This window comes from Taylorella asinigenitalis ATCC 700933 (genome assembly GCF_000687755.1).
In the GTDB taxonomy this organism is placed as follows: Bacteria; Pseudomonadota; Gammaproteobacteria; order Burkholderiales; family Burkholderiaceae_B; genus Taylorella; species Taylorella asinigenitalis.
Genome location: NZ_JHXN01000008.1, coordinates 1 through 56056, shown reverse-complemented (window position 1 = coordinate 56056; position 56056 = coordinate 1). Strand labels below are relative to the sequence as shown.

Below are 56056 nucleotides of genomic sequence, written 5' to 3'. Positions count from 1 at the left end.
ATATGCCCATGAGTTGGGGGCAAATTTTGTTGTATTGGGGCATGTTTTAGAGACAACTTCGCATCCAGATTCTGAGCCTATTGGATGGAGCCAGTTTGAGCAATGGGCGGCCGAGAGTGCCATACCTGTATTTGCAATTGGTGGTCAGAATGCCGATACTTTTAGAGAGGCATTGAGGCATGGAGCTCATGGAATAGCTGTGCTTAGTTCTCCACCGCTGGCACGTCTTTAGTAATCCAAGCATTTCCTGGAACAACTGCATTCTTCCCAATCGTTATACGACCCAAAACTGTAGCACCAGCGTAAATAACAGCATTATCCTCAACAATCGGGTGTCGCAATAAGCCCTTTTTAAGCGACCCATCCAAATCCGCAGGAAAACTTTTCGCCCCTAAAGTTACAGCCTGATAAATCCGCACATTCTCGCCGATAATGCACGTTTCTCCGATAACAACTCCCGTACCATGATCGATAAAACAGCCACCCGCAATCTGAGCCCCTGGGTGAATATCGATACCAGTCTCAGAATGCGAAATTTCAGAGATAATACGTGCGATTAATGTAAGCCCAAGCTTGTAAAACTCGTGTGCAATCCTATGGTAAATCATTGCATGGATGCCTGGATAGCACATCAGTATCTCATCGTAGCTTTTAGCGGCTGGGTCTCCTCGATAAGCCGAAGTTACATCGCGTTCTACAAGGCCATGTATCGTTGGCAATGCCTCCGCAAACTTCTCCACACTCTCTTGTGCTCTTTTCTTACACATCTCTACGGAGTCATCCTCACAACCAAGCAATCCGTATTCTAATGCGGCTTGCTCTATATAAACGGTAAGCACTTTATTGATAGTAAAGGCTACGAAATTTTCCACATTGGAAAATTGCAAATCCGAAGGCCCAAGCGTAAGGGGAAACAATGCGGAAACCAGTTTTTTTGTATTTTCACCGATAACTGTTCTTGACGGCCTACGCACCCCTCTAATTACGTGATAGTCTTTTTGATTTTCCTGCCACGTCTGACGTGAATGCTTTAATTTTTCAAAAATTTTTAAATTATCCATGATTAAACGTGACAAAGTGCCATCTTGAATTGAATTGGATGCTTGATAAAGGATTGCTCAAAATCCTTATTAATTTTAAAAAAGCGAATCATGACCACGTATTTGTTTCCCGACATCTCGGGGTAAATCCTATCTCCAGTCGGAAGCCATACTCGTACCATTTGATAGATACGTCCACCCACGGATTTCTCGAAAACACCGCTTGAGCCCGTCACCTCTTCTGTAGGTTCCGCCGCCTCACGCAAAACCATAAGCGACATGGCAATGGCATCGTATAGCGGCATAAATGGATCAACTAGACTACGCATCACTTGAAGTCGCTCAGATTCGCTTCCATTCATCCAAGCATTATATGAAGGGCTGTCCATTGGCGATGTCGCCCCTGGTGTCACAAAGCGATTCCGAAGTGACATCAGCCACTCTGATTCACGCATATGACCACCTAGCTTACTTACAGCTGTTAGATTTTTTGAAACTCTATTAAGTTTGTTAAGAGTGTCATCGAGCAAATTTTTCTGAACGTCTGGGTGATTACGTAGAGATTCTAGATTGATTTTCTGTTTTTCGATTTCCTGTATAACCCAATTGCGACAATCTCCGCGCTCGCACACATCCAATATCTCGAACAATATCGAGAAAGCTACGTGCTGATACATGGGTTCGGGAAGTCTTGAAAACTCGAATAACTGCTTAAATAAATACTCTAAGCGAATCATGTATCGCGTGCGCTCATTAAACGGATGCTCGTATAAAATCAAAATCAATCCTTTATGCGTTTGTATCTTCGCAAAGCCTCATCAGTTCAAAATGCAACTGTTCCACTTGAAGTTTCAATGCTTCCAAAGTTACGTCCGCACCGTTATCGATAACAAAATCAGCATGAGCAAGCCTCTCTTCGCGACTGGCTTGGCTATTAATGATATCAATTATTTTAGTCCTATTGAAATTATTGCGTTTTTCAACCCTCTCAATTTGCGTCTCAATATCACAATCGACCACGCAAATGATATCTAGTTCCGACCTATAAAAGTCTATGGATTCAATTAGTAATGGTATGTCTGCAATTACAAAGGGGGCAATGCCTCTGCGTACCACCTCCTCTAGCTCTGCAAGTATCGTTTCTCTTATAAGGGGGTGAAGAATGCCTTCAAGCCTTTCTTTCTGCTTAGGATTAGAAAAAACCAATTCTCGCATCTTGGTTCTATCCATGGCATTGTTTGAATCGATAAATTCATCTCCAAACTCTTCACGAACTTTCTCAATAGCCCCTCCATTTGAAGCCGTAAGAGAACGAGAAACAGCATCTGCATCTACTACTGTAATACCATATTCAGCTAAAAATTCAGCGACAGTTGATTTTCCTGAACCAATACCGCCTGTAAGTCCTACTTTTAAACAAGTCATAAAAATACGCAAGCACTAAAACAAATGCATGGCCCAAAGGGGATAAGTTTCTTATGCAATATTATGCGGACCGTAAGGCCGAAAACAATCCCTATTATGCAAGCCAATAGAATCATATTAAGCCATTCTAACGTATTGAAATGCACTTTTAGAGCTAACAGTAATAGAATGTCACCAGTGCCTAGCATAAATACAGATGGAAAAAAAGCAATTACTAGTATTGCAATTAGCACCAATGCGGGTTCTAGAAGTTCTCCTACATACAAGGCTTTTAGGGCTACCAAGCAAATCACGCTTCTTAAGGGGATTAGATTGAGACGTAAATCCATCACACTTATAAGCAAAAGTAAGCTTACAAAAAGTGACTCATAGATAGTCTCAGTCCAAAGGGCTGCTGTGAATGCAGCTATAAATAATGCGGTGCGTGTTTGCTTTGTATTTAAATAAAATGCATCAAATGACAGAATTAAATCTCTTAGCTCATATTTTCTAAAGTAGTTAAAAAACAAGTAATTTAAAGTGGCATTTACACTCACAAAAATTAGTAAGAATTCTATGACTGTGAGCAAAGTCTCATGCATCGGCCCTTCCGTGAAGACGACACATTAGAGAAACAAAATTTTTTGAGTTCGTTTTCTTTAAAATTCTAGATCTATGCACTTCAACGGTTCGTGGAGAGCATTCCAGTTTTTCTGCGACCTCTTTTGTAGTATGAGCACGCATTAATAAATTTAAGACTTGATTTTCACGAGGTGTAAGGGTTTCGATTTTCCAATTGGTTTTAATGTTGTTCATGTGATTCTCCTAAAAATTGAATTGTTTCAGAAAGCATTGCCACCCGCAATTGGACAAAAAAGTCATGGATTTTTTAAACATACTTGATTTTTTGCTTTTGCTATAATCTCTTTTTTAAGCGTTCGAGATAAACATGGCTAAGAGCTTTGAATCTGAAACTACACTTTTCTTACAGCAACTCAAAAAAGACGACCCACAGCTTGAAGCTAGGCAAAAGGCGGGACGTGCTCGTTGGTGGGTGCGTAAAACTGACCCTCGTGAACAAGAGGAATTTGAGGAAGCTCGCGTGCCACAGAAGCCTTATCAATATTATTCTCTAAAATAATTTCTCATGGCTCAATTTCAGGCCGAGCTGGATAATTTAATTGATCCAGAGGTTGATTCTACGACGGACGTTGTAGACTCTATTGCGTTCGCAAAGCTTTACGGTGAGCCACTTTTTAAAATCCCCAATGATTTATATATCCCCCCAGATGCTCTAGAGGTATTTTTAGAGACATTTGAAGGGCCACTCGATTTGCTTTTATATTTAATTCGCAAGCAGAATTTCAATGTGCTCGATATTCCGATGGCGGAAGTTACAGAGCAATATATGCAATACGTTGAACAGATTCATATTCATAACTTGGAGCTGGCTGGAGAGTATTTGCTCATGGCAGCTATGCTCATTGAGATAAAGTCGCGGATGTTATTGCCAGTAAAGAAAGCAGATAATGCGGATGAAGAAATAGAAGATCCGCGAGCAGAGCTTATTCGAAGGCTACTTGAGTATGAGAAGATTAAACTTGCATCGCAGAAATTGGAGGCATTGCCACAATTAGGGAGGGATTTTTATGCGGCTTCGGCCGATCCATCTTTAAGCAAAATGCGGCCACTTCCAGATGTAAATGCGGAGGACTTGCGACTTGCATGGCTTGATATTTTAAAGCGGGCAAGTCTCAACAAAAAACATCATATTCGTCGCGAGCAGCTTTCTGTGCGGGAACACATGAGTCATATTTTGCGTCGATTATCAAATACCGAATTTATTGAATTTAAAGATTTATTTTTAGAACGCATCGACGAGGGCGATCCTCCTGCCGTATTAATCGTTCACTTTATGGCCATGCTTGAGCTATGCCGTGAGCAATTAATAGATATTACGCAAACTGAGCCGTACGCACCAATCTATTTGAAATTGAGTTATACGCCTGTAGTTTCTTCTGAGGAATAAAATGAAAGTTGTACACACTATTGAAGATTTACGCGAGCAGCTTCGCGGTCAAACACGGACAGCATTTGTTCCAACTATGGGCCATCTGCACGAGGGGCATTTGTCATTGATGAGATTGGCTGCTCAAAAAGGCGATCCCGTGGTTGCGAGCATATTTGTAAATCCGCTGCAATTTGGGCCTAATGAGGATTTTGGGAGTTATCCGAGAACATTGGCAGAGGATATTGCGAAGCTTGAGGAGCGACGTGATGTTTATGTTTTATTTGCACCGTCTGAAGAGGAGCTGTATCCTGAGCCTCAGAATTTTCGTGTGCAGACGCCTGATTTAGGGCATATTCTTGAGGGTGAATTTAGGCCTGGATTTTTTGAAGGCATGTGTACTGTGGTGTTGAAGCTCTTTTCATGCGTAGAGCCACAGGTTGCTGTTTTCGGGAAGAAAGACTACCAGCAATTGATGATTGTGAGGGCTATGTGCAAACAGTTTGCATTGCCAGTTCAAATATATGCACACGAAACTGTGCGAGAAGCTTCAGGTCTGGCTTTATCTTCTCGTAACCGCTATTTAACTGAGACTCAGAAAGCGAAAGCCCCTAAACTTTACAAAGAATTGGTTGGTCTTAAAGAAAAAATCTTATCTGGCAATAAAGATTTTGCTTCTATTGAAGCGGATGCTAAGGAGCGATTAAATTCCGATGGGTGGGAAATAGATTATTTCACAATTCGTAAACAAAGCGATTTGCATGAACCTTCAATGGACGAAATTAATGCTGGTGTGCCACTGGTAGCTTTGACAGCGGCAAAAATAGAAGGTCAGACTAGGTTAATTGATAACATCGAAATTGAGGACTATTAAGAGCTTACTATTTTGAGGTGATTTTGAGGGAGCTTATGAGGAGTTATTGAAAGGCCTTTTAAGCCCCTTCGATTAAATCAGAATAGTGTTTTTTGATAGTGCTTCTGATTAGACCGAATAAATGATCAACGGAGATGTAATCGACTCCTGACATAAAAAGATTTTCGAATTCTTCATCTCTATTCGCATCATAAGTTTGTTCAAAATCATTCAGTTCTTTTAAGCGTGCTTTTAAAGTATTTTCGCTTACATCGGTAACATAATAATCAATAGCACCTTCTAATGAATCAGTGTGGCAGATTAAATCGAAGTCCTCATTCAGATATCCATATATCAAAAGGTCTAATTCATTAAATTGAGGCATTAAATTTAAATTCCTACAAATGAAGTTAATATGAAGTAAGGTTTCCCATTGTATTTAATTGGCTTTAATACAACTGTAAATTTATTTGATTCAATAATTTCAAACACAAACCACCTGCCACTAGCATTTCAACTACACCAGAAACAAACTTAAAACCACCCCATAATCGATTTTCTATAGATGTCGATTCAATTAAAGTAGCATTATTAGTAGAAGCCATACTGAGATGTTAATCGACCTCAGGGTTAATTATCTCATCAAAATGTTGTTCTCAATCGTGCGGAAATCTACAAAATCTGTTTTAAGAATGCTTGTCCACGCTCGGTCTTCGGATTAGTGAAAAACTCTTGCGGTGTAGCCTGCTCAACGATAGCACCCTGATCCATAAACACCACTCGATCCGCCACTTGCTGTGCAAATCCCATCTCATGCGTAACACAAAGCATAGTCATACCTTCATTTTCCGCAAGCGACACCATAACCTCTAAAACCTCTTTAACCATTTCAGGGTCAAGGGCTGAAGTTGGTTCATCGAAAAGCATAATTTTAGGTGCCATACATAAGCTTCTGGCAATGGCTACGCGTTGTTGCTGCCCACCAGATAATTGACCTGGATATTTGTTAGCTTGATCTGCAATTTTTACGCGCTCAAGATATTGCATTGCCACTTCACGTGCTTCTTTTTTTGATTTTTTTAAAACCCAGATTGGACCTAATGTCAGATTCTCAAGGACTGTGAGATGTGGAAATAGATTAAACTGCTGAAAAACCATGCCAACGTTCTGACGTATTTCTCGCAAATGTTTGAGATTATGGTCTACTCGCACACCATCAACAACTATTTCCCCTTCCTGAGCAAATTCCAAAGCATTGATACATCGTATAAGCGTAGATTTACCGCTTCCTGAAGGACCGCATATTACAATCCTCTCGCCCGTCTCAACTTCAAAATTTATATTATTGAGAACTTGAAAATCTCCATACCATTTATTGAGATTGCGAATTTTTATGATTAGTTCTTGTGACATTCGGTCTCCATTAATGACGATGACCTGTGTGCAGTCTTGATTCTATATATCGAGAATACTTAGACATAGCAAAACAGAAAATAAAATAAACGATTGCTAAGAATACGTATGCCTCTAAGCCTAATCCAGACCACTCAGGGTCTGAAAGTGCTACTTTCGCTGAAAGCGTTAAATCGTAGATACCAATAATAACAACTAGGGAAGTATCTTTAAATATCGAAATAAAAATACTAACTAGAGGAGGTATAACTACGGTGAGTGCTTGAGGCAGGATAATTAAGCGCATGTATTGCCAATATGAAAGTCCTAAAGACTTAGCTCCTTCATATTGCCCATTTGGAATTGATTGTAAACCCCCACGCACCACTTCAGCGATATAAGCGGACATGTACACAATCACAGCCAATTGAGCACGCAAAAGTTTATTGAACGTTACACCTTCAGGGAAAAATAAAGGAACCATTACCGAAGCCATAAAGAGCAAGCTTACAAAAGGTACCCCACGAATCAATTCAATATAAAAAGTACTTAATACTCGTATCAGCGGCATATGCGAGCGACGACCGAGTGCAAGAACAATACCCAATGGTGTCGCAAACATAATTCCAAAAATCGATAACATCAATGTTATTGGAAGTCCGCCCCAACGAGCTGTCTCAACGTGGCTTAGTCCAAAAACGCCCCCATACATTAATATGCCACATATTGTTAAAATGACAAGCCATACAAATATTAGTGATCTATGCCATGCCCGTGGCAATGCACTGTAAATCAACACTCCAATTAGTAAAATCGTGACTACGAGAGGTCTCCACTGCTCGTAATATGGATATAGACCAAATAGGATCATGCGATATTTATGTCGCACAAAAGACCAACATGCACCCGTAGAATCGCGACACTCCGCAGCTTTTGAGGCATCGAAATTTGCGTCAATAAAAAACCACTCAACCAAAAGTGGGATCGAAAAAATAAGAAACCAAAGAATCAGAACTGTGGCAATAATATGTGCCGGAGAGGCAAATAAATTTTTGCGAAGCCAATACCAAGGTCCCGAATGTGAAGTTATAGCTAATGACATACTATCGCTCCACAATCATCATGCGACGATTTAGCCATGCCATAAACTGTGCAATACACAAACTCACAGTTAGATAAGCCAACATAATTATGAATATGGCTTCAATTGCTTGACCTGTTTGTGTAAGCATAGTATTTGATATCGATACAATATCAGGATATCCGATGGCCACGGCAAGAGAACTATTTTTCATTAAATTCATATATGTGTTGGACATAGATGGAATCATGACACGTATGGCTTGTGGCATTACTACTAATTGCAACGTACGCATTTTAGATAAGCCTAAGGACTCGCCTGCTTCCCACTGACCACGTCCAACAGATTGAATGCCAGATCGCACAATCTCCGCAACAAATGCGGACGTATAAAGCACAAGGCCAATAAGCAGGGCAGACATTTCAGGAGTAAATAGCGACCCTCCACGAAAATTAAAGCCCTTTAATTCAGGCACAGAAAATTGAATACTTGAACTTGCAAGCAATCCACCCACAATAGGCAAACCTATAATCATCAAAGTATTAACCCAAAACACAGGACTGCACTTACCTGTTTTTGCATGCTTTAACTTACATCTGTAGCTATTTAATATTGAAAGAACAATCCCAATTAAAAGACCAATCCATATATATAAAAGCCCCTCCCCTTCAAGCTTAGGGAAAATGATGCCACGATTTGAAAGATACACACCGTCAATAGGATTTAAAGCCTGTCTTGGCCCTGGCAATATTTCCGTAAGCAATGAATACCAAAAAAACAAATGTATAAGTAGAGGTATATTTCGCATAACCTCTACATAGACAAGTGCAAGACGACTAATTAACCAATTTGGTGACAGTCGAGAGACACCGACGATGGTCCCTAAAATCGTACAGCCGATTATGCCTAAAAATGAAACGAATAGAGTATTTAAAAACCCAACCGATAAAGCCCGTAAATAAGTATCCGTAAGCTTATATTCAATTAAGCTTTCACTAATTGCAAAGCCTGCTTCCTTATCTAAGAATGCAAAGCCTGTTTGAATATTTCTTGAATGTAAATTGTCTAAAAGATTGCTAATTAAAAACCAGATGCCTACAACAACAAGTGCAAAAACTATAATCTGATAAATAATCGCTCTAAACCTCTCATCATTCCAAGAGAAGCGAATTTTTCTCATACATTTTATTACTTTTAAAAAAAGCAATATACCATTAAATGTATACTAAATTCTATTTGTGAAAGCCCTAAATCAATATGATTACTTTTCAGCACGTCTTTAAGTCCTACGGAAAAAACCCCAATATTCTTGCTGATATTAATTTTCAGATAAAGGATGGGGAGTTTGTTTTTATTTCTGGCCCATCTGGTGCAGGTAAGTCCACATTATTAAAATTGATTGCTGGACTTGAGTCTCCTTCACGCGGAACCATAACCGTAAACGATCAAAAATTCAGTGATTTAAATTCAAGAAGCCAACCATATGTTAGAAGAGCCATAGGCATTATTTTGCAAGATACGCATCTTCTTTATGATAGAAATGCTTTTGAAAATGTGATGCTACCATTGGCTGTCATGGGCGTTAGTCGGGATAAAGCGGGAGCACGTGCTAGAGCGGCTCTTGAAAAAGTAGGTTTAGGGCATAAAGAAAAAGCAAATCCAATTGAACTCTCTGGCGGAGAGCAGCAAAGACTTGCCATTGCCAGAGCGATAGTTAATCGGCCTAAAGTTTTAATTGCAGATGAACCAACAGCTAACTTAGATAAAAATACGGCACGTAAAATTTTAGACGTATTCCAAGACTTTAACCGTGTAGGTGTAACTACACTAATTTCATCTCATGATACGGATTTATTAAAAAATTATGCGAACCGTACCATTATTATCGAACCAGGCAAATTCACCGATTTAGGGGGTCAAGTATGAAATCTTGGCTAAGACACTACGGTTATGCGATAAACACTGCCTTTCGAAGACTGGCTCAGATGCCCGCTTCGAGCATTTTAAATATTGTGGTTATTGCATTTGTATTATCGATACCATTGGTATTAAGTTCGATAGTTACAGCCTTGGAACCTGCAACTCAAAGAGTATCTGTAAATCCTGTGATCACCGTGTTTATGAAAGAGTCGGTGAGTTTAAAAGAGACGGAATCTTTCGAACAAAATCTTAAATCTAAATTTTCCGATTTCATTGCAAGCACAAGTGTGGTGTCCAAAGATGAAGCATACGCCTCCCTGAGACAGCAACCTGAATGGGCCGAATCGCTTGAAACATTGAAGACGAATCCATTGCCACATAGTATTATCGTAACGCTAAAGGACTCGATAACTAGCGAAGAAGCGAAGGGCATTGCAGAGAGCATCAATCGAGACAATCTAGTGGACCTATTACAGTTTGACAGTGAGTGGATTAAGAAACTTCAATCACTTCTAAATTTTATGCGAGCACTGCTGGGAGTTTTGGCCTTGGGAGTAATTATTGTCGTGGTATCGACTGTATTTAACACTATTCGCATGCAAGCATTGGTACAAAGGGACGAAATTGCAGTTGCTCGACTTGTGGGTGCGACCGAAAGTTTTGTGCGCAGGCCTTTTCGCGTGTTCGGAGCGATTACGGGATTATTTGCAAGTATCTTAGCCATAGTCTTTGCGAAAATCGCATTGATGAGCCTAAATGGGGCATTAAGCGAATTTGCAAGCACGTACGGAATTAATTATTCACTCGAACTTCCAAACTTCTTTTATTTATTAATTAGCATGTTGATTGTTATGCTTGTGGCTTCTATTTCAGCCGCTTGGTCTGTCACGAAAACCACAAAATTCTAATTGCTTTGAGGCGGTGGGACATATTTTGAGATACTCATCATAAGCCCCATCGCAATTCCTAAAGTAAGAAGAGCTGTGCCTCCATAACTCATAAAAGGCAATGGCACACCCACAATCGGAAGAATACCCATGACCATGCCCATATTTACAAATACATAGAAAAATAAAATCATGGTTAAGGCACCCGCAAGCAAAGTGCTAAATTGAGTTTGGGCATTTAATGTGATCATAAAGCATCGTGCAATTAACAATGTGTACATGACCAACAAAAACACGCTTCCGAACAAACCAAACTCTTCCGCATAAACGGCAAAAATAAAGTCAGTTGATTGCTCGGGTATGAAATCTAAATGCGTCTGAGTTCCTTGCATATACCCTTTGCCGTATAGCCCACCAGAGCCTATTGCAATCATGCCTTGTATAGTATGAAAGCCTTTTCCAAGAGAATCAGACATTGGATCAAGTAATGTGCAAACTCTCGTCTTTTGATATTCGTGCAGAACAAACCAGTCAAAACCTGGTTTACATAAGGTATCTTCAAAATAAATGATTAAGCCTATGCCAACGGCTAGAATCAACCCAATAGGAAGAATTAACTTAAAGGATAAGCCAGCAAAATAAATTACGAAAAATCCTGAAGCAAAAACAAGTAACGCAGTTCCTAAATCGGGTTGTTTAATAATCAAACCAAATGGTACCAATAACATCACAGCCGCTATTAAATAATCGAAGACATTTAGATCATTTCTTCGTTTATCGAAATACCATGCAAGCATCATAGGCACAGCAATCTTCATGATCTCAGAAGGCTGAATTCTTGCTATTCCAATATTTAACCAGCGCGTAGCACCTTTACTTGTTTCTCCAAATAATAAAACTCCAAGAAGCAGCAAACATCCCACAACATACATAGGAATCACAAATTTCATGATTGTTGGAGGAGACCATAGAGACACAAACCACATAACAAAAAGAGCAATAAGAAAATTTTTGCTTTGTGCGATAAACCTCCCTTCAGCCCCACCAACGGCCGAATGCATAACGAACAAACCCACCACCGCAAACAATACAAGCAGTATCATCAGCGGCCAGTCGATTGAGCGGAATGATTTATATATCAATCCAGCAATCATGTTTGCGATATTATTTACGGTCTTATTCATCTGGATACTGGCTCGAATTAGGTCCTCTAAATATCTCAGGACGCGTATCTAGAGGCTTATCCTCAGGGTTTGACAATGGCTTCTCTGGCACTTCGGTATCAGGTGAGCTTTCACTCTCTGCATCAATATTGTCCTCAATTGCAGGTGATATCGTTGTATCATAGCCATCGTTAATAAGTGACTCTTCATACACTTTTTGACGTTGTGGAGAGAGCCAATAATCAAATACTTTTTTGGCAATGGGTGCGGCTACGGTCGATCCCCAGCCCCCATTTTCGACTATAAGTGCTAATGCGATTTTTGGGTTGTCTGCAGGGGCATATCCAATATAAAGTGCGTGGTCATGCAAACGTTTTTTTAGGTTTCTTGCGTTGTAGCGAGAACCACGCAAGTTAAAAACTTGTGCCGTACCAGTCTTTCCTGCCGATAAATAATCTGCTCCTGCAAATACTCGTCTTGCGGTCCCTGAGCGTGTTACCTGCACCATCGCATTTTTAACAACATCGATATATTTTTGGTTAAGTGGAATGATATATTCAGGCTCTTTTACGATAGGTGTAACAGATCCATCTAGAGGATTTTCAAGTAGATTAACTAAATGCGGTCTCATATACACACCATTAGCCGCAAGCACTGATGTGGCTTGAGCTAGCTGCATAATCGTAAATGAGTTATAGCCTTGGCCAACGGCTACAGAAATAGTCTCACCTACGAGCCATGATTTTTTCTTTGGGTCCTTAAATGCCTTGGATTTCCATTCTTTTGATGGCAATATCCCCCTCTTCTCGCCCACTAGGTCTATTCCAGTTTGCTTTCCAAATCCAAACTGAATCGTAAAATCGTGCAATCGATCCACACCAATTTCAGGACCTAAGCTAAAGAAAAAGGTATCGGAGGAAACTACGATTGCCCTATGCATATCGATATTTCCATATACGGCACCACCTGCATTTCTAAATCGCTGCCTGCCGTATTCAAAATAGCCAGGGTCATAGACACGTTTTTCTGGAGCTCGCACACCCAGCTGCATCGCAGCAAGACCTACAAACGGCTTATAAGTCGACCCTACTGGAAATGTCCCCGATATCGGCCTATTTAATAGTGGCGAATTCTCATCATCGGCCAAGCGCCTCCAATCATCTACATCGATTCCATCCACAAAAAGATTCGGATCATAAGATGGAGATGACACATAAGCAAGCACCTGCCCACTTCTTGGGTCAATAGCTACTAAAGCTCCCCTTTCTACCACACCATTTTTTACGAATAAGCTTTCGGCTAATTTTTGAAGACCTAAATCTACAGAAAGCCTAAGATTTAATCCAGGCTCAGGATCAGTACTGCGCAGAATGCGTACAGGTTTACCTGAAGCAGAAATTTCAACTTCCTGCCATCCTGTTTTCCCATGCAATTGAGTTTCATAGCTAAGCTCAATGCCCTTTTTGCCGATTAAATCAGTGCCTCGATAATTGCCCTCAATCCCCTTTTCTTCAAGCTTTTCTTGGTCTTTTTCAGAGATTCGTCCCACATAACCGATCAAATGAGCCGCAGTCTCCCCTTGAGGATATTCGCGCACCCACCTAGCCTTTAAGCTTACTTTCGGAAATTTATATGAGTTCGCTGCAAATAAGGCCGCTTCTTTATCTGTAATATTTCTACGCAATGGAATAGACGTATATCGATTCGAACCTGCCACGCGTTGTTTAAACCGCTTTATATCTAGCGGTGAGATGGCAATGATTTCCTGTAGCTCCTTTATAAGTGCATCTAAATCCTTAAAATCATGCGGCACTATTTCGATTGTGTAATCACGATAGCTGCGAGCTAACACCTCTCCATTTCTATCAACTACGTCACCACGTTTTGGAGGAATGGGTAAAAGTGTGATGCGATTTCTCTCGGCTCTCTCTGAAAACCCTTGATATCGCACAATCTGCAAAAAATAAAGCCTATAAACGAGTAGCCCAAAACAACTTAAAACAAGAAGCATCGCTACAAAAACTCGTATAAGTAGTTTTTTGCGATTAACGCCTTTTTTTGGAGCGAATTCAAACATACTAATTCGACTCGTAATGAATAGTACCTAGGAACCTAAATACTATATCGACCACAAACCACAATAGTGCAGTTATTAGTCCAGAGATAAGCCATGCCCATCCACCCCATGACCCATGAAGCCATGATTCAAATAAATGGGATGGCAATGCTGAAAAAATAAATATCGGTAGTACGACTATAAATTGCACAAATACAGAATACTGCATCATACGATTTCTAGACAATGCAATTCCAGAGAGAGCCAAAATGTAGTGCAGTGAATGTGATCCTAACAATGTAGTATCAAAAACATCAACCAACATACCGACAATAATGGCTACTGCAAAACCCATGCCTCGAATATTATGTGCAAACCAGTAAGCGATTACTAGAATTAATAAATCAGGTGAACCCACCCATGCACGCCATGGGAGAAGAGAAAAAAGCCATGCAAAAAATAAACTACCCCAAACTAAAAAGAAACTAGGATGAAAGGTATCTGGATTCTCATCGAAGGTATGTATTTTGTGATTGGGATTATTCATGATTTCCCTCTTCATCTAATTCTTCGATTTTCTGAGTACCTTCAGTTTTAAGAACAAGAAAATGTTTATTTCGATTAGGACGAGCCATTGGTTCTACTAGCCCTACAACAAACCCCTGAGCTGAACTTTGATCTATACGAATAACTTTACCTATAGCCAATCCTGAAGGATATATACCACCTATACCAGAGGTCACTACTTCATCACCGACCTTAATATCAGCCCCTGGAGAAAGATAACGCAATTCCAGCGGATAGCCTGAACCTGCACCATAAACTACTACTCTGAGCCCATTACGCACCAAAATTGCAGGGATTTGAATTGATTCATCTGTAATTAAAATCGTCTCAGATGTGCGAGTTGAGGCTCTTTGGATTTGGCCAACTAAGCCACCTTCACCAATAACTGGCATACCAGGTTTTATACCTTCTCGCTCACCTTTATTAAGAACAATATTTCCCTTAACTGGATTATTAGGAATATAAAGAATCTCAACAGCAAGCGATTTAACTGGAATATTTTCCTTAAGTTCAAGCAATCTGCGCAGCTGAGCATTTTCTGCTGTCAGTTGCAATGCTTGAGTTTGAAGCTGAGTAAGGTCAATAGATTTTCTTTGAGACTCTTGAACACTAAGCTGAGCAAGATCTACCGCATTAAACCATCGATAAATTTTATCGATAATATTTTTAGGCCAAATTGCTACGCGATATGTAGGGTCGATAACAGCTGCAAGAGTTTGACGAACAGGCGTAAGCCAACTTGTTCTAGAATCGATAATCATCACTGCCACGCAGAAGATGATCATCAATAGAACAGTAGAGCTGGAAAGATTTCCGTCCTTAAATAAACGCCAAGATTTCTCTTGTGGCATGACGACCCCAAATCATATACAAAATTATTCTTGTATAAATACAGGTCCAAGACTCTCAAGATGTTCTAGAGCTTCACCGCAACCACGAACTACACAAGTTAATGGATCTTCTGCCACCATAACTGGTAAGCCAGTTTCTTCTTGAAGTAGACGATCAAGGTCACGTAATAAAGCACCACCACCTGTTAAGGCAATACCTTTTTCTGTGATATCAGCCCCTAATTCTGGAGGAGTGTGTTCAAGTGCGATTTTTACTGCAGATACGATTTGATTAAGCGGATCGTTAAGTGACTCTAGAATCTCATTAGAGTTTACTGTGAAACTACGAGGCACACCTTCAGATAGATTGCGCCCCTTAACCTCAATTTCACGAACCTCAGTACCTGGAAATGCTGCACCAATTTGTTTTTTGATAATCTCAGCAGTTTGGTCCCCGATAAGCATGCCGTGGTGACGACGTACGTAGTTTACGATTGCATCATCGAATTTATCCCCGCCTACGCGAACCGAACCTTTGTAAACCATACCACCTAGTGAAATAACGGCAACTTCGGTAGTACCACCACCGATATCAACAACCATAGAACCACTAGGATCTGAAACGTTTAACCCTGCACCAATAGCCGCAGCCATAGGCTCTTCAATTAAGTAAACTTGGCTAGCACCTGCTCCAATAGCCGCCTCACGAATAGCCCTTCTTTCAACTTGAGTAGAGCCACAAGGCACGCAAATAATAATTCTTGGACTAGGTGAGAAAAAACCTCTAGGATTAACAAGCTTAATAAATTGCTTAATCATCTGTTCTGTAACAGAGAAATCCGCAATTACACCATCCTTCATAGGACGAATGGCCTCAATATTTCCTGGAACACGTCCAAGCATTTGTTTAGCGGCTAAGCCGACAGCTTGTATAACCTTCCTACCATTCCCGCCGTCATGACGGATAGCCACTACAGAAGGCTCATCTAAGACAATACCTTTCCCGCGAACGAAAATAAGAGTATTTGCGGTACCAAGGTCAATGGCCATATCAGTGGCGAAATAGTTTCTAAGGAATCCGAACATATATTTTTTAGAGAATTTGGATAACGAATAATTTATAATTAGTAGAATTTTACGATTTTACCACTATTGACTATTATTTTTTCTTATGTCTCTTGATTCAACCGATATCACTCGCATAGCAAAATTAGCACGTCTTGAACTAGACTCAGAAGCCCATAAGCAGCTAAACAGCGAGCTTAATGATATGTTTAGTCTTATAGAGACTCTGCAGTCAGTTGAAACTAGTAACGTAGAGCCACTTTCTCACCCACTATCACTGAACCAAACCATAAGTCTTCGTCTAAGAGACGATATAGTTACAGAGACTTCAGGTGTACCAGAGAGAGAATCTTTGATGTCTAATGCTCCAGCTAAATCCGAAGGTTTATTTTTGGTACCTAAAGTTATCGAATAAATTAATGCCTCATGTCAGCTGGCATTAATTTTGATATTTCTATAGATAAGTACTAAACGACTTCTTACCCTAAATTACATTCATAACTAAGCCATTAGTTTAAGTCTTAGGAAGTTCATAGAGTTGTTTGTATTAAAATAATTTAAACAAAATTTCTTAATTAAATTTCATGCGTCTAACATCAATAAATTCAGTGCGCAAAGCCCTGGATAACAAAGAGATTAGTGCTTCTGAACTTGCTAAGCTAAGTTTAGAGAAAGCCGAAAAACTCTCAAAATTAAATGCATTTTTACATATCGATCCAGAGTTAACTTTAGCTCAAGCGAAGATTGCAGATCAGATGATTGCAGAGGGTCGTCAAACCGCATTAACAGGCATACCTATTGCACATAAGGACATATTCGTAACAAAGGGCTGGAGAACTACAGCTGCAAGCAAAATGCTTGAATCTTATGTATCTCCTTTTGATGCCACTGTAGTTGAGCATTTAAATGCAGTCGGCTCCGTTAATATCGGTAAACTAAATTGCGATGAATTTGCTATGGGCTCTGGAAATGAAAATTCCTCTTTTGGTCCATGCTTAAACCCTTGGGATTTAGAAGCTGTACCAGGAGGTTCTTCAGGTGGCTCGGCTGCCGCTGTAGCTGCAGGCATTGTTTGTGCTACTACAGGTACTGACACAGGGGGATCTGTTAGACAACCATCTGCCCTTTGTGGTGTATCTGGTATAAAGCCTACTTATGGCACAGTGTCACGTTATGGCATGATAGCTTTTGCTTCAAGCTTAGATCAGGCGGGTCCTATCGCACATTCATGTGAAGACCTAGTAGAAATGCTTGATATTATGTCTGGATTTGATCCAAAAGATTCAACATCGCTTCAAGTTTGTGGATCTTCTGAAAACAAGCAAGGACGCGTCAAAGCAGAGTTTAAAACCGCACTAGAAAAGTTCGAAAACAAAGGTTCTAAACCGCTTGAAGGTTTACGAATCGGTGTTCCTAAAGAGTACTTCACAGAAGGACTATCTGATGAAGTAAGAGCTGCTACTGAGGCGGCTATCGAGAAGATGGTGGAACTGGGAGCAAGGCGAGTCGAGGTGTCATTGCCACGGACAAAATTTGCTATCCCTGCATATTATGTAATTGCACCAGCAGAGGCTTCGAGCAATCTATCACGATACGATGGTGTGCGATATGGGCATAGAAGTTCGGATTATCAGGGTATAGAGCAGATGGTATCGCGTTCGCGCTCTGAGGGTTTTGGCCCTGAAGTGCAACGTCGCATTATGGTGGGCACATATGTGTTATCACACGGATACTATGATGCATATTATTTGCAAGCTCAGAAGGTGCGCAGATTGTTGGCTCAGGATTTTGACCATGCTTTAAAAGAAGAATGCGATTTTATTGTAGGCCCAGTTACACCAACCGTCGCTAAAAACATAGGCGAAAATTCGGACGATGTGACGGCTGATTGGCTTGCGGATATTTATACACTTGGCGTTAGTTTGGCTGGTTTGCCTGGAATGTCCATTCCATGCGGATTTGGCGGTGTTTCGGGTAGGCGTCCTATTGGTTTACAGATTGTCGGTAAGCATTTTGATGAGGGTGCATTACTTGCACTTGGTCATATTTATCAGCAACATACTGATTGGCATTTACGTGAGTTGGAGATTGCATAATGGAATGGGAAATTGTTATCGGTCTTGAGACACACGCACAGCTATCGACTAAATCAAAAATATTCTCTGGTAGTAGTACAGCATTTGGAGCTGAGCCAAATACTCAGGCGAATGCAGTGGATTTGGCGTTGCCGGGGACATTGCCAGTAATGAATTATGGAGCGGTAGAGCGTGCAATAGCGTTTGGTATTGCGGTTGAAGCGAAAATTGCACCTATTTCGATTTTTGCTCGCAAGCATTATTTTTATCCCGACCTACCTAAAAATTATCAGACTTCGCAATATGAAGACCCAACTGTTGTGGGTGGAAAAGTTAAGTTCTATGTAGGTGAAACGGAGCACACTGTAAATTTGACTCGTGCTCATTTGGAAGAAGATGCGGGCAAATCATTGCATGAGGATTTTGAAGGTCCATTAGGCGAAAAATCATCAGGCATCGACTTAAATCGCACAGGTACTCCATTGCTTGAGATTGTGACTGAGCCTGAAATTAGATCAGCGGCTGAGGCGGTTGCATATGCACGAGCATTACATAGTCTTGTAGTATGGTTGGGTGTATGCGATGGAAATATGCAGGAAGGTTCTTTCCGTTGCGACGTTAATATCTCCGTAAGACCTAAGGGTTCAACTGAGTTTGGTACACGTACTGAGATTAAAAACTTAAACTCATTTAAGTTTATGGAAAAGGCGATTCAATATGAGGCTCGCAGACAAATTGAGCTTATCGAAGACGGCGGAAAAGTAACTCAAGAAACTCGTCTTTACGACGATATAAATGATGAAACTAGAAGCATGCGTTCAAAAGAAGATGCACATGATTATAGATATTTCCCTTGTCCCGACCTTCCGCCTCTTCATATCGATGATGCGTGGATTGAAAAAGTTCGCAGCGAAATGCCTGAACTTCCACAAACTCGCAAAGCTAGATATAGCAAAGATTTCGGGCTTTCTGAGTATCATGCAGCTCAACTTACCCAATCTCGTGAGATGGCAGACTATTTCGAGAGACTCCTATCACTTGCTGGAAGCCAAAATGCTCAGCTTGTCGCTAACTGGATTATGGGCGATATCTCGGCAAATCTAAATCGCGAAGAAATAGGTTTCGATCAATGCCCTATTTCTGCGGAACATATGGCCACATTGATTAAGCGCATTGAAGATAAAACCATATCAAGCAAAATCGCTAAAGACGTTTTTCAATCCATGTGGAGTGGCGAAAATGCCGGCGATCCAGATGCAATTATTGAAGCTAAAGGGCTTAAACAAATCAATGATAGAGGTGCAATTTCTGCGATGATTGATCAAGTCTTAGCGGAGAATGCGGATATTGTTGCCGAATTTAAAGCAGGCAAGCAAAAATCGTTTAATTCCTTAGTGGGCAAAGTTATGAAAGTGGCTAAAGGGAAGGCAAATCCTGCTCAAGTTAACGAAGTATTGGCTGAAAAACTAAAATGATTACAGGGCACAGAATTTGGAAATTTACTAAGATGCATGGCGTGGGAAATGATTTTGTGATCCTCGATGCCGTTAGTGATTTTCTTGAAATTACGCCTGAAATTATCCGTGCCATTGCCCACAGACAGTTTGGTGTAGGCGCGGACCAAGTTCTTATTGTTGAAAATCCAAGCCATCCAGAAGCCGATTTCAAATATCGAATATTTAATTCGGACGGATCTGAAGTTGAAAATTGCGGTAATGGTGCCCGTTGCTTTGTTCAGTTTGTTCATGAAAAGCATCTCTCTGGACGCAATCCGATTAAAGCTGAAATCGCAACAGGCGTTATTAGCTTATATAGAAACGATGATTCATCCGTCACCGTTGATATGGGCCCTGCTTCATTTGATGCGGAAAATGTGGGATTTGATACGCAAGGATTAAGCTTGCGAAAAGAAAATGAAGCGGATGTGTGGGCATTGCCACTAAATAATGGAAGCACCATAGAAATAACGGTCGTAAGCATGGCCAATCCACACGCAGTTCAAATCGTAAATGATGTTCAGACGGCACCTGTACAATCTCAGGGACCTCTAATTGAATCACACCCCTACTTTGCAAACCGCATAAATGCAGGGTTTATGCAGATTTTATCGGCTCATGAAATTAATCTTAGGGTCTATGAGCGAGGTGCGGGAGAAACATTCGCATGCGGGACGGGGGCTTGTGCGGCCGTTGTCTCGGGTATTCGACGTGGCTTATTAGAGAGCCCTGTTAGTGTTAATATGCGTGGCGGCACTATTGAAATTAGCTATGATGGCTCGAACGTGTGTATGAGAGGGCCTGCGACTACGGTGTTTGAAGGCCAAATCGATATCGATAAATTACTGTCGGACATTCCGAAAGAGGTATTAACAAATGAATGATCAAAAGGCTCAAGAGATTGCAAATTTTTTGTCGGAAAACCCCGATTTTTTTATGCAATATGAGGAATTATTTATTTCGATGAAAGTGCCTGATCCGAATGGAAGTGGGACCATCTCATTACTTGAAAAGCAAATAAACACTTTACGTGCTCGTAATTCTATTCTCGAAGAAGGCCTTGAAGTTCTAGCTACAGTTGCAGACGATAATAAGCAAATAAACGATAGTATTTTGCAATGGTGTGTGCAATTAGTGGCCGAAAAGAATCCACATCAATTGCCACTTGTAATTCATACTGGTTTGCAAAAAGTTTTTCCTGAGCTTAATGTGGAACTTAAGTTGTGGAATTTGATAAACGAAAATCATCCTTACAATTATAAAAACGAGGAAGTTAAAAAATGGGCTCAAGGGCTTGAGAAGCCATACTTAGGCTCGATGGTACTTGATGATATCAAGCAGTGGTGGACAGCTGAATCTGGAAGTTTTGCACTTATTCCACTTAACTATAAAGATAGTGTTGTTGGTATTTTAGGGTTTTCTCATCGTTCTGTTTCTCATTTTAGTGATGAGATGGGGACCACATTTTTGCAGATGATTCACGATTTGGTGGTGGCGGCATTGTCACGGTTAGATCAGGGTGAAGAAGAAGAAGATTTTCCTGAATTAACTCCAGTTTAGCTTATGTCAGATTACGTAAATGAGTGGCTTGAGAGTCTGAGAATTGATAAAAATTCCTCGGTTCATACGGTGGCCGCTTATAGGCGTGATCTTAATCATCTCGCAGAACTCTATCCCGAGAGGGAGCTGGGCGAATTAACGAATATGGAGATTCGCCAAGGCATTGCCACCTTACATTCGAGGGATTTTAATCCTCGCTCTTTGATGCGTATTTTATCTTCGTGGCGCAATTTTTATAAATGGTATTCGCTGAAATATGGGTTGGATATGAATCCAACTTTGGGTGTGAAGACGCCGAAAGTGGCACGGCCGCTTCCGAAGGCATTGACAGCGGATGAGGCGAAGATGCTGCTCGATGTGGGTATTCAGACGGACGATAATTCTGCTGTGCACGCCCGCGATCAGGCGATGTTCGAGCTACTGTATTCAAGTGGTCTGCGTCTGTCTGAGCTTGTGAATTTGGATATTGAATTTCACAAAAGCGGTAGCTATGAATCGCGAGGATGGCTTGATCTTGATGCACATGAGATAACTGTTATCGGTAAAGGCCGCAAACCGCGTATTGTTCCGCTTGGAGCGAAGGCTGAGGAGGCAATTCGTGATTGGCTTTCGAGGCGTGTTGAATTGGAAAGCCCAAAGACAAGTGCAAGCGATAAATATGCTTTGTTTCTAGGCACTAAGGGCAAGCGCATCTCGCCTCGTGTAGTGCAACTGCAGCTTAAAAAACTTGCTGCAAAAACAAATATCCCATCAAATATTCATCCTCATGTTTTAAGACACAGTTTCGCTAGTCATCTATTGCAGTCTTCTCAAGATTTGCGTGCAGTGCAGGATTTGCTAGGTCACTCTAAAATATCTACTACGCAACTATATACGAGATTAGACTTTCAACATCTCTCCGAAGTCTACGATAAGGCACATCCACGTGCGAAGAAAAAGCAACGAAAATAATCGATGCACAAAGATAGGGCTATTGGAAAGGCTTGTTTTGTGTGGTTAAACAGGGGAAGCTTGAATCTTACTAGTGCGGCGTAGTATCCCTTTTTGAGCACCAAAAAGTAATGCTACTACATAGCAAACACCGCCTAAAATGGCGATTATAGCGGAAGGAGGAAAATTATAATTGTAGGCAATTACAAGACCAAAATACAAAATGCAAAGCGATATTATTGCGGATAGAACGATTTGACGCTCTAAACTTCTTGTAACAAATGTAGAAGTAATCGCAGGCAGTAGCATCACACTAACTACTAATAAAGTTCCTAGTACCTTGTACCCAGCAACTAAGTTAAAAGCTAACATTACTAAAAACAAAAGATGTGTAATTCGCCCAAGACCGCCGTCCATTCTCATGAATAAAGGGTCGAGACATTCCATAACAATTGGACGGTAAAACAAAGCAAGCAAAATCATGGTTACACTGCTAACAATCAGTATGACCCATATATCGATATCCGAAATATTGTAAATAGTTCCAAAAAGAATATGGGAGAGCTCGTGTCCGTCATTGCCAACTAAAATCATACCTAAAGAGAGGGACAAAATATAGGTAGTCGCAAAGCTCGCATCCTCTTTCAGATGCGTATTTTGCATAATAATACCTGCCCCGATAGCCACTACCAGCCCCGTTATTACGCCACCCGCAAGCACAACAAGCGATGCGGACCCTGCGATCATCATCCCAATTGCTACTCCTGGAAGCAAAGCGTGAGACATCGCATCAGCCACCAAGCTCATGCGACGGATAACCAAAAATACACCAAGCACACTTGCGGAGATGCACAGAAATAGGCCCGCTACAAGGGCATATGACATGGTAAGGTCGACAACAAAGGGCTCAATAAAAAATTCGTACATTAGAACCCCTTCAAAGCAAGCTCTCGAGCTTTCGACAAATTCTCTGGATTTAAGGCAGTTGCCGTATCACCCCAATAAACAACGCATCCCGACAAAAGCAAAGTCTGCGGAAAATATGTGCGAATTTGATTTTGATCGTGGGAGACGGCGATTACAGTTTTTCCGTCCGCAATAAAATCGAGGATAACTTGCATCAAAAGTGGCAATGCATCGTTATCTATCGCAGAAAACGGCTCATCAAGTAGTACAACTTTGGGATCTCTTAGAATTAGTCTGGCAATGAGTAAGCGTTGCATCTGCCCACCCGATAGTTCAGAAATGAGGCAATTTGACCTACTGTGCAAACCGACTCGCTCGAGAGAGTGCTCTATTAGTCTGAGTTCTTCCTCTCTAAAGCGACTGAAGAGCCCAACTCTATAACCAGCTCCCAGTGCCACAAAGTCGGCCACAGTTATTGCGAAGCCCCTATCGATGTGACTAATCTGTGGCACAAAACTCACATCACGATGGAGAGAAGGGGCGTAGTCAACGCATCCTTGGTCAGGCTTTATGAGCCCAGCCAAAGTTTTCATGAGCATGGTCTTTCCTGCGCCGTTAGGCCCATATACTGCAGTGAGAGACCCTGCTTGAAATTCTCCCGTCACATCGTTAAGGATTGGAGAGTGTGTATGATGAGGATGATACAGAGTTACGTTTGATAACCTAATCGCGTCCATAACTACCACTCAAGTAGATTAAAAGCTACAAACCACATAATCGCTAATAATACCAGAACCATGACCAATCTGCTTAGAGCGGAAGAAGTAAGCAAACTACGTTTAACCTTTCCGTGATCATGATTATGGTTCGTATCGCGCTTTTCTATGGTATCCACCTAATAACGACTTACGGGTTTCAATAATATGTAAAGAATTGAATATAAAATATCTCAACTCTTAATGATACATAGTATCGTTATATTATTTCACAATGTTATAACATATCAAATTAAGCAAGTCTATGGCAGCCCCTAAAATTCTCACTGCAAATATCCAGGACCGTATTAAGCAAGCAACAGAAATTTGCAATCAAAGAGGACTTCGCCTCACACCCATTCGCTCACAGGTTTTAATACTACTTCTTCAGGCTGCCCGTAGTCTTAAAGCGTATGAGTTACTCGATATGATGAAAGCTCATCATAAAAGCTCTCAGCCAGCAACTGTTTATAGAGCCCTTGATTTTCTTGTTCAAGAAGGATTTGTACACAGAGTAGACACTATCAACGGTTGGGTTGCATGTAATAATTTTGATCACGAAGACGAAGAAAGCCAAGATGATATAAGCGTTATTGCCGTATGCTCTAGATGTAATAAAGTTCAAGAACTTGACCCAACCGATATCTCACCCTTTATCACATCCCTTTTAGAATCTGCAGGATTTGAAAACCGCTCTCCCAAAACAGAAATTCGTTCTATTTGTAGTGAGTGCCGCCAAAAACATATTTTCTTTTAAAATGTAAGATTATTTAATAAAAGAAATTATCCATATATGCAACAGAAAAATATGATCCCAGTTACTGTACTGACTGGATTTTTAGGTGCAGGTAAAACTACCCTTCTTAAAAGAATACTTACAGAGTCTCACGGACAACGCATTGCCGTTATCGAAAATGAATTCGGTGAAGAAAATATCGATAATGAGATTTTGATTCAATCCACTGGCGAAGAAATAATCGAATTAAAAAATGGATGTATTTGTTGTTCTGTTCGCGTGGACTTAGAGAATACACTTTTAGATTTAAAAGCTAGATTAGACTCAGGTGAAAGTAATTTCGAGAGAGTTATTATAGAAACCACGGGTGTTGCAAATCCAGGCCCTATTTGCCAAACCTTCTTTCTTAACGATGAAGTAGCCGCATTCTATAGGCTAGATGCAGTTATTACCATTGTAGATGCAAAACATGGTATGGACACATTAACAAATGAGATTGAAGCTCAAACTCAAGTGGGTTTTGCTGATAGGATATTAATTTCTAAAGTTGATTTAGTAAGCAAAGAAGAATACGAGGACCTACGTCATAGACTAGTTCATATGAATCCACGTGCAGAAATTATGCCTGTGAACTTCGGTGAAGTTGACCTTAAGAAAATTCTAAGTGTGTCTGGATTTAATTTGAATGAAATTTTGGAGATAGACCCAGAATTTTTAAAATGCGAAGATGATGAACATGAACACGACCATGAGTGCGGGGAGCATTGCCACCATGAACATGAACATGACCACGATCATCACCATCAACATCACCATCACCATGACCACCACCACTCACATCACAACGATGCGATAAAGGCATTTGTATATACTTCAGATAAGCCATTTGACCCAGTTCGCTTAGACGAATTCTTAAGTGGGCTTGTGCAAGTTTATGGGCCTGATATGTATCGTTACAAGGGTATCATTTATATCAAAGGGGCACCTGTAAAATTCCTACTTCAAGGTGTGCATATGGTCTTGGGTACAAATCCTGGACAACCGTGGGGCTCTTCTAAGAAACAAAGCAAAATCGTATTTATCGGAAAAAATCTGCCGCACGATGTGTTCACTGAGGGACTAAATCAATGTCTGGCGTAGGCTAGGTTTTTCCCTTAATTTAAGGGAATGTACTAAGGGCTTCATTTTAAAAATAGCTTATTGTAGATTTATAAATTTACTTCTGAGGATTTTTATATGAAGCCATTTTTTATGAAAGCATTGTCAGTAGTGGCACTTGGGTGTGCACTAGTTAGCCCATCATTTGCAGATGAGCCTATCGTTATCAAATTTGCACACGTTGTTGCATCTGATACACCTAAAGGTAAAGGGGCCGATTTATTTAAAAAATTGGCTGAAGAAAAATTTCCTGGAAGAGTTAAAGTAGAGACATATCCGAACTCATCTCTATACGGTGACGGTAAAGAGATGGAAGCTCTTTTAACAGGGAATGTTCAGATGCTAGCTCCATCATTAGCGAAATTCTCTAAATATCAAAAGAAAATTCAAATTTTCGATTTGCCTTTCCTTTTTGAAGATATAGCTGCTGTAGAGAAATTCCAAAACAGTGATAAAGGTAAAGAATTACTCAATTCAATGCGCGATAAAGGAATTATAGGTTTAGCTTATTGGAACAATGATGTTAAACATATGTCAGCCAATAAACCATTGCGTAAACCTTCAGATGCTCGTGGATTAAAATTCCGAGTTCAAGCTTCGGACGTTCTTGATGCCCAATTTAAACGACTAACTGCTATTCCACGCAAAATGGCATTCGCTGAGGTTTATCAAGGTCTTCAGTCAGGTGTTGTAGACGGTACTGAGAACCCATACTCAAATGTGTACTCTCAAAAGATGCATGAAGTTCAAAAATATATAACTGAAACCGGACATGCACCATTAGGTTATATGGTAATCACTAGCGATAAATTCTGGAGTGGATTACCTGATGATATCCGTAAAGGTTTAGAGGAAATTTTGGCTGATGTTACAGTGAAAGTTAATCAAGAAGCTCAAGCATTAAATCAAAGAGAAAAAGATCGCATTATTAAAGCTGGAACAACTGAAATCCTTACACTCACTGACGCTGAAAAAGATGAGTGGCGTAAGGCTATGGTTCCTGTTTGGAAAAAATTTGAGGGCGAAATCGGTACCGATTTAATCGAGGCTGCCCAAAAATCAAATAACTAATAGGGTACTGAATACTCCTCCCCCGAGCCCTGAAGCTGCGATAAGCGACGGGGCTCTTTTTTCATTGCAGTAGGTGGTAATTATGTCTAATAAAGTGCTAAGCAGATTAGAAGAATTTTTCTTAATCTTCGGGCTGTCGGCTATGACTTTAGTAACGTTCATATATGTTTTGCTAAATAAACTTTACGAGCCCTTTTTATGGCTAGGGTCGAAAATTTCATTTTTTGAAGATGTGGGAATTTATATTTTGGAAGCAGCCTCTTCAATGACTTACACACTGGCTTTGACGAAATTATTGTGTGCCGTGTTAGTGTTTTTAGGTGCCTCATATGGAGTAAGAACGGCTGGACATATAGGAATCGATATTCTGACGAAAAGATTTCCACTGAATGTACAGAGAAGCATTGCCACCGTAGCTGTAGTTCTATGTATTGTTTATTGTGGCATTGTTGTGTATGCAGCTTGGGAGTGGGTGAATGCTTTGTATACGGCCGATGTGGAAGCGGAAGATCTTGAGATGTTTGGCATTAAGCTTTGGCATATTGGTTTGATTTTGCTGCTTGGCTATGCATTGCTTATTTATCGCTTTGTCGAAATTTTAATTCGCATTTTGCAAGGCAAACAACACAGTATCGGTTTGGCCGATGAAACGGAAGATGCATTGAAACTGCAAGCTGAAGGAAAAATTTAAAATGTCGATATTAGTTTTATTTGGCACTCTTTTCTTCTTTATGTTGATGGGAGTTCCCGTTGCGTTTTCATTAGGCCTATCTAGCAGCATTATCATTTTATTCTTTAGTGCGGATTCGATTTCCTCGATTGCCGTAAAAATCTTCGAAACCTCAGAGCACTACACTTTGCTTGCGATTCCGTTTTTCTTGCTCGCAGGGGCATTTATGACCACAGGCGGTGTGGCTAAGCGATTAATCGATTTCGCAAATGCTACGGTAGGCCATATTCGCGGCGGTTTGGCGATTGCGTCGGTGTTGTCGTGCATGTTGTTTGCGGCATTGTCAGGGTCAAGTCCTGCGACGGTGGCGGCTGTTGGATCGATTACGATTGCGGGCATGGTTCGCTCTGGGTATCCCCTAGAGTTTGGCACAGGTATCGTTACAAATGCAGGGACTTTGGGCATACTGATTCCGCCTTCTATTACGATGGTCGTGTATGCGGCTGTGACTGAGCAATCTGTGGGACGCTTGTTTATGGCGGGCGTGATACCAGGGCTGTTGCTTGGTACTGTGCTTATGGTTGCGATTTATATCGTGGCACGTCGCAAAAATCTTCCTGCACAACCTCGTGCTACTTTCCGTGAATGGATTATCTCAGCACGCAAAGCATTGTGGGGATTGATTCTTGTATTTATTATTTTAGGTGGGATTTATTCGGGTGCATTTACAGCAACTGAAGCGGCGGCTGTTGCGGCGGCATATTCGTTTTTTGTGGCTGTGTTTGTATACAAAGATATTAAGCTAAAAGAGTGTCCACGTGTAGTTCTCGAGGCTGCAAAACTAAGCGTAATGCTTATGTTTATCATTGCAAATGCGATGTTATTTGCACATGTATTGACTACGGAAAACATTCCTCAAGATATCACACGCATCGTTGCAGATATGAATCTTGAAGCATGGCAGTTCTTGATTGTAGTTAACTTGATACTGCTAGTTGCTGGTGCGTTTATGGAACCATCAGCGATTATTTTGATTATGGTGCCGATTCTCTTCCCTATTGCCACTCAACTAGGTATCGATCCAATTCACTTTGGTGTAATGATGGTTGTAAATATGGAGATTGGCCTGATTACGCCTCCTGTCGGATTGAATCTTTTTGTATCATCTGCGATTACAAAGCTGCCTGTCGAGAAAGTGATTCGTGCGACGCTTCCATGGCTGATGATTATGCTTTTGTTCTTGATTTTGATTACATACGTTCCAGAGATTTCGATTTGGCTTCCGAATGTGATTGGTCAGAATTAGAATGCATTCATTGGGGCTCGGCGGAAACGTCGAGCTTTTTTATGTACTGGGCCTAAAATTAATAAAACGATAAGCCCATAAAATCCACTCACACATAAAAACAATACATCTCCTAAAGGTGGCAATGTTCCCGCCCTCTTTCTCCAGCACAGAATTGAAAATAACAGAAATACAAATGTGTTAGAACACAAACGATGCTAAAATGTATACAATTTATGAGACAGATATCTTTATATCAAAAGTAGATAAGTTACTTTCAACTGAAGAAAGACTAAAATTATGTTCTTATCTTTCCTTAAATCCTTATATCGGAGATGTTATACCTGCAAGTGGCGTTTGTAGAAAATTTCGTTGGGAAATAAATAATACAGGAAAAAGAGCTGGGTTGAGGGTAATTTATAAAATCAATTTAATGCATGGGGAAATTTATCTACTTTATATCTATAGGAAATCTGAGATTAGCAATTTAAAATCCTAATTTATAGAAGGTTTAGTCAGGAGAAATAATGAAAGCCAGTAATTTTGATGTCGACAGCATTTTAAATGCCCTAATACAAGACGATCCTGAACTAAAAAATCACAAAAAAGAATTGAAAGCCTCTTTAATTCAATGCAAGAACAAAGTTTTTGCTAGAAAAACTGTTATTGATAAAAATAGGGTTTCAAATATAAGAAAAAAAGTTGGCCTATCTCAAAGCCAATTTGCAAATCAAATAGGAGTTTCTACAAGTACACTAAAGTCATGGGAACAGGGCCAAAGAAACCCTAGTGGTTGTGCTCTTAAACTTTTAAATTTGATTGAAAAAAGACCTGAAATCATAGATTATTTGTAGACTTAAAGACGAAAATGCATATTATTCTACATTTTCTGCGACAAAAAAAATCAATACACCATAAAAAAACCGCCTTACAATTAGGCGGCCTTTTATAAAACAAAAAGAAAAAATTATTTCTTAACTTTCTCTGTATACACTCTAGCATAATGTGCTTGAGCTGCAAGCATCTCAAGTTCGCGTTCAATAACTGCAATCTCTTCGCGTGAAGTAGCTTTCTTACGAGATTCTTCTGCTTTTTTGCGTGCTTCAAGAGCTTTTTGTTCGTCAAGATCTTCCATACGAACAACAGTATCAGCAAGCACAGTCACAGCAAATGGTTGAACCTCAAGCAAACCACCCGCAACGAACAAAGTCTCCTCAGAGCCATCTTCGCGAGTGATTTTTACTCGACCAGGCTTAACACGAGAGATTAGTGGAGTATGCCCTGGCAATACACCCAACTCTCCAGTCACCCCTGGAAGAACAACCATTTTTGCAGTTCCTGAGAACATGCTCTCTTCCGCACTAACTACGTCAACTTTTAAAGTCTTAGTCGACATAAAATTTCCTTTTAATTAAAGAGTCTTAGCTTTCTCAAAAGCTTCGTCAATCGTACCAACCATATAGAATGCTTGTTCTGGAAGTGAATCGCACTCACCATCTACAATCATCTTGAATCCACGAATTGTTTCGCTAAGTGGAACATATTTACCAGGAGCACCTGTAAATACCTCAGCAACGTGGAACGGCTGCGATAAGAAACGTTGAATTTTACGAGCACGTGCCACAGTTTGCTTATCTTCTGGACTCAATTCATCCATACCTAAGATGGCAATAATATCGCGTAAATCTTTATATCGTTGTAATGTCTGTTGTACCGCACGAGCCACTGTGTAGTGCTCCTCACCCACAACATGTGGATCAAGCTGACGGCTTGAAGAATCAAGCGGGTCAACTGCTGGATAAATACCAAGTGATGCGATATCACGTGAAAGAACCACTGTAGAGTCTAAGTGTAAGAACGTAGTTGCTGGCGATGGGTCAGTCAAGTCATCGGCAGGCACGTAAACCGCTTGGATAGAAGTAATCGAACCAGTTTTAGTTGAAGTAATACGCTCTTGAAGCACACCCATCTCTTCTGCTAGTGTTGGCTGATAACCTACAGCTGAAGGCATACGTCCTAAAAGAGCCGAAACCTCTGTACCAGCAAGTGTGTAACGATAAATATTATCGATGAAAAGTAGAATGTCACGACCTTCATCACGGAATTTTTCAGCCATAGTTAGGCCAGTAAGCGCAACACGTAGACGGTTACCTGGAGGCTCATTCATCTGACCGAACACCATCGCAACTTTATCTAGGACATTAGATTCTTCCATCTCGTGATAGAAGTCATTACCCTCACGAGTACGCTCACCCACACCAGCAAACACAGACAATCCAGAGTGTTGCTTAGCGATATTATTGATAAGCTCCATCATGTTTACGGTTTTACCTACACCCGCACCACCGAATAAACCAACTTTACCGCCTTTAGCGAATGGGCATACAAGGTCAATCACCTTAATACCAGTCTCAAGCAATTCCACTGATGGAGATAATTCATCGAATTTTGGAGCCGCTTGGTGAATGCTGCGTTTTTCTTCATGCTCAATTGGACCAGCCTCATCAATTGGGCGACCTAATACGTCCATGATACGACCTAATGTTCCATTACCCACTGGTACGGAAATAGGTGCATTTGTGCGATCTACTGACATGCCACGGCTAAGACCATCGCTTGAGCCAAGTGCAATAGTACGAACCACACCATCGCCTAGTTGCTGTTGCACTTCAAAAGTTAAACCTTTTTCAGCGTAAGAGGATTCCTCACCCTTGTTATCCAAAACAAGTGCTTCATAAACATTAGGCATATTATCGCGTGGGAATTTGATATCAACCACTGCTCCAATACACTGTACGATGGTACCTTTACTCATTTTATTTCCTTAAATAAACATCGGGCAACGCTTATGCTGATTAAACAGCTGCGGCACCTCCCACGATTTCTGAAATTTCTTTTGTAATTGCTGCTTGACGAGTTTTGTTGTATTCCAACTGAAGCTCGTTAATAACTTTCTTAGCATTATCTGATGCGGCTTTCATAGCGACCATACGTGCAGATTGCTCTGAAGCCATGTTTTCCGCAACAGATTGATAGACCACACCTTCAACATAACGATGCAATAAATCATCGATTACTTCCTGAACATTTGGCTCGAAAATGTAATCCCAACTATATTCTTGCTTAAGCTCTTCCTCTGCCTGAATAGTCCCCACTTCTGTCGCAAACGGATCCTCTAAACCATCTGGCAGCGGCAAAAGTCTAAAGAAAGATGGAACCTGACGCATAGTATTGATGAATTGGCTAGTGGCAATGTACAAGGCATCTATCCTTCCTTCCATATAATCATCAATCTGTACTTTCAAAGCACCAATAAGCAATTCTAAATTTGGTTTGTCGCCTAAATTAACTTGCTCAGAAACAATCTCTACACCAGCTCTTTGTAAAAATCCTATACCTTTACTTCCAAAAGCCGTAGCTTGAATCTCAATATTTTGAGCATTAAATTCTTTAAGACGATTAACCATAAGGCGTGTGATATTGGTATTTAAACCGCCGCACAAGCCTTTATCTGTAGTGATTAGGACAACCCCGACTTTTTTCTGATTTTTACGCTCTTCAAGATAAGCGTGGCTGTAGTCTGGGTTAGTCATCATCATATGCATGGCAATAGTACGAATTTTTTCCGTATATGGACGACCAGCTTTCATGCGATCCTGAGCTTTACGCATCTTAGATGCAGCAACCATCTCCATCGCTTTTGTGATCTTACGAGTATTTTGAACACTCTTTATCTTTTTACGGATTTCCTTAATTCCAGCCATTTAGATTCCTAAATTAGAATGAACTATTTTTCTTAAAGTTGGCAATAGCTTCCTTAAGCTTAGCTTCATTTTCTTTTGTAAGCTCTTTTTTGCTCTCGATATCATCGATAATATCTTTATGAGAACGCTCTAAATGATCTTTTAGAAGTTTCTCGAAATGAAGAACATCTTCAACTTTAATATCATCTAAGTAACCGTTATTTACTGCATATAGAGAAATAGCAAGTTCCCAAACTTTAAGAGGTTGATATTGCGGTTGTTTTAATAATTCAACTACACGTTTACCGCGTTCCAATTGACGACGAGTTGCTTCATCAAGATCTGATGCGAATTGAGAGAATGCTGCCAATTCACGGTACTGAGCCAAGTCAGTACGAATACCACCTGATAGTTTTTTAACTACTTTAGTTTGTGCCGAACCACCCACACGTGATACTGATACACCCGCGTTAATCGCTGGACGAACACCTGCATTAAATAAGTCAGTTTCAAGGAAGATTTGACCGTCCGTAATTGAAATTACGTTTGTAGGTACGAATGCAGATACGTCACCTGCTTGAGTTTCAATGATTGGCAATGCTGTCAATGACCCAGTTTTTCCTGTTACTTCACCTTTAGTAAACTTTTCTACGTAATCTGTATTTACGCGAGCTGCACGTTCTAGAAGACGAGAGTGTAAATAGAAAATATCACCTGGATATGCTTCACGACCAGGTGGACGACGAAGTAGAAGTGATACTTGACGATAGGCCCATGCTTGCTTAGTCAAATCATCATAAATAATTAGTGCATCTTCTCCACGATCTCTGAAGTACTCACCCATAGTGCATCCAGCATATGGAGCAAGATATTGCATAGCAGCAGATTCAGAAGCAGTAGCAGAAACTACAATTGTGTACTCCATAGCACCATGCTCTTCTAGAGTACGAACCACGTTGTTAACTGTAGAAGCTTTTTGACCAACTGCTACATAAATACATTTAACGCCTGTGCCTTTTTGATTAAGGATTGCGTCTACAGCTACAGCAGTTTTACCTGTTTGACGGTCACCAATAATCAACTCACGTTGACCACGACCGATAGGCACCATGGAGTCGATTGATTTAATACCAGTTTGAAGAGGTTGTGACACTGATTGACGATCGATTACACCAGGAGCAACTTTCTCGATTACGTCAGTCATTTGAGCATTAATAGGGCCCTTTCCGTCGATAGGCATACCAAGTGTATTAACCACACGACCTAAAAGTTCAGGACCAACGGGTACTTCAAGAATGCGACCAGTTGTTTTAACTTGGTCACCCTCAGATATACCAATATAGTTACCCAAAATAACGGCACCAACTGAGTCTCTCTCTAAGTTTAGTGCAAGACCGTAAGTGTTATTTGGGAACTCTAACATCTCCCCTTGCATAACATCAGATAAGCCGTGAATACGGGTAATACCATCTGTTACTGAAACTACAGTACCCTGAGTACGTACGTCAGTGGATGCATTAAGACCTTGGATGCGGCTTTGCAATAAATCACTGATTTCTGACGGATTGAGTTGCATTTTATACTCCTGAAACCCTTGTTACTTGGCCACTATTGTGCTGCCAAGGACTCGCGCAAACGCTCCAATTGAGCTTGCACGGATGTGTCTAAAACCTGGTCACCCACTACAACGCGGATGCCACCTATAATTGATTTGTCGATAATAACTTCTGGCTTAAGCTTAGTTCCAAACTTTCTTTCGAGACCGCTTAAAATTTCGTTCAACTGCGAATCGCTTATTTCAAAAGCAGTGATAATCTGAGCTACTGCCGACCCTTCATTCTTGCTTTTTAAAATTTCATATAACTCAGCGATTTCTGGTAGAGCTTCAACCCTATTATTAATGATCAAAACTTCAACAAACTCTTCTAACTCTTTCGGTTTGTCTTGAGTTGAAATTAAATCAAGAAAAACTTTTTTTCTTTGTTCTTTCGAAAGCAAAGGGTCATGAAGCATAGCTACCACATCCTCGTGAGATGCTAGTTGAGCCAATTCTTCCAAAATAGGAGACCAAGTAGATACTGCATTAGTATTTTGTGCAGTTCCATAAATCGCCTCTGCATAAGGTCTAGCTAGTGTTGATAGTTCAGCCATACTTATCCTAATTAAAGCTCAGCTTTGAGTTGATTTAACAAATCAGAATGAGCCTCAGCGTCTACTTCTCTACGCAAGATTTGCTCAGCACCTTTTACTGCTAAATAAGCAACATCATCACGTAACGAATCTTTTAGACGTTGAACTTCTAACTCTGCATCTTGCTTAGCTTGAGCAAGAATGCGTGCACGTTCAGCTTCCGCTTCCTCGCGTGCATCACTAATTATTTGAGCAGATTGCTTCTCTGCTTCAGCTAAACGAGATTGATTATCCGCTTTTGCTGACTGTTCAATTTGAGTGATACGAGCCTGTGCTTGAGCTAAGTCTGATTTACCTTTATCTGCGGCAGCCAAGCCTTCTGCAATCTTTTTACGACGTTCGTCAATAGCTTTAATTAGCGGTGGCCACACAAATTTCATCGTGAACCATGCCAATACAAAGAATACGATCATCTGGAAAAAGAGCGTCGCATTTAAATTCACGGTCGTTTTCCTTTTGCTATATTAGATAGATCATCTATCATACAACTGACCAAGACAATTCATGGTCAGTACTTACAAATCGTGCTATTAAGCACCGAATGGGCTTGCGAATGCAAAAAGCATAGCAATACCAACACCGATTAGGAATGCAGCATCGATAAGACCAGCTAATAGGAACATCTTAGTTTGAAGTGCATTCATAAGCTCAGGTTGGCGAGCAGAAGCTTCTAGGTATTTACCGCCCATGATAGCGATACCAATGCAAGCACCAATAGCACCTAAACCGATGATAAATGCACACGCTAGTGCTACGAAAGCTGAAGTGGTCATAACAACTCCTTGTAGTGATAAACCAATTTAACAGATTAAAAAATAATAAACTTAGTGTCCCTCATGAGCTTGACCAATATAAACTAGAGTCAGCATCATAAAGATAAACGCTTGAAGCAAGATAATCATGATATGGAAAATTGCCCAAACGGATCCAGCCAGAACATGACCAACACCCAATCCAATACTCAATGCATTGAATCCAGTCCATGCACCGCCTAATAAAGCGATCAACATGAATACGAGTTCGCCAGCAAACATGTTTCCGAATAACCGCATGCCTAATGATACAGTTTTAGCAGCATACTCAATAATGTTTAATGCAAAATTTGCTGGAGCTAATAAAATAGCAGTGATACCTTTTGCGTGGAAAGGTGCTGTAAATAATCCGACAATAAAATGACCTAAGCCGTGAATTTTTGCTCCGTAATATAAGGAGAGGAGCAATACACCCATAGACATAGCTAAAGGGATATTTAAATCGGCAGTAGGTAAAATACGGTGATAATACAAAGGACCTGGATGATGGTGATCACCAGCAAGACCTAGCCAGTTATATAATTGACCAGCCAAATCTACAGGCACTAAGTCTAGAGCATTCATTAAAGTAATCCACAGGAAAACAGTAAGAGCTAATGGTGCTACAAACTTGCGAGAGTTTTCATTAGGGATAATGCTTTTAGCCTGATCAGAAACCATCTCAACGACCATTTCAACAGCCGCTTGAAAACGAGAAGGCACACCAGAAGTTGAGCGACGAGCAGCCATGTATAAAAGGCCGATTACGATAAGGCCCATAAGAACGGACCAAAAAATAGAATCGTAATTTATATAGCTGAAGTTAGCGATAGTATCTTGGGGATGCCCAAAATTATTTAAATGTCCTAGATGGTGCTGTATGTACGCTTGCTGTGGTGATGCACCTGCTGCTGCCATCAAAAAACTCCTGCTAAAAAGGCTATATAAGAACTAAAATTTATTCAAAACAATAAGAAGGAAGTATGATTTCATAGTTGCAATTAAGCCAACTAATAAAGGCAACCACATAATAGAATTGCCGAAATTCCGTACAACCAACCACAAAATCATTAAGGTCCCAAAGACCTTAATACCCTCAGCTACAAATAAACCTCCAAATGAAGCCATCCTACCAGAGTAGATGCGTAAAATCATACGCAATACGACAAAAGCTGAAGGTATTAAATAAGCTAATCCTCCTATACATGACCAGTAAGCATGATTCCACGAAGCGAACAATGCGAATAAAGCTGATACTGCAAGGAGGAATATAAGCTGAGATATCACAACCCAGATTAATCCACGTGAAGCTTGTGCATCTAATCTAAGACGCTCCTCGGCCGTGAGTTTATAAGCTTCCAATAGATAAAATCCCTAATGTTTTGCGAACTCAAAACTGACATAAGTATATCTAGTTTTATGTTAAATGTAAAATACAAAAATCGCTTTAATAAAAATAATTTTATGGCTTTTACTGTTTTATATAAGGTTAAACCCCACAAACTTTCCGAGCATCTTTTATCTGTAGAAATGAGCTTTAAAAACCCTCTTCAAGAGGCTCAAACAAAAGAAAATAAATTAGAAATTTATTTCCCCCAATGGACACCTGGCTCCTATATGATAAGAGATTTCTCAAAACACATAATTAATCTTAAACTCAATGGCATTGCCATAGACCCACATTCATATGAACTTAATGCTGCACCCAACGAAGATATAAAAATCACCTATCTTGTATATGCATATGATTTGTCGGTGCGTGCTGCCCATGTGGATGATACGCACGCATTCTTTAATGGCACAAGCTTGTTTTTTGCTATTCGCGGATATGAATATGCTCCCTGCACTCTGGATATCGAAGGGTTCGATGCGAATTGGAAAGTATACACATCCTTGCAACGACATTCGCAAACGCCCGAATTCTCTTGTGGGCGTTATCTTGCGAGGGATTATTTTGAGCTTATCGATAGTCCTGTTGAAATTGGCACCCCACTTACCGTATCTTTTAAAGCTCATGGAGCGGAGCACTTGATGGCGTTTGCGGGGGCATTGCCAAATATAGATTTAGAGAGGATTGCAGCGGATACGAAGAAAATTTGCGAGCGCGAAATTGAGCTGTTCGATCCACAAAATAAGCGAGCTGCGTTTCTGGACACTTCTGAGCGCTACGTGTTTTTGACGCATGTTACGGAAAATTCGTATGGCGGCTTGGAGCATCGTTCGAGTACGGCCTTGATATGTCCGCGGAATACATTGCCAACTAAGAATATGGGCGAGCCTGATGACGGATATGTGCGATTTCTGGGGCTTGTGAGCCATGAGTATTTTCATACGTGGCTTGTGAAGCGGATTGTGCCAGCGGAGCATAAGCGATTGCTACTTGATGGCATGCATCCGATTCATACTTTGTGGATATTTGAAGGGTTTACATCGTATTTTGATGATTTGCTGTTGGCAATGACCTCGCTTATCACCCCTGAAAAATACCTCGAAATCCTATCGAAAACATACAGTGATGTGTTTAGCGTTGCCGGCTATCGCATGCAGTCGACGGCTCAGAGCTCATTTGAGGCGTGGACAAAGTACTACAAACAAGATGAGAATGCGGCCAATAGCATTGTCAGCTATTATGCGAAGGGTGCGTTGGTCGCGTTATGCATCGATTTGCATTTGCGCTCTCAGGGTCATTCTTTAGAGAAGGTACTAAGCCATATCTGGAAAAAATTGGGCGAGAATTTTTACGCACGAGATATTGATGAGCGAGGTGGAATTTTATCTATCGAAAAACCTAGCTGTGGCAATGATTTCAATATCATCGATTTAATCGAGGAAGCAACTGGCATTCATATGTTCGATGAAATAAAAGCGTGGGCGTATGAGGCGGAGGCATTGCCACTAAAAGAGATGTTAGAGAAGTTAGGCCTAAAGTTAAGCACGGAAAAATCAAATGCAGCCACCATGAATGCGAAATTAAAGACAGAATGCGGCCGCATCTTCTTTGCAAACGTATACGCAGACGGGGCGGCGGCCAAAGCAGGCATCTCTGCGAAGGATGAGCTTATCGCAATAGACGGTATCAAAGCGAAAAGCGATAAGTGGGAGGACCTGCTCAAAGGCTATGGCCCCGAAGAATCAGTATCAGTGAGCGTCTTCAGAGGAGATAGGCTTAGAACATACGAAGTCATCCTCGGATCCGAAGCGGACAAAATCAAGATTGAAAACTCAGGGAGTAGCCCGAATTTTTTTGATCAAATCCTCGCCAAATAGCTTGAAATAATAGGGGTCATCTCTGCGTGCATGGGCGGCGAATGACTCTTTATCCACATCTTCGACCACTTCCATGCCCTCTTCTTTTAATTTCGAGAGACCATCAGACTCCATCTTGTCTACAAATGCACGCATCTGCTCAGCCCCAGCTGCTGCGGCTTTCAACAAATCTGCTTTCTGATTCTCATCCAATGATTTATAAAAATGCTCAGAAACAAGAATCAGTGCGGGTGCATAGAAATGGCCCGTCATCGATAAATGCTTTTGATACTGAAAGACTTTTTCAGAGAGCATCACAGCTATTGAATTTTCCTGACCGTCGATTACGCCTTGGCTCATGGCCGATGGCACTTCCGTCCACGACATAGGAGCAGGCGAAAACCCCATGCTTTTAAAAGCACGAATATGAATTGCATTTTGTGTAGTGCGGATTTTGAGGCCGTGTGCATCTTCAAAAACGCGTACGGGATGCTTATTGTTTGTGAGATGCCTAAATCCTTGCTCACCCCAAGCCATTGCCACAATGCCTTCATGACTGATTTGTTTTAGCATCTGCTGACCGATATCGTTATCTAGCACATTGCGGGCGTGCTTCAAATCCCGAAATAAAAATGGCATATCAAATACACCCACTTGCGGAGCAAAATTTTGCAATGCACCCGTCGAGACGATGGCCATATCTAGCGTTCCGAGCTTTAGGCTCTCAATCATGACGCGCTCACTTCCAAGAATGCTATTTGGAAATAACTTTAAGTCTAAACTATTTTTTAGCCCATCTCGCATGCGAGCAGCACTAACACCATAGTGCGATTCATTGTTGAGGGCATATCCAATTTTCACGGACTTTGCATTTTTTGGTAGCACAAATGAATAAAACACTCCTAGGGTGGCAATAACCACGCCTATCACCAATAATCTTATTTTCATTATTTGCACACACTACATCGAGGATTTCGATTTATATTAAGCCGCTCCCACATACTTGTGAAGGCATCGAATTTCAACAGCTGTCCGCAAAGTGTCTGCTCACTGCTACCAACAATAAGCTTAATCGCCTCAAGAGCCTGAAAACTCCCCATTATCCCAAGCAAAGGAGATATCACTCCAAGCGTTGCGCACGATTCACATGGAGCCACGTCGGACGGATCGTAAAGACACGCATAACAAGGAGAATTTTCTTTACGCAAGTCAAATGTCGCAATATGCCCTGTCCATTGCAAAGCCGCCGCAGACACAAGCGGAGTGTCATGTTTAACGCAATACGAATTTATCTCTTGTCTCGTCTTAAAATTATCGGTACAGTCAAGGATTACATCGAATTTGTCCTCTAAAAGACTGTCAGAAAATTTCTTACCGATTTGAGTGATTTTTATCTCAGAATTAATCTTAGAGAGCGACTCTTTAGCCGATACAACTTTTTTGAATCCCACTTCGCTCTCGTTATGCACGATTTGCCTTTGAAGATTCGAGAGATCCACAATATCATCGTCGATTAATACAAGTTCGCCCACACCCGATGCCGCTAAATACATAGATGCTGCAGATCCAAGCCCACCCAATCCTATGATGGCAATGCGTGCGCATCCTATTTTCTCTTGTCCTTCAAAACCGAAGTTATCGAGCATCAAATGTCGAGAATATCTCAACATTTGTTCGTCATTTATTGGTTGGACCATTTATAACGGGTTTACCTTTAAGAAAATTGATGGCCTGCTGAAGTTGGAAATCCTCAGCCGAACCAAATTTAAATGATTTTGCACCTTTAGCAGGTTTGAAATCCGTAGCTTTTGACTTGGATTTAAGAGGCGGAACTATCCCTGATTTTGTATCAGATTCCATCTTAGAATCTTTAGAACTTTCGCTTGAGGTTTTCTCTTTTGGTGCCTCTTTTCCATCATCGTTAGCCGCTTTTTTCTCTAAAATCTTATTAGATTCTTTATCGGACAATTTGTCGTTTTTAAGATGGTCATCTAAATCAGATTCACGTGCAGGCGGAAATAAATCACCATATTCCGTGTCCGTCACTTGAAAATCAGGAGTAATCCCAAGAGCCTGTATTGAACGACCTTTCGGAGTGTAATATCGAGAAGTTGTAAGTTTCATGCCAGTCTCGTCATCGATATTTAACACGATTTGCACAGACCCCTTACCGAAGCTTCGGTTGCCTATAATCTTCGCCCTTTGAAAATCTTGCATCGCACCAGCCACAATCTCGGATGCAGAAGCAGAACCTACATTAATCAAAACCACCATAGGTGCCGTTTTAAGCCATGTCGGGAGTTTAGCCTGATCCACATCCTCCCGTGCCAATGCCTCCGCAAGCATGCTCGCATAATCCTCTACCACCCCATCACGCGATTTCGTAGTTACTATCGGCTTTTCAGTGGCAACGAACAGCTTCGCAATCAACACAGCAGAATTAAGAAGCCCTCCAGGATTATTTCGCACATCTAAAATAATCGCCTTAGGTGCTTTCTCGATTTTTAAAATCGCCTTAGCTAAATCTTCATATGAGTTTTGCTGAAATTGCGAAATCCTGATATAGAGCATATCTTCAATCATATCTGTCTTGATACTATCGATATGAATTAGCTCTCGAGTTATATTGAATTCAAGAGGTTTTTCATTCCCCTTTCGCTCTATAACAAGATTGACTTTTGTGCCTGGTTCTCCGCGAACAGTCTTTACAATTTCGGATAAGGTCATTTTTTCTGTCTCTTGTCCATTTATTTCCGTAATTAAATCCCCTGGCAATAATCCCGCTTTCGACGCAGGTGTATCTTCGATAGGTGTTATTATTTTTATCTTGCCGTTAGATGTACCCATCTCTATTCCAAGACCACCGAACTCACCTTCAGTTTCTTCTTGTAGGTCGGCCATATCCTCTGCATCTAGATAAACGCTATGCGGATCTAAATCATCCATCAGTCCTTTGATAGCAGCATCCACAATCTCACGGTCAGTCATTTTCTCAATATAACGATTGCGTATATTTGCAAATACTAAGGCAAATCTGCGCAACTCCTCATATTTGAGATTTGCTTCTTCTTCGGCTTGCTCCGTGGCTTTTGAGCCAAGTGCGTCATACTGAAGATAATCGAAAGTATTTTTATATTCCTCAGATGTATTCTCGCCCTGCTCCAGCATTTCTGATGGGGCCTTTTGTGCTGGAACTTGTGCCAACACATTAATTTGTGCACCTAGAAAAGTAAACAATAAGAATTTAATAAACAATTTCATATTATTGAGCAAGCCATATTAAAGGGTCGACAGCTTGTGTTCCGCTGCGAATTTCAAAATAGAGTGCAGGTTCAACCTGACCACCAGTCGCTCCAACCTTTGCGATTTGTTGACCAACCTTAACGGTTTGACCAACTGAACTGAGCAAACTCTGATTATATGCATAAACGCTTAAATAGTGATTACCGTGGTCAAGAATTATTAAATTTCCAAAGCCACGAACCCAATTAGAAAACACAACTTGCCCTGAGGCAATAGCTTTCACTGGTGCACCTGCTTGAGCCTTAATCAATATTCCTCTCCAAGAATCTCCAGTATCAGCTCTATTTTGACCAAAATACGCCATAAGCTCACCTCTTATAGGCCATGGAGAATTCTTCTGCAGCCCCGATCCCAATGAAGCATTTCTTTTTGCACTAATACGTTTTTCATCTTCACGGGCTTTTTTAAGTAGTGTTTCTGCCTTCTGAGCCTTATGTTTAGCCAATCTGGCCTTAGCCTCTTCAATTTCTGCATTATCCGCTAATTGACGTGCAGCCGCCTCTGCTATTTCAATTTCACGCAACTGTTCGGCTAATATTCTTTTGCGTTCCTCAGGAGAAGCATTGAAAAACTCAGTCCTTATATGACTAGATTCATTAGAAGTTTCAGCTATTTTTTTGCGTGCTTCCTCAACTTTGCGAGAAGCTTCATCTGCTTGCTTAGCTGCCTCTTTAGCCGAGGAATCAGCCTCTGATGCAAGCTCTTTAGCTTTTTGCACCTCAGTCTGTGCCTTCTTGCGGTTTTCCTCAGCTTGCAAAGCCTGCCTTAAAACTTCCTTCTGCTTTGCTAACTCCGCTTTTCGCAATGCCTCCCGCTCAGCCTGAATTTTCGTCTCAATTCCTTCGATAATTTGACTTAATCGCAAATCATCGTTTTTCAGAGATTTAGCTTCCTTACGTCTTTTTGCTAGAGTTGACTCTACATTAACGAGTTTTTTCTTATATTCCTTTTGCTCTTTCTTAAGGTCTGTCCTTACATTCATTTCCTTGGATTTAGTGGCTGCCAACTCCTTTGAGTACTTATCAATCTTCTCGTGAGTTATGGCAATGCGCGCCAAATTCTGATTAATTTCAGTAATCATGCGGATCTTAGCTCGAGACACAAACGATAGATATCCCATATCACGTGAGATTTTCTGAGCATCGTTTCCCGATAACAGTGTCGCCCATGGCGAAACCTTACTCTTATATTGATCTTGAACTTGAGCGGCCAAGTCATCTTTACGTTTCTCTAAGGCCCGCATCTGCTCTTGCTTTTCAAGATTTAGCTGCTTGAGAATCCCTTCCGTTTCCTTAATTTCTTGCTCGATTTCTTGCAGGTATTTGGTGTGCTCTGAGATTAATTTTTCTGATTTTCGCAGGTCATCTAGGATATCGTCTTTTTGCGACTCCTTGCTCTCAATCTCTTGCTCTAGTTTTTTGATTTTCTCTTGTAGAGCACTGCGTTGTTTTTCGACCTTATCTTGCTGCTTATCTAAATTAGTTTGAGCTGGCAATGCACCCGCAAACAGCCCCGCCATCCCGATACATAACACAGCTCGCACTAATCTCATTACTTGGCCTTTCCTTGAGCAGCAACAGCAGCCACAGCAGCGGCAATGGCCTCCTGATCGCCAAGATAATAATGTTTTATTGGCTTAAGATTCTCGTCTAGCTCATAAACTAGAGGTTGGCCTGTAGGAATATTTAAAGATACGATATCCTCATCACTTATCTGATCCAAATGTTTAATCAATGCACGTAAACTATTTCCGTGGGCTGTGATTAATACACGCTTTCCAGCCTTAATATCCTCGGAGATTTGCTCATTCCATAATGGAATTACGCGTGCGACCGTATCCTTAAGACACTCCGTGCTTGGTAATTGAGAGGCATCTAAATCTTTATATCTTGCGTCAAATTTTGGATGACGCTTATCTTCTGAGTCAATAGGATCGGGTGCAATCGCATATGCCCTTCTCCAAATTAGGACTTGTTCGTCCCCGAATTTTTGGGCAGTCTCCGATTTATTCAAGCCTTGCAGATTCCCATAGTGACGCTCATTCAGTCTCCACGACTTTACTACTGGCAAATGCAAGCTATCCATCTCATCTAAAGCAATCCATAGTGTGCGAATAGCCCTTTTTAATACTGATGTGTAGGCAATGTCAAAGTCAAACCCCTCAGCTTTCAGTAAGGCTCCTGCTTCTTTCGCTTGCTGACGACCTGTGTCGGTGAGATCTACATCAGCCCATCCCGTAAAACGGTTTTCTAGGTTCCACTGACTCTCACCATGACGCATTAAAACTAATTTATACATAAGCTGTCCGTTAGGAAATCTCAAATAAATGCTTATTTTAACTTGTTATAATTTAAGGCTAATTTTTATTCAATAAATTCAAGGTTTTTTAAGTGGATTTTCTTTTATATAACAATAACTATTTGTTTCTAATTGCCGCTGTAGTGTCGGGAATATTGCTTGTGATTGGTTCTCGTAAAAGCGGTCAATCTACACTATCAGCTCAAGAGGCTGTTCGCTTTAGTAACACGGACCACGCACAGTTTATAGATATACGCGAACCTGAAGCCTATCAGGCAGGACATATAGCCCAATCTAAGAATTTTCCAAAATCTAATTTGGAAGCGAAAGCGAGTTCATTGCCAAAGAAACCATTAATACTAGTTTGTGATACGGGACGTACTGCTCTAGAGGCGGCCGCTATATTGAAAAAACTTAATATAGAAAATGTGTATACTTTAAAGGATGGCTTGACTGGATGGAAAAATGAAGGTCTTCCCATCAAATCCAAGAAAAAATCGAAGGAGTAGTTATGGCTCAAATCACAATGTACTGTAAAACAACCTGTCCGTACTGCATCAAAGCGGAAAAATTACTACGCGACAAGGGTGTTAACGATATAGAGAAAATTAAGATCGAAACTAATCCAGAGGCGAAAGCTGAGATGATTTCTCGCTCGGGCGGTCGTACTACTGTGCCACAAATTTTTATTAACGGCGAACATATTGGCGGATGCGATGATTTAATCAAGCTTAATGCTGAAGGCGGGCTTGATGCTAAGCTTGCGGCTGGATCTGCGGGTGCGGATGTGGGCTCGGGTGCTTCGTCCGAAGCAAAAGGCGAAGGATCTGGTAGCTGTTCAGGCGGCGAAGGTGGCTGCTGTGGCTCTTGTGGCGGAAAAGGTTCCGAGAACTAATCCTGTCTATGAGCTCTTATAAGACTCTAGTAATTGGGGCGGGTAGCTGGGGGACGGCTCTGGCTACCCTTGCCAGTCTTAAGGGCGATGTTCTTCTTTGGTCGCGTGACTGTGCACAAGTAGAGGTCATCAATGCGACTCATAAAAATCCTAATTATCTAAGCGATTTTGAAATCCCTCAAAGGGTTGTGGGGACTTGTTCTTACGAGCAGGCACGTGATTTTTTGAGGGCATCTCCAGATGAGGCGTTGGTCATATTTGCATTGCCAGTGGCTGGGATGAGAGATGGGGTTAAGGCGTGGAGTGAGTGGCTTGCGGAGGATGTTCCTATCGTATGGACTTGCAAGGGTTTTGAGTCCGATACTGGGATGTTAGCTCACGAGATTATTGCCACCCAAAGTAAATTTCAGGAAGTGGGTGTGCTATCAGGGCCATCATTTGCGAAGGAAGTGATACAAGGGCTGCCAGTGGCTTTGACCGTTGCGACTTCAAGCGATATAGTAGTCGAACGTGTTACGAATGTGCTACATAATGGCTCATGTCGCGTCTATGGAAGCGGCGATATGGTGGGCGTGGAAGTGGGCGGTGCTCTGAAAAACATTATTGCGATTGCTTGCGGGATAAGTGACGGGCTTGGGCTTGGGCATAATGCTCGGGCAGCGCTGATCACTCGCGGTCTTACGGAGATGTCGCGGCTGGGAGTGGCTATGGGAGCTATGTCGAGCACGTTTTATGGGCTAACTGGAATGGGTGATCTCGTGCTTACGGCGACTGGCGATTTGTCGAGAAACCGTCAGGTCGGATTGGCCATCGCTCGCGGGCGAAGTTTGGAAGATATTCTGAGCTCGGGGCTCACGGCTGAGGGAGTTCGTTGTGCGCAGATAACATTAGCGAAGGCGGGAGAGATGGCGGTGGCATTGCCAATTACAGAAGCGGTGTGCGATGTATTATTTAAGGGCGTTAAACCAGAGGATGCGGTACGCAGCTTACTTGTGCGCGACGCAAAAGCTGAGTAATATTATTTGTAATAAATTTCAAATACAATTCTAAAATTAAACTGAATACAACTTGAGGACTAATATGTCAGAAGAAAACAAAAATTTAGATCAAGAAAATGCTCAAACTAACGGTGCTGAGGCTGGTGCTGGAGCTGCGGCTGGGGCTGCGGCTGCTCAAGAGGGCCAAGCTAAGGGCGAGCCATCAATTCGCAAAATCGGCGAGGATCAACCACAAGAACAACAAAGATCATTTAATCTTCAACGCACTTATTTGAAAGAAAGTTCTCTTGAGATGCCTAATGCACCACATATTTTTATGGCTGAAGAAAATCCTCAATATGAGATCTCTGTAAATATCGGTGCAGAGCCACTTTCAGAAAAATACTACCACTCTTTAGTACGTGCCACAGTTCATGCGAAAATTGGTCAACACACACTTTATATGCTTGAAGGTACACAAGCTGGTATTTTCGAAATTTCTGGCTTTGAAGTTCAAGAAATCGATCAATTACTTGGTATTGTTTGCCCAGCAAACTTATTTAACTACCTACGCGTTAACTTAGCTGATATGGTTACTCGTACTGGTTTACCACAGCTTAATCTTGCGGATATTAACTTCCAAGCATTGTACGAGCAAAATCTACAAGCTCGCATTCAAGAAGCTCAACAGCAACAAGCGGCTCAGCAAGCTTCTGGTGCTGAGGGTGCTGGTGGCACTGCGGGTACTGCGGGTCAGAAAGCGAACTAATTTTTTAATTAGATGCTATGAAGGGGTCTTGACGACTCCTTTTTTATTTGCGATATGTTTTTAAGCTAAAGCACCGTAAGTGTTTTGCACACGCATGGAGGTTTTGAAATAGTGCCTCCAAGCTAGTTTAAATATCACGTTAAGGATTAAAGCTATTATTGTTGCACCCCTGTCCAATTTGAAATTGAGTGAGAACATAGGAATTAAAAGGGTCACTATAGGTAATGATATGGTTTCAAGCAAAAACACTTTAAAATAATTTTTTAGAACTTCTTTAGGTACTGATGGATTATTTACATCACGAAGTAAACGGATACTTTTAAATTTTAGTTTTACCCATAAGAGTATTAATGTGAATGCAGTCAGTGCACATAACAGAAGAAATATTACTGATAAATCTATTCTTTGATAATCAAAAAAAATTTTCCCATAAAGTACTAAGCTAGAAGCCACATTTGAAGAGAGAAGAGTTAAGGTAAATAACAATTGAATAAATTCTGTTAAGTAAAAAAAGCCTAATGCACCGTTAATCCTCTGAGTTACATTAGGGACTAAACCAACATTATTAGTCTCTGCCGCTAAAGCATTTTGATTTGAGTGTGTATTCATTCTTAAATCCTGAAATATATAAGCTTAGGCATTTGCCCCGTATGTATTAAAAACTCTAGTTGAATTTTTAAAATACCAAGTCCACATAATTTTGAAACCTATTAGACCAGCGACAGTTCCGAATTCCAGGGCATTATTTGTTCTGAATCCATTTAAAGAAAACACGCTAATTAATAAAAACCCATAACCCATAAGATTACATAAATAATCAATCCACATTAATTTAACGATTTTTCTAGGAGATTTTGGATTGCTTTTATCCCTTGTGAAACGCAGTATTTTGTATTTTAAGAATATTGAATAAAAGCCCACAAGAATATTTAAACTAGCAGTAGCAAGCAATAAATTAAGTGCAAAATTATAGTTACTAGGAATTACAGAATGACTTTGAAAAGTTTGTATAACTAAACTGCGCAATTTAAATAGCACTGTACTTATCATTCCATAGTAGATTATCCAACCAACCAGATCCAAAATTTGATAGACAAAAAAGATAAGTAAACCACCTTTAATTCCAGATCTAGGGCTAATTTCGTTTAATGTGGCTGCTGGAGTATTCATCAGAAGAAGTTTGAGGGGGAAGTTAAGGTATTGTAGCTAGGGAACTGTTACGAGAATATTTAGGGTAATTTGTAGCCAAAGATTTTGAAATATAATTCTGGACATGTTATATTAAAGTTCAATTAACTTCCAGAATTTGGAACTTATCATGATAATTACTGGGATAAAAATTAAGAATTTTTTCTCCTTTAAAGATATATTTATTGATTTAAGCATTAAGCGAAAATCTAAACATAGTACTATTCCAGATGAATTTCTTGAAGAATTCAATAACTTCAGATTTAAAAAGGTCTGTATAATCTCGGGCTCTAATTCAAGCGGGAAAAGTTCCTTAGGTAAACTTTTGTATGCTTTACAAGCTCTTGTTTGCCTTTCTCGTATTCCATCAATAGAAAAATTTATCTATGATAAGTCCTCGGAAGCAGAAATAGAAATTGAATATGTTTTCCCTAACGATGAAGATAAGAAACTCAATCGTCTGAAACTAGTTTGGCATCCGTCTAAATTGGAAAATGTTCCACATATAAATGCCACCTACTACTTCACACGTCTAAGGTTAAAAGATACTGTTTATTCAGCTAGGAAACGGGTTAATCTAATTTCAGACAGTAAGAAGAGCAAAAATTATTATGAATTTAAGGAAAATATTTTTTCTCTTGAATTTTTCTCTTTAATCTCTCAAGGTTTAACTAACCCTTGTTTTGGATGGTTCTATCAAATTGAATCCAATATTCAAAAGGATTTAGCTCAATTGCCTCAATTAAAAAATAATCTAATACTAGAAGCAGTACTAAAAACCTTTGACCCATTGATAGAGAATATATCTGAAAATAAAGATGATGAACACAATTTACAGAGCTTTACCATCAATTTCAAAAACAAAGATAAATTGGTTCTTGATACCTATGGTGATATAACAAACAAAGATCGATTATCCAATGGCACTTTTAACGGTTTAGCTATAGCCAGACTCTTCGATGTAATGGTTCAATTTAGGGATAATGATATAAGTTCTATATTTTATGTGGATGAGGCTATGGCTTATGTGCACACTGAAATAGAACAAGAAATGATTAGCCTAATCATACAAAATTTACCTAGACACTCCCAGTTATTTTATACAACTCACAATTATGATGTTCTTGATTTAAACTTGCCAGTACATTCATATATATTTATGAACAAACCTCAAGAACACACAAGTGTTGTTCAAGCTGAAGACAAGATAAAGAAAAATGACCGCAGTTTAATTGGTTACTTACGTAACAATGTATTTGGTACCATTCCAGATACTTCTAAGCTGGAAGATTTATTAGATGTCTAGAAAGAACTATGTCTATTGGTATTTTGTTGAGGGTGAAACTGAGAAACACTTGGTTGATTCATTAATTCAAAACGATTATTTACAATCAGGACGAATAAATATTCTTAGCTGTTGGTTTAATAAAAATAAGATTTCAACACAAACCAGGCGATTTTCTAGAAGTCAAGATAATATAGTTTACCTAATATTCGATACAGATGATCTAACCAATTTGGATTATTTTGAATCAAACTGCAATTTAATAATAAGAGAGGCTAGTAAGGTTTATTTATTAGGTCAGGCTAACAATTTGGAAGATGAATTGTTAAAGTCATGCTCTTTGTTAAAAAACAAAAACGACCTATACAAATTATTTTCTTCTCAAGGCTCCAAAGAATTTAAGTCAAACTTTATTAAAGATCAAAACCTCCTAAAAAAATTAGAACGAAAAGGTTTCGATAATAAGAGTATTTGGATTTCAAATAACTTACTACCAGAAAAAATAATATCTTTTCTAAAAAAATTTAAAGACTATAGTAAGGTCAGTATTAGCCCAAAAGATATTTGGTTTAAGTAAAGAATCTAAAAATATTATTTATATTTTAGTGTGCCCCTAAGCCATATTTCGAGGGGTTATGGCTTAGGAGTCATTGACTATTCAGGGATAGCTACGACCTCTGGATAGTTGGACTAAATGCATGGTGAGATACGAAGGTATTGCCACCCCAGCAAGGAAAACAAGCCTCCAAAACAAAGGTGTCTTTTTTGTGTTATGAGAATCTTCTTCGCCCACCCATACCGATTCGTTTGATTTTTTTCGATTTATTAATGTGGCAATGTCCCCGACCACTACCACTACTGCGGGTACATAAATCCAAGGAGATATGAAGAAATAATAAATTGCCGCGTAAAGCGCTTGAATTAAGTATTGCATATACAACTTGTAATGAAAAAATCGGTAATTTTAACAAGAATATGCAAACGTTAATGTAACTAGATTTTTGGGTTTGGAGGCAGGTAGCGAATTTAGTCAACGGCTAGGGTCTTCAAGCTCAGCAGACATGAGTGGAACGACAAGGGCTATTTCTTTAGCTATTTATAATTCTTAAGGGGCTGGTTATTCCTTCTTTGTGAATAAAGATTTAACGTATTGATTTAACGTTTACATTTTTCGAGAAATTAAAACATTCACGAACAGCCAGGTCACTATCTTTTAAGTCAAAATTTCTTAATTCGTCGCCTAGCTTTTTAATTTGATCAGTGTAAATTTTGGGTTTGGACATTTTAATAAACGACTCATGTCCCAGTTTAGCCATACATCCCTCGAAAGCTATAATTTCTCCCATTTCTTCATCGCTAATAATCGGAAACTCCTCAATTTTCCAATTTTTATAATCCAATGATATTGGGGGCGACATTATATTTAAGTTATAAGACACTCGCTTACATAGATAAAATACATTATGATTAATCTTTGGCACGCCATCTGACTCTGGCTTCAAGTACATATATTCTTTTAGTGGCAATGATGAAACAAGAGACTTTACAGCCTTACCCACATTGCGTCTATTGATATCATGTACTGGATTTTCCTTTAGAAAATCCTTTTTCCAAGAATTCCCTATTGATTTGTAAATATCGTCATCCTGCATCTGAAGACAAGAAAAAAATGCAATTTCTTCCTCTAGTTTGTCAACAATTTCATTTGAGAATGATGGATGAGATATTAATATTAAACTACTTATAAAAAGTGTTATCTGACTATAGAGTAAGTTCATATCAATCCTCAAAATTATTTTTTAATATCGAACGAATTTCAGGCTTTTCAGACAACTTGAAGCAAAACTTAAGCACACCATTTAGATCATGATAATTTCTAAAATTTTCACTGGCAAATTCTTTCACTTTAGGCAATAAAGTATTATTTATAAAATCTAAATGTTCATCCAATACAGATAAATCATTTGACATACGAGTAGATGTACTATTTGACTGAGTGATAAAAAAATTATCACCTGACTGGGAAATACATTTTTCTACAATTAAGTTTTCAATAGCTTCTTTTTTGGTGAGTGGTGAAAATTTAATATTTTTATATTCTTGAGGCGGGGGATTTCTAGATAAAGTATTGGATACAAGAGAACAGTGATATATGGGTTCAGCAATATGACTACTCTGAGAACATGAAACACAGTTACTCTGTGTATTTTCGCGAAAATGCATTGGATGAGATTTTTCAATTTCTAAAACAGATTTAAAAATTTTTGTGTATTGGCTTTCATCAAACCAATCATTTGTTTTATATTCCTGCTCCCACTCTAGGGCGTTTTGCACTAAAAGTGGATGTTGCTGTAACGAAAAACATGAAATCAATGCAGCTTCTTTTACGTTTAAATCACTTGCAAAAGCACTGTTAGAAAACAGGTAAATCAATAAAAAGAAATACTTATTCACTGAGATACTCCTTAATGAATGACTGCAATTGACTACCCTTAGTTTTTTGATAGCACGTCATAATGGGCGATTCGGATTCAGTATTTTGAAGGATTGAAATGTTTTTAATTTTATTTACAAATTCGCTGTCAAATTGAATATTTCTGTCTTGATAGGAGTGTGATAGGTTTGACAAATATTCGTTTGAATATGACTGCAAACAAAACTCGAATGAAATACCTTCAATCATTTCCTTTTTTTGAATTTGTAAAAAACTTTTTAGAGAATCGTCTTCATACTTTTCAAAATATTTTCTTTGCTCAACAGCACGCTTACAAAAGAAAAGTCCATTTGAAAAATATTTTTTACTAATTCTATCCTCATCAAAAAGCTGAGGAAAATTCCATAGAAAATACAGAATTTTAAAATCATAAAACTCAGAAGAATCGAGCAGTCCAGCCGTTCTGGAAATTAGTTTTTTACGCCATTCATTGCCCTGGTTTGCTAGATATGGATGGGGTTGATTTTCAAGGCAAATTGCAAAGGCCATTTCCTCCTCAACCTGCTCTATATTGTCTATAAAGTATTTTGCATTTGCCACTGTGACCCAACATAGACTAAAGCACACCAAAAAATAATATATGAATTTCATCTTTGTCTACTATGCCTTTGCTGAAAATGGTAGCAGTATTTCGCAGGTACCGATTTCATATCAGAGTTATCTTTTTTGATTAAATCTTGTATAAGTGGCAATGCATCCTTGAACTCTCTACTTAACTTGATATCGGCTTCTGTACCATCTATAAAATCTAAACCACCAAAAGAATTATTAGTTAATTCACTCATACAATTTACAAAAATAATGTTTTTTTCGTAAAACGTTTCTATACCCTTAAACAAAAGTTCATACATTGAAAAATTCTTAGGCCTTTCATTCGCAAACAAATCCACATATCTATGGCAGACGAAAAGTGGGTTTGTGTAAAAGCGATCGGGTTCCTGATATCTGTCTTTTGTTACGGAAAAATATGGAATTGGCAATGAAGATATTATTTGAACTGAATTTTCAAAAAGATGATCAAAATTTTTAGAATTGTTTTGATCATTTTTACGCAATTCTTCTAACCAAATCTCTCCTTGCTCTCTAAAAACGTCTAAATTTTGTGAAGCTAAACACGTAGCAAATAAGATTTCCTTAGGATAATCCGCTTCAGGTGCCTTAGCATCGGCTTTTAGAGCCATAAAGGCAACAAAGTAAAAAAATATCACTAATTTTGGTACTAATCTTTTAATATCCATAAACTCACGTAATTCAAAGCCTTAAGACCAAAATAATCGTCATGGACCATATCAGGGAATTTTCCAAAATTAGTTCCAGATCCATTAAAAAGTGTTATATGCCCTGAAGCATCTTTAAAAGCTATATTAAAATACATTATTCCCTTATTTCTACCAAAATCTTCAATAGTATTTTTTTTAGAAATTTCTGGTTTACCCCACTTATAAGTCAAATATTTAACTAATACATCTAATCTATAGATTATCGGGTTTTTATTTTTGTCTGAAAAATATTGAAAACCAATTTTCTTTAAATAATAGGAGTCAATTGTATGACCTGCACCATTAAGGGCGACACTTATACGTGTAGCACAAGTATTAATGAACTCTTTCCCTAAATTTATTGCTGCAGTACCCCCCAAATGTTTATGCAACGTAATATAATCTTTATATAAACTTCTTTGAGGATAATGTTTAGTTAGATCAATGTATTGTGGTCGGCTCATAACGGTTTCTAAATTTAAAAAAGGTGATTAATTTGCATTTTCGACCAAATAAGTTAAACCAATGTGTCAATCGCAATATAATATATCCCACTCTTATACAATAAGTGTATAACATCCTGTATTTAGCCATATTTTCCCATTGTTCAGAATAATATTTTGTTTGAAATAAATTCAAGGAGCAAATGAATTTCATAAAAACTTAATATATCCTATCGAGATTTCAAAATTCTTTTGTATTTATTTCTTATAAATTCATCTTAGATGGGTTATTCACATATTCAAAACAAGTAACTACTAGTAATGTTTAAGTATGATCTTCACTAGGTTTATAAAAGCCAATGTAATACGTAATTGGCTCCTTTAGCGATTAATAAATTAATTCATTTATAGGAAATAACATTATCAAGGTCAAATTCTAAGTTGCCTTCATATATTTTGGCCCATATAATCCCTTCTAGAGACAAGATTTTGTTGTCTTGTCCAGCAAAACAACTTGAAAAAGTAAAACTTCTCAAATTATGCCATATTCTTTTGTTTTCTTTCGATGCTGATTAAGAGATTGAACCTAAAACGGATAGAATAAAAATACTTAAATTTAATAAATCTCATACTATCCCCCAAAATAAACTTCTTTGAGTTTTATTTTTTGGATTTGACCCTTTGAGATATGTAAAGTAATCCTCGAAGGTAGGTTATCTATAATTTGTCCCATTCTATAGAGTGAATAGGGCTGTATCTTTACCAAATGGGATGTCAAAAAAATATCTCACTTTTCAATTTTAACTAACCATCAAATGGGGTTTTAATGTTTTATAAGCTTGGAGCTCCTATGATATGTGTAAGGTATTTCTTAAGTTCACTCATTCTAAAGTTAATGAGCGTTCCAACTTTAGCCATTAAAGTTTTTATTTTCAGTTTCTTAATTATTATGGAATCAATTTATAAACCCGACTTATTCTAAGCAAAACTAATCCTACTAGCACATGCATTACCGCTTTATCCAAAGCCTCGTATAAAGGTATTAGCAAATGTGATTTTGCGAATGTTACGAAAAATTATTCAATGAATTTAAAAAATAAATTTTTTATATTAACAATTCAATTATTTTAATTTTCCGAAATACTAAAATTTATCTGTCTCATAAAGATTTAAAACATTAGCTAGCAGACATACCTGAACTGCTTTTGACATTTTTCATTTGCTTCTTTGCAATATCATTCGCCCCTGGACTACGTTTTCCGCCTTACACGATTTAAAATTTCAAATATATAATTGCAATAGTCAATCTGAAATTACCATTGAAATAATAACTAAATTAAGATTCATTATCATAGCAGTTAGTAAATACTCCCAGTTATCATATTAATCTCATGCTAATTTGTCGATTTGAAATTAATAACTCCAAGAAATCAGCTAAGTTGATTTGTCCTGGTATTGGTACATTTGACGCTTTTACTGGAATGGATCCCTATACCAATAGATTGGAGTGTGCTCACATAACCTACGCTCCTATTCCTCCAGGTAGTTATTGGATTGTTGATAGACCTTTGGGACATTACAAGGAAACTCTTAAGTATTTCGGTATTAATCCCAAACCAACGCTGAAAGATGACTGGTTTGCTCTATTTAGAGTTGATAATAAAATTGACGACTTTACGACTTATAATTCAAATGAAAGAAGCCTTTTTAGACTCCATCCCAAGGTTGGAAGTGGTGTATCATTAGGTTGTATAACCCTTACATATAAAAGTCAATTTGATTTTTTAAGGGCTTAGCTTTTAAACCAAGAGCCGATGAACATTCCAAGTACAAGCATCAGAACATACGGAATCATTCTTGTTAGAGCTCTAGATTCTATTAACAGCGTATGTTAGCTAAAACCTTTAAACTTTTATTGGTTATTTATACTTTCATAGCCATTTATTATTTTGTATTTGAATTGAATGAAGAAGAATTGATAAAGTTCTTCGACTATGACCCTGAACCTTATAATGGCGAATTTGCACTAGATGTAATAATTAAGTTCTGTCTTATTTTTATTCCTATCTCATCCTTAGCATCTGCAATGCTAATCACTTCAATTGTTAATTTCATCAAATACGATGCCATTAATGTTCTTTCAAATATACACAAAATAGTTGATCAGATAATACAATTTTTTTTGTTATTAATTTCATTAAGCCTTATAGTGTGGACGCTTAACGTGTATTTAATGATAAACATCTTTAACGATGAAGAATTACAAT

At 39.5% G+C, this 56056-nt stretch carries 66 protein-coding genes (1 of these 66 cut by a window edge); 27 read left to right on the top strand and 39 right to left on the bottom strand.

Annotated elements, in window-relative coordinates; genetic code table 11:
* Positions 1–232, top strand: partial view of a thiamine phosphate synthase gene (locus tag T432_RS0105650; protein ID WP_028884512.1) — the 3' portion only. The gene continues 809 nt to the left of window position 1, outside the view; only the last 232 of its 1041 coding nucleotides appear in the window; its start codon lies off the left edge, out of view; the stop codon is at positions 230–232.
* Here T432_RS0105650 and epsC read toward each other — a convergent pair.
* From epsC to T432_RS0105625, 5 genes are read right to left on the bottom strand one after another with little or no spacing between them, the layout of a single operon-like run.
* The gene (epsC, locus tag T432_RS0105645; protein ID WP_015552139.1) at positions 204–1061 is read right to left on the bottom strand and encodes a serine O-acetyltransferase EpsC; all 858 of its coding nucleotides are present in this window, start codon (positions 1059–1061) and stop codon (positions 204–206) included. The genes T432_RS0105650 and epsC overlap by 29 nt on opposite strands.
* Positions 1062–1063: 2 nt before the next feature.
* Positions 1064–1819, bottom strand: coding sequence for a cell division protein ZapD (gene zapD, locus T432_RS0105640; RefSeq protein WP_028884511.1), 756 nt, complete (start codon positions 1817–1819; stop codon positions 1064–1066).
* A gap of 10 nt (positions 1820–1829) precedes the next feature.
* On the bottom strand, positions 1830–2465 hold the full coding sequence (gene coaE, locus T432_RS0105635) for a dephospho-CoA kinase (protein WP_028884510.1): 636 nt from the start codon (positions 2463–2465) through the stop codon (positions 1830–1832).
* Positions 2462–3046 carry a prepilin peptidase gene (locus tag T432_RS0105630; RefSeq protein ID WP_028884509.1) on the bottom strand — a complete coding sequence of 195 codons (585 nt, stop codon included), beginning with the start codon at positions 3044–3046 and terminating at the stop codon, positions 2462–2464. The genes coaE and T432_RS0105630 overlap by 4 nt, the downstream gene beginning before the upstream one ends.
* Positions 3039–3260 (bottom strand): LuxR C-terminal-related transcriptional regulator, encoded by a 222-nt coding sequence (locus tag T432_RS0105625; RefSeq protein WP_014110882.1) that lies wholly within the window; start codon positions 3258–3260, stop codon positions 3039–3041. The genes T432_RS0105630 and T432_RS0105625 overlap by 8 nt, the downstream gene beginning before the upstream one ends.
* A gap of 133 nt (positions 3261–3393) precedes the next feature.
* Here T432_RS0105625 and T432_RS0105620 point away from each other — a divergent pair, with 133 nt between their 5' ends.
* From T432_RS0105620 to panC, 3 genes are read left to right on the top strand one after another with little or no spacing between them, the layout of a single operon-like run.
* A complete protein-coding gene (locus T432_RS0105620) occupies positions 3394–3585 on the top strand; it encodes a DUF3460 family protein (RefSeq protein WP_015551634.1) in 192 nt (63 codons plus the stop codon).
* Positions 3586–3591: 6 nt separating this feature from the next.
* The gene (locus T432_RS0105615; protein WP_028884508.1) at positions 3592–4473 is read left to right on the top strand and encodes a segregation and condensation protein A; all 882 of its coding nucleotides are present in this window, start codon (positions 3592–3594) and stop codon (positions 4471–4473) included.
* 1 nt (position 4474) lies between these two features.
* Positions 4475–5326: a pantoate--beta-alanine ligase gene (gene panC, locus T432_RS0105610; protein ID WP_028884507.1), complete on the top strand. Its 852-nt coding sequence runs from the start codon at positions 4475–4477 to the stop codon at positions 5324–5326.
* Positions 5327–5384: 58 nt separating this feature from the next.
* Here panC and T432_RS0105605 read toward each other — a convergent pair whose 3' ends face one another.
* The 5 genes from T432_RS0105605 to T432_RS0105585 all read right to left on the bottom strand — a co-directional run bounded on the left by T432_RS0105605 (position 5385) and on the right by T432_RS0105585 (position 8958).
* Positions 5385–5690, bottom strand: a complete 306-nt coding sequence (locus T432_RS0105605; protein ID WP_028884506.1) for a contact-dependent growth inhibition system immunity protein — start codon at positions 5688–5690, stop codon at positions 5385–5387.
* 64 nt (positions 5691–5754) lie between these two features.
* Complete coding sequence (locus tag T432_RS08560; RefSeq protein ID WP_169735856.1) at positions 5755–5910, bottom strand: hypothetical protein; 156 nt, start codon at positions 5908–5910, stop codon at positions 5755–5757.
* A 67-nt stretch (positions 5911–5977) separates the two neighbouring features.
* On the bottom strand, positions 5978–6718 hold the full coding sequence (locus T432_RS0105595) for an amino acid ABC transporter ATP-binding protein (protein WP_028884505.1): 741 nt from the start codon (positions 6716–6718) through the stop codon (positions 5978–5980).
* Between the two features lie 10 nt (positions 6719–6728).
* A complete protein-coding gene (locus tag T432_RS0105590; RefSeq protein WP_028884504.1) occupies positions 6729–7799 on the bottom strand; it encodes an amino acid ABC transporter permease in 1071 nt (356 codons plus the stop codon).
* A gap of 1 nt (position 7800) precedes the next feature.
* Entirely contained in the window at positions 7801–8958 is a 1158-nt protein-coding gene (locus T432_RS0105585) for an amino acid ABC transporter permease (protein ID WP_028884503.1), read from the bottom strand.
* A 77-nt stretch (positions 8959–9035) separates the two neighbouring features.
* Here T432_RS0105585 and ftsE point away from each other — a divergent pair, with 77 nt between their 5' ends.
* Both ftsE and T432_RS0105575 read left to right on the top strand, forming a co-directional pair.
* Positions 9036–9704: a cell division ATP-binding protein FtsE gene (gene ftsE, locus T432_RS0105580; RefSeq protein ID WP_014110873.1), complete on the top strand. Its 669-nt coding sequence runs from the start codon at positions 9036–9038 to the stop codon at positions 9702–9704.
* Positions 9701–10606 carry a cell division protein FtsX gene (locus T432_RS0105575; protein ID WP_028884502.1) on the top strand — a complete coding sequence of 302 codons (906 nt, stop codon included), beginning with the start codon at positions 9701–9703 and terminating at the stop codon, positions 10604–10606. Before ftsE ends, T432_RS0105575 begins: the two co-directional genes overlap by 4 nt.
* Here T432_RS0105575 and rodA read toward each other — a convergent pair.
* Genes rodA through T432_RS0105550 form a run of 5 tightly spaced genes read right to left on the bottom strand, consistent with a single transcriptional unit; the run spans position 10603 to position 16287 of the window.
* A complete protein-coding gene (rodA, locus tag T432_RS0105570; protein ID WP_044971154.1) occupies positions 10603–11769 on the bottom strand; it encodes a rod shape-determining protein RodA in 1167 nt (388 codons plus the stop codon). The two genes, T432_RS0105575 and rodA, sit on opposite strands and share 4 nt — an antisense overlap.
* Complete coding sequence (mrdA, locus tag T432_RS0105565) at positions 11762–13825, bottom strand: penicillin-binding protein 2 (RefSeq protein WP_028884500.1); 2064 nt, start codon at positions 13823–13825, stop codon at positions 11762–11764. Before mrdA ends, rodA begins: the two co-directional genes overlap by 8 nt.
* Before the next feature lies 1 nt (position 13826).
* The gene (gene mreD / locus T432_RS0105560; RefSeq protein WP_028884499.1) at positions 13827–14351 is read right to left on the bottom strand and encodes a rod shape-determining protein MreD; all 525 of its coding nucleotides are present in this window, start codon (positions 14349–14351) and stop codon (positions 13827–13829) included.
* Complete coding sequence (gene mreC, locus T432_RS0105555; RefSeq protein WP_015551625.1) at positions 14344–15222, bottom strand: rod shape-determining protein MreC; 879 nt, start codon at positions 15220–15222, stop codon at positions 14344–14346. The genes mreD and mreC overlap by 8 nt, the downstream gene beginning before the upstream one ends.
* Before the next feature lie 24 nt (positions 15223–15246).
* On the bottom strand, positions 15247–16287 hold the full coding sequence (locus T432_RS0105550; protein WP_014110867.1) for a rod shape-determining protein: 1041 nt from the start codon (positions 16285–16287) through the stop codon (positions 15247–15249).
* Between the two features lie 85 nt (positions 16288–16372).
* On the opposite strand from T432_RS0105550, the gene gatC reads away from it, so the two are divergent.
* The 6 genes from gatC (at position 16373) to xerC (ending at position 22348) form a co-directional block, all read left to right on the top strand.
* On the top strand, positions 16373–16681 hold the full coding sequence (gene gatC / locus T432_RS0105545) for an Asp-tRNA(Asn)/Glu-tRNA(Gln) amidotransferase subunit GatC (RefSeq protein ID WP_028884498.1): 309 nt from the start codon (positions 16373–16375) through the stop codon (positions 16679–16681).
* Between the two features lie 169 nt (positions 16682–16850).
* Entirely contained in the window at positions 16851–18362 is a 1512-nt protein-coding gene (gene gatA / locus T432_RS0105540; protein WP_028884497.1) for an Asp-tRNA(Asn)/Glu-tRNA(Gln) amidotransferase subunit GatA, read from the top strand.
* Entirely contained in the window at positions 18362–19816 is a 1455-nt protein-coding gene (gene gatB / locus T432_RS0105535; RefSeq protein ID WP_028884496.1) for an Asp-tRNA(Asn)/Glu-tRNA(Gln) amidotransferase subunit GatB, read from the top strand. The genes gatA and gatB overlap by 1 nt, the downstream gene beginning before the upstream one ends.
* The gene (dapF, locus tag T432_RS0105530; protein ID WP_028884495.1) at positions 19813–20721 is read left to right on the top strand and encodes a diaminopimelate epimerase; all 909 of its coding nucleotides are present in this window, start codon (positions 19813–19815) and stop codon (positions 20719–20721) included. The genes gatB and dapF overlap by 4 nt, the downstream gene beginning before the upstream one ends.
* The gene (locus T432_RS0105525; RefSeq protein WP_028884494.1) at positions 20714–21397 is read left to right on the top strand and encodes a DUF484 family protein; all 684 of its coding nucleotides are present in this window, start codon (positions 20714–20716) and stop codon (positions 21395–21397) included. Before dapF ends, T432_RS0105525 begins: the two co-directional genes overlap by 8 nt.
* A 3-nt stretch (positions 21398–21400) precedes the next feature.
* Positions 21401–22348, top strand: coding sequence for a tyrosine recombinase XerC (gene xerC, locus T432_RS0105520; RefSeq protein ID WP_028884493.1), 948 nt, complete (start codon positions 21401–21403; stop codon positions 22346–22348).
* Positions 22349–22393: 45 nt separating this feature from the next.
* Here the strand turns inward: xerC and T432_RS0105515 are convergent, their stop codons facing one another.
* Both T432_RS0105515 and T432_RS0105510 read right to left on the bottom strand, forming a co-directional pair.
* Positions 22394–23254: a metal ABC transporter permease gene (locus T432_RS0105515; protein ID WP_014110860.1), complete on the bottom strand. Its 861-nt coding sequence runs from the start codon at positions 23252–23254 to the stop codon at positions 22394–22396.
* Positions 23254–23970 carry a metal ABC transporter ATP-binding protein gene (locus T432_RS0105510; protein WP_015551617.1) on the bottom strand — a complete coding sequence of 239 codons (717 nt, stop codon included), beginning with the start codon at positions 23968–23970 and terminating at the stop codon, positions 23254–23256. Before T432_RS0105510 ends, T432_RS0105515 begins: the two co-directional genes overlap by 1 nt.
* Positions 23971–24253: 283 nt before the next feature.
* On the opposite strand from T432_RS0105510, the gene T432_RS0105505 reads away from it, so the two are divergent.
* The 6 genes from T432_RS0105505 (at position 24254) to T432_RS0105475 (ending at position 29762) form a co-directional block, all read left to right on the top strand.
* Positions 24254–24745, top strand: a complete 492-nt coding sequence (locus T432_RS0105505; RefSeq protein WP_028884491.1) for a transcriptional repressor — start codon at positions 24254–24256, stop codon at positions 24743–24745.
* Between the two features lie 36 nt (positions 24746–24781).
* Positions 24782–25864: a CobW family GTP-binding protein gene (locus T432_RS0105500; protein ID WP_028884490.1), complete on the top strand. Its 1083-nt coding sequence runs from the start codon at positions 24782–24784 to the stop codon at positions 25862–25864.
* A 96-nt stretch (positions 25865–25960) separates the two neighbouring features.
* On the top strand, positions 25961–26953 hold the full coding sequence (locus T432_RS0105495) for a TRAP transporter substrate-binding protein (protein WP_028884489.1): 993 nt from the start codon (positions 25961–25963) through the stop codon (positions 26951–26953).
* An 82-nt stretch (positions 26954–27035) separates the two neighbouring features.
* On the top strand, positions 27036–27644 hold the full coding sequence (locus tag T432_RS0105490; RefSeq protein ID WP_028884488.1) for a TRAP transporter small permease: 609 nt from the start codon (positions 27036–27038) through the stop codon (positions 27642–27644).
* Position 27645: 1 nt separating this feature from the next.
* Positions 27646–28929, top strand: coding sequence for a TRAP transporter large permease (locus T432_RS0105485; RefSeq protein ID WP_028884487.1), 1284 nt, complete (start codon positions 27646–27648; stop codon positions 28927–28929).
* A 506-nt stretch (positions 28930–29435) separates the two neighbouring features.
* Positions 29436–29762 (top strand): helix-turn-helix domain-containing protein, encoded by a 327-nt coding sequence (locus tag T432_RS0105475; RefSeq protein WP_028884486.1) that lies wholly within the window; start codon positions 29436–29438, stop codon positions 29760–29762.
* Between the two features lie 113 nt (positions 29763–29875).
* On the opposite strand, the gene T432_RS0105470 is transcribed toward T432_RS0105475, so the two are convergent.
* The 9 genes from T432_RS0105470 to T432_RS0105430 all read right to left on the bottom strand — a co-directional run bounded on the left by T432_RS0105470 (position 29876) and on the right by T432_RS0105430 (position 36994).
* On the bottom strand, positions 29876–30304 hold the full coding sequence (locus T432_RS0105470; protein ID WP_014110846.1) for a F0F1 ATP synthase subunit epsilon: 429 nt from the start codon (positions 30302–30304) through the stop codon (positions 29876–29878).
* Between the two features lie 15 nt (positions 30305–30319).
* The gene (atpD, locus tag T432_RS0105465) at positions 30320–31723 is read right to left on the bottom strand and encodes a F0F1 ATP synthase subunit beta (protein WP_028884485.1); all 1404 of its coding nucleotides are present in this window, start codon (positions 31721–31723) and stop codon (positions 30320–30322) included.
* A gap of 40 nt (positions 31724–31763) precedes the next feature.
* Complete coding sequence (gene atpG / locus T432_RS0105460) at positions 31764–32672, bottom strand: F0F1 ATP synthase subunit gamma (protein ID WP_014110844.1); 909 nt, start codon at positions 32670–32672, stop codon at positions 31764–31766.
* A gap of 13 nt (positions 32673–32685) precedes the next feature.
* Positions 32686–34227: a F0F1 ATP synthase subunit alpha gene (atpA, locus tag T432_RS0105455; RefSeq protein ID WP_028884484.1), complete on the bottom strand. Its 1542-nt coding sequence runs from the start codon at positions 34225–34227 to the stop codon at positions 32686–32688.
* A gap of 32 nt (positions 34228–34259) precedes the next feature.
* Positions 34260–34802, bottom strand: a complete 543-nt coding sequence (locus T432_RS0105450) for a F0F1 ATP synthase subunit delta (RefSeq protein WP_015551606.1) — start codon at positions 34800–34802, stop codon at positions 34260–34262.
* 11 nt (positions 34803–34813) lie between these two features.
* A complete protein-coding gene (locus tag T432_RS0105445) occupies positions 34814–35284 on the bottom strand; it encodes a F0F1 ATP synthase subunit B (protein WP_028884483.1) in 471 nt (156 codons plus the stop codon).
* A gap of 87 nt (positions 35285–35371) precedes the next feature.
* The gene (gene atpE / locus T432_RS0105440; protein ID WP_014110840.1) at positions 35372–35614 is read right to left on the bottom strand and encodes a F0F1 ATP synthase subunit C; all 243 of its coding nucleotides are present in this window, start codon (positions 35612–35614) and stop codon (positions 35372–35374) included.
* Between the two features lie 51 nt (positions 35615–35665).
* Entirely contained in the window at positions 35666–36550 is an 885-nt protein-coding gene (gene atpB / locus T432_RS0105435) for a F0F1 ATP synthase subunit A (protein WP_081799300.1), read from the bottom strand.
* Positions 36551–36583: 33 nt separating this feature from the next.
* Positions 36584–36994: an ATP synthase subunit I gene (locus T432_RS0105430; protein WP_028884481.1), complete on the bottom strand. Its 411-nt coding sequence runs from the start codon at positions 36992–36994 to the stop codon at positions 36584–36586.
* 102 nt (positions 36995–37096) lie between these two features.
* Here T432_RS0105430 and T432_RS0105425 point away from each other — a divergent pair, with 102 nt between their 5' ends.
* A complete protein-coding gene (locus T432_RS0105425) occupies positions 37097–38899 on the top strand; it encodes a M61 family metallopeptidase (RefSeq protein WP_028884480.1) in 1803 nt (600 codons plus the stop codon).
* On the opposite strand, the gene T432_RS0105420 is transcribed toward T432_RS0105425, so the two are convergent.
* From T432_RS0105420 to gpmA, 5 genes are read right to left on the bottom strand one after another with little or no spacing between them, the layout of a single operon-like run.
* Complete coding sequence (locus T432_RS0105420; protein ID WP_044971151.1) at positions 38855–39826, bottom strand: TRAP transporter substrate-binding protein; 972 nt, start codon at positions 39824–39826, stop codon at positions 38855–38857. The genes T432_RS0105425 and T432_RS0105420 overlap by 45 nt on opposite strands.
* A complete protein-coding gene (locus tag T432_RS0105415) occupies positions 39826–40548 on the bottom strand; it encodes a HesA/MoeB/ThiF family protein (RefSeq protein ID WP_028884478.1) in 723 nt (240 codons plus the stop codon). The genes T432_RS0105420 and T432_RS0105415 overlap by 1 nt, the downstream gene beginning before the upstream one ends.
* A gap of 7 nt (positions 40549–40555) precedes the next feature.
* On the bottom strand, positions 40556–42139 hold the full coding sequence (locus tag T432_RS0105410; RefSeq protein ID WP_028884477.1) for a S41 family peptidase: 1584 nt from the start codon (positions 42137–42139) through the stop codon (positions 40556–40558).
* Position 42140: 1 nt separating this feature from the next.
* Positions 42141–43733 carry a murein hydrolase activator EnvC family protein gene (locus T432_RS0105405; protein ID WP_028884476.1) on the bottom strand — a complete coding sequence of 531 codons (1593 nt, stop codon included), beginning with the start codon at positions 43731–43733 and terminating at the stop codon, positions 42141–42143.
* On the bottom strand, positions 43733–44479 hold the full coding sequence (gene gpmA, locus T432_RS0105400) for a 2,3-diphosphoglycerate-dependent phosphoglycerate mutase (RefSeq protein WP_028884475.1): 747 nt from the start codon (positions 44477–44479) through the stop codon (positions 43733–43735). The genes T432_RS0105405 and gpmA overlap by 1 nt, the downstream gene beginning before the upstream one ends.
* Before the next feature lie 92 nt (positions 44480–44571).
* Here gpmA and T432_RS0105395 point away from each other — a divergent pair, with 92 nt between their 5' ends.
* The 4 genes from T432_RS0105395 to secB all read left to right on the top strand — a co-directional run bounded on the left by T432_RS0105395 (position 44572) and on the right by secB (position 47120).
* The gene (locus T432_RS0105395) at positions 44572–44988 is read left to right on the top strand and encodes a rhodanese-like domain-containing protein (RefSeq protein WP_014110831.1); all 417 of its coding nucleotides are present in this window, start codon (positions 44572–44574) and stop codon (positions 44986–44988) included.
* 2 nt (positions 44989–44990) lie between these two features.
* Positions 44991–45374: a glutaredoxin 3 gene (gene grxC, locus T432_RS09080; protein WP_015551596.1), complete on the top strand. Its 384-nt coding sequence runs from the start codon at positions 44991–44993 to the stop codon at positions 45372–45374.
* 8 nt (positions 45375–45382) lie between these two features.
* Positions 45383–46390: an NAD(P)H-dependent glycerol-3-phosphate dehydrogenase gene (locus T432_RS0105385; RefSeq protein ID WP_028884474.1), complete on the top strand. Its 1008-nt coding sequence runs from the start codon at positions 45383–45385 to the stop codon at positions 46388–46390.
* A gap of 64 nt (positions 46391–46454) precedes the next feature.
* A complete protein-coding gene (gene secB, locus T432_RS0105380) occupies positions 46455–47120 on the top strand; it encodes a protein-export chaperone SecB (RefSeq protein WP_028884473.1) in 666 nt (221 codons plus the stop codon).
* 60 nt (positions 47121–47180) lie between these two features.
* Here secB and T432_RS0105375 read toward each other — a convergent pair whose 3' ends face one another.
* The gene (locus tag T432_RS0105375) at positions 47181–47729 is read right to left on the bottom strand and encodes a hypothetical protein (RefSeq protein ID WP_028884472.1); all 549 of its coding nucleotides are present in this window, start codon (positions 47727–47729) and stop codon (positions 47181–47183) included.
* Positions 47730–47753: 24 nt separating this feature from the next.
* Positions 47754–48290 carry a hypothetical protein gene (locus tag T432_RS0105370; protein WP_028884471.1) on the bottom strand — a complete coding sequence of 179 codons (537 nt, stop codon included), beginning with the start codon at positions 48288–48290 and terminating at the stop codon, positions 47754–47756.
* Positions 48291–48438: 148 nt separating this feature from the next.
* Here T432_RS0105370 and T432_RS0105365 point away from each other — a divergent pair, with 148 nt between their 5' ends.
* Together T432_RS0105365 and T432_RS0105360 are read left to right on the top strand one after the other, a co-directional pair.
* Positions 48439–49614, top strand: a complete 1176-nt coding sequence (locus T432_RS0105365; protein WP_028884470.1) for an OLD family protein — start codon at positions 48439–48441, stop codon at positions 49612–49614.
* Positions 49607–50170, top strand: a complete 564-nt coding sequence (locus T432_RS0105360) for a hypothetical protein (protein WP_028884469.1) — start codon at positions 49607–49609, stop codon at positions 50168–50170. The genes T432_RS0105365 and T432_RS0105360 overlap by 8 nt, the downstream gene beginning before the upstream one ends.
* An 81-nt stretch (positions 50171–50251) precedes the next feature.
* Here T432_RS0105360 and T432_RS07965 read toward each other — a convergent pair whose 3' ends face one another.
* The 6 genes from T432_RS07965 to T432_RS07960 all read right to left on the bottom strand — a co-directional run bounded on the left by T432_RS07965 (position 50252) and on the right by T432_RS07960 (position 53810).
* Complete coding sequence (locus T432_RS07965) at positions 50252–50527, bottom strand: hypothetical protein (protein WP_248646287.1); 276 nt, start codon at positions 50525–50527, stop codon at positions 50252–50254.
* A 208-nt stretch (positions 50528–50735) separates the two neighbouring features.
* The gene (locus T432_RS0105350) at positions 50736–51371 is read right to left on the bottom strand and encodes a hypothetical protein (protein ID WP_028884468.1); all 636 of its coding nucleotides are present in this window, start codon (positions 51369–51371) and stop codon (positions 50736–50738) included.
* A 1-nt stretch (position 51372) separates the two neighbouring features.
* Positions 51373–52047, bottom strand: coding sequence for a hypothetical protein (locus T432_RS0105345; protein ID WP_028884467.1), 675 nt, complete (start codon positions 52045–52047; stop codon positions 51373–51375).
* Positions 52040–52627, bottom strand: coding sequence for a hypothetical protein (locus tag T432_RS0105340; protein WP_248646286.1), 588 nt, complete (start codon positions 52625–52627; stop codon positions 52040–52042). Before T432_RS0105340 ends, T432_RS0105345 begins: the two co-directional genes overlap by 8 nt.
* Before the next feature lie 47 nt (positions 52628–52674).
* Positions 52675–53325, bottom strand: coding sequence for a hypothetical protein (locus T432_RS0105335; RefSeq protein ID WP_028884465.1), 651 nt, complete (start codon positions 53323–53325; stop codon positions 52675–52677).
* Positions 53307–53810, bottom strand: coding sequence for a T6SS effector amidase Tae4 family protein (locus T432_RS07960; RefSeq protein WP_049959890.1), 504 nt, complete (start codon positions 53808–53810; stop codon positions 53307–53309). Before T432_RS07960 ends, T432_RS0105335 begins: the two co-directional genes overlap by 19 nt.
* Positions 53811–55180: 1370 nt before the next feature.
* Here T432_RS07960 and T432_RS07955 point away from each other — a divergent pair.
* Positions 55181–55585: a DUF2778 domain-containing protein gene (locus T432_RS07955; protein WP_248646285.1), complete on the top strand. Its 405-nt coding sequence runs from the start codon at positions 55181–55183 to the stop codon at positions 55583–55585.
* 92 nt (positions 55586–55677) lie between these two features.
* Positions 55678–56056 (top strand): hypothetical protein (locus T432_RS08580; RefSeq protein ID WP_028884464.1); only part of this gene is annotated, 379 nt, incomplete at its 3' end.

Bases quoted from the DNA above. Each gene is read 5' to 3' on its own strand.
- T432_RS0105375 (WP_028884472.1), bottom strand. From the start codon at position 47,729: ATGAATACACACTCAAATCAAAATGCTTTAGCGGCAGAGACTAATAAT.
- T432_RS0105470 (WP_014110846.1), bottom strand. From the start codon at position 30,304: ATGTCGACTAAGACTTTAAAAGTTGACGTAGTTAGTGCGGAAGAGAGC.
- T432_RS0105630 (WP_028884509.1), bottom strand. From the start codon at position 3,046: ATGCATGAGACTTTGCTCACAGTCATAGAATTCTTACTAATTTTTGTG.
- rodA (WP_044971154.1), bottom strand. From the start codon at position 11,769: ATGAATAAGACCGTAAATAATATCGCAAACATGATTGCTGGATTGATA.
- T432_RS0105500 (WP_028884490.1), top strand. From the start codon at position 24,782: ATGCAACAGAAAAATATGATCCCAGTTACTGTACTGACTGGATTTTTA.
- T432_RS0105510 (WP_015551617.1), bottom strand. From the start codon at position 23,970: ATGGACGCGATTAGGTTATCAAACGTAACTCTGTATCATCCTCATCAT.
- T432_RS0105360 (WP_028884469.1), top strand. From the start codon at position 49,607: ATGTCTAGAAAGAACTATGTCTATTGGTATTTTGTTGAGGGTGAAACT.
- T432_RS07955 (WP_248646285.1), top strand. From the start codon at position 55,181: ATGCTAATTTGTCGATTTGAAATTAATAACTCCAAGAAATCAGCTAAG.
- T432_RS0105475 (WP_028884486.1), top strand. From the start codon at position 29,436: ATGAAAGCCAGTAATTTTGATGTCGACAGCATTTTAAATGCCCTAATA.
- T432_RS0105425 (WP_028884480.1), top strand. From the start codon at position 37,097: ATGGCTTTTACTGTTTTATATAAGGTTAAACCCCACAAACTTTCCGAG.
- T432_RS0105385 (WP_028884474.1), top strand. From the start codon at position 45,383: ATGAGCTCTTATAAGACTCTAGTAATTGGGGCGGGTAGCTGGGGGACG.
- atpG (WP_014110844.1), bottom strand. From the start codon at position 32,672: ATGGCTGGAATTAAGGAAATCCGTAAAAAGATAAAGAGTGTTCAAAAT.
- T432_RS0105575 (WP_028884502.1), top strand. From the start codon at position 9,701: ATGAAATCTTGGCTAAGACACTACGGTTATGCGATAAACACTGCCTTT.
- T432_RS0105550 (WP_014110867.1), bottom strand. From the start codon at position 16,287: ATGTTCGGATTCCTTAGAAACTATTTCGCCACTGATATGGCCATTGAC.
- T432_RS0105450 (WP_015551606.1), bottom strand. From the start codon at position 34,802: ATGGCTGAACTATCAACACTAGCTAGACCTTATGCAGAGGCGATTTAT.
- T432_RS07960 (WP_049959890.1), bottom strand. From the start codon at position 53,810: ATGAGCCGACCACAATACATTGATCTAACTAAACATTATCCTCAAAGA.
- T432_RS0105410 (WP_028884477.1), bottom strand. From the start codon at position 42,139: ATGAAATTGTTTATTAAATTCTTATTGTTTACTTTTCTAGGTGCACAA.
- T432_RS0105515 (WP_014110860.1), bottom strand. From the start codon at position 23,254: ATGTACGAATTTTTTATTGAGCCCTTTGTTGTCGACCTTACCATGTCA.
- T432_RS0105590 (WP_028884504.1), bottom strand. From the start codon at position 7,799: ATGTCATTAGCTATAACTTCACATTCGGGACCTTGGTATTGGCTTCGC.
- T432_RS07965 (WP_248646287.1), bottom strand. From the start codon at position 50,527: ATGCAATACTTAATTCAAGCGCTTTACGCGGCAATTTATTATTTCTTC.
- T432_RS0105585 (WP_028884503.1), bottom strand. From the start codon at position 8,958: ATGAGAAAAATTCGCTTCTCTTGGAATGATGAGAGGTTTAGAGCGATT.
- T432_RS0105625 (WP_014110882.1), bottom strand. From the start codon at position 3,260: ATGAACAACATTAAAACCAATTGGAAAATCGAAACCCTTACACCTCGT.
- T432_RS0105420 (WP_044971151.1), bottom strand. From the start codon at position 39,826: ATGAAAATAAGATTATTGGTGATAGGCGTGGTTATTGCCACCCTAGGA.
- T432_RS0105350 (WP_028884468.1), bottom strand. From the start codon at position 51,371: ATGAACTTACTCTATAGTCAGATAACACTTTTTATAAGTAGTTTAATA.
- T432_RS0105620 (WP_015551634.1), top strand. From the start codon at position 3,394: ATGGCTAAGAGCTTTGAATCTGAAACTACACTTTTCTTACAGCAACTC.
- panC (WP_028884507.1), top strand. From the start codon at position 4,475: ATGAAAGTTGTACACACTATTGAAGATTTACGCGAGCAGCTTCGCGGT.
- grxC (WP_015551596.1), top strand. From the start codon at position 44,991: ATGGCTCAAATCACAATGTACTGTAAAACAACCTGTCCGTACTGCATC.
- mreD (WP_028884499.1), bottom strand. From the start codon at position 14,351: ATGAATAATCCCAATCACAAAATACATACCTTCGATGAGAATCCAGAT.
- T432_RS0105615 (WP_028884508.1), top strand. From the start codon at position 3,592: ATGGCTCAATTTCAGGCCGAGCTGGATAATTTAATTGATCCAGAGGTT.
- atpB (WP_081799300.1), bottom strand. From the start codon at position 36,550: ATGGCAGCAGCAGGTGCATCACCACAGCAAGCGTACATACAGCACCAT.
- secB (WP_028884473.1), top strand. From the start codon at position 46,455: ATGTCAGAAGAAAACAAAAATTTAGATCAAGAAAATGCTCAAACTAAC.
- T432_RS0105595 (WP_028884505.1), bottom strand. From the start codon at position 6,718: ATGTCACAAGAACTAATCATAAAAATTCGCAATCTCAATAAATGGTAT.
- mreC (WP_015551625.1), bottom strand. From the start codon at position 15,222: ATGCCACAAGAGAAATCTTGGCGTTTATTTAAGGACGGAAATCTTTCC.
- T432_RS0105370 (WP_028884471.1), bottom strand. From the start codon at position 48,290: ATGAATACTCCAGCAGCCACATTAAACGAAATTAGCCCTAGATCTGGA.
- T432_RS0105490 (WP_028884488.1), top strand. From the start codon at position 27,036: ATGTCTAATAAAGTGCTAAGCAGATTAGAAGAATTTTTCTTAATCTTC.
- epsC (WP_015552139.1), bottom strand. From the start codon at position 1,061: ATGGATAATTTAAAAATTTTTGAAAAATTAAAGCATTCACGTCAGACG.
- ftsE (WP_014110873.1), top strand. From the start codon at position 9,036: ATGATTACTTTTCAGCACGTCTTTAAGTCCTACGGAAAAAACCCCAAT.
- T432_RS0105415 (WP_028884478.1), bottom strand. From the start codon at position 40,548: ATGTTGAGATATTCTCGACATTTGATGCTCGATAACTTCGGTTTTGAA.
- gpmA (WP_028884475.1), bottom strand. From the start codon at position 44,479: ATGTATAAATTAGTTTTAATGCGTCATGGTGAGAGTCAGTGGAACCTA.
- gatA (WP_028884497.1), top strand. From the start codon at position 16,851: ATGCGTCTAACATCAATAAATTCAGTGCGCAAAGCCCTGGATAACAAA.
- T432_RS0105505 (WP_028884491.1), top strand. From the start codon at position 24,254: ATGGCAGCCCCTAAAATTCTCACTGCAAATATCCAGGACCGTATTAAG.
- atpA (WP_028884484.1), bottom strand. From the start codon at position 34,227: ATGCAACTCAATCCGTCAGAAATCAGTGATTTATTGCAAAGCCGCATC.
- T432_RS0105485 (WP_028884487.1), top strand. From the start codon at position 27,646: ATGTCGATATTAGTTTTATTTGGCACTCTTTTCTTCTTTATGTTGATG.
- gatB (WP_028884496.1), top strand. From the start codon at position 18,362: ATGGAATGGGAAATTGTTATCGGTCTTGAGACACACGCACAGCTATCG.
- gatC (WP_028884498.1), top strand. From the start codon at position 16,373: ATGTCTCTTGATTCAACCGATATCACTCGCATAGCAAAATTAGCACGT.
- xerC (WP_028884493.1), top strand. From the start codon at position 21,401: ATGTCAGATTACGTAAATGAGTGGCTTGAGAGTCTGAGAATTGATAAA.
- T432_RS08560 (WP_169735856.1), bottom strand. From the start codon at position 5,910: ATGGCTTCTACTAATAATGCTACTTTAATTGAATCGACATCTATAGAA.
- T432_RS0105365 (WP_028884470.1), top strand. From the start codon at position 48,439: ATGATAATTACTGGGATAAAAATTAAGAATTTTTTCTCCTTTAAAGAT.
- dapF (WP_028884495.1), top strand. From the start codon at position 19,813: ATGATTACAGGGCACAGAATTTGGAAATTTACTAAGATGCATGGCGTG.
- T432_RS0105335 (WP_028884465.1), bottom strand. From the start codon at position 53,325: ATGGATATTAAAAGATTAGTACCAAAATTAGTGATATTTTTTTACTTT.
- atpD (WP_028884485.1), bottom strand. From the start codon at position 31,723: ATGAGTAAAGGTACCATCGTACAGTGTATTGGAGCAGTGGTTGATATC.
- T432_RS0105525 (WP_028884494.1), top strand. From the start codon at position 20,714: ATGAATGATCAAAAGGCTCAAGAGATTGCAAATTTTTTGTCGGAAAAC.
- atpE (WP_014110840.1), bottom strand. From the start codon at position 35,614: ATGACCACTTCAGCTTTCGTAGCACTAGCGTGTGCATTTATCATCGGT.
- T432_RS0105605 (WP_028884506.1), bottom strand. From the start codon at position 5,690: ATGCCTCAATTTAATGAATTAGACCTTTTGATATATGGATATCTGAAT.
- T432_RS0105495 (WP_028884489.1), top strand. From the start codon at position 25,961: ATGAAGCCATTTTTTATGAAAGCATTGTCAGTAGTGGCACTTGGGTGT.
- T432_RS0105405 (WP_028884476.1), bottom strand. From the start codon at position 43,733: ATGAGATTAGTGCGAGCTGTGTTATGTATCGGGATGGCGGGGCTGTTT.
- coaE (WP_028884510.1), bottom strand. From the start codon at position 2,465: ATGACTTGTTTAAAAGTAGGACTTACAGGCGGTATTGGTTCAGGAAAA.
- mrdA (WP_028884500.1), bottom strand. From the start codon at position 13,825: ATGTTTGAATTCGCTCCAAAAAAAGGCGTTAATCGCAAAAAACTACTT.